The organism is Bacteroides sp. 43_46 (assembly GCF_001915455.1).
GTDB lineage: Bacteria > Bacteroidota > Bacteroidia > Bacteroidales > Bacteroidaceae > Bacteroides > Bacteroides caccae.
Genome location: NZ_MNQN01000106.1, coordinates 1 through 42,451 on the forward strand (window position 1 = coordinate 1; position 42,451 = coordinate 42,451).

Annotated in this window: 31 protein-coding genes and 1 pseudogene; 15 read left to right on the plus strand and 17 right to left on the minus strand. The window is 42.8% G+C overall.

From position 1 onward, the window contains the following. The first annotated feature begins 88 nt into the window (after positions 1-88). The 3 genes from rpsT (at position 89) to BHV72_RS09775 (ending at position 2,861) form a co-directional block, all read left to right on the plus strand. Positions 89-343 carry a 30S ribosomal protein S20 gene (rpsT, locus tag BHV72_RS09765; RefSeq protein ID WP_004309474.1) on the plus strand — a complete coding sequence of 85 codons (255 nt, stop codon included), beginning with the start codon at positions 89-91 and terminating at the stop codon, positions 341-343. Between the two features lie 198 nt (positions 344-541). Further along, positions 542-2,494 (plus strand): DNA topoisomerase (ATP-hydrolyzing) subunit B, encoded by a 1,953-nt coding sequence (gene gyrB, locus BHV72_RS09770; protein WP_286855652.1) that lies wholly within the window; start codon positions 542-544, stop codon positions 2,492-2,494. Positions 2,495-2,669: 175 nt separating this feature from the next. Beyond that, the gene (locus BHV72_RS09775; RefSeq protein WP_122134440.1) at positions 2,670-2,861 is read left to right on the plus strand and encodes a hypothetical protein; all 192 of its coding nucleotides are present in this window, start codon (positions 2,670-2,672) and stop codon (positions 2,859-2,861) included. A 5-nt stretch (positions 2,862-2,866) separates the two neighbouring features. On the opposite strand, the gene BHV72_RS09780 is transcribed toward BHV72_RS09775, so the two are convergent. Continuing rightward, positions 2,867-3,448 carry a DUF3109 family protein gene (locus BHV72_RS09780; protein WP_005679250.1) on the minus strand — a complete coding sequence of 194 codons (582 nt, stop codon included), beginning with the start codon at positions 3,446-3,448 and terminating at the stop codon, positions 2,867-2,869. Between the two features lie 63 nt (positions 3,449-3,511). After that, the gene (gene gpmI, locus BHV72_RS09785) at positions 3,512-5,026 is read right to left on the minus strand and encodes a 2,3-bisphosphoglycerate-independent phosphoglycerate mutase (protein WP_122118100.1); all 1,515 of its coding nucleotides are present in this window, start codon (positions 5,024-5,026) and stop codon (positions 3,512-3,514) included. 174 nt (positions 5,027-5,200) lie between these two features. On the opposite strand from gpmI, the gene BHV72_RS09790 reads away from it, so the two are divergent. Next, positions 5,201-7,684 carry a TlpA family protein disulfide reductase gene (locus tag BHV72_RS09790; RefSeq protein ID WP_286855657.1) on the plus strand — a complete coding sequence of 828 codons (2,484 nt, stop codon included), beginning with the start codon at positions 5,201-5,203 and terminating at the stop codon, positions 7,682-7,684. 216 nt (positions 7,685-7,900) lie between these two features. After that, positions 7,901-8,830: a magnesium transporter CorA family protein gene (locus tag BHV72_RS09795; protein ID WP_032838463.1), complete on the plus strand. Its 930-nt coding sequence runs from the start codon at positions 7,901-7,903 to the stop codon at positions 8,828-8,830. A gap of 115 nt (positions 8,831-8,945) precedes the next feature. Here the strand turns inward: BHV72_RS09795 and BHV72_RS09800 are convergent, their stop codons facing one another. The 3 genes from BHV72_RS09800 to BHV72_RS09810 all read right to left on the minus strand — a co-directional run bounded on the left by BHV72_RS09800 (position 8,946) and on the right by BHV72_RS09810 (position 13,567). After that, positions 8,946-10,487 (minus strand): DUF5723 family protein, encoded by a 1,542-nt coding sequence (locus BHV72_RS09800; protein ID WP_055170072.1) that lies wholly within the window; start codon positions 10,485-10,487, stop codon positions 8,946-8,948. A 180-nt stretch (positions 10,488-10,667) separates the two neighbouring features. After that, a complete protein-coding gene (rnhB, locus tag BHV72_RS09805; protein WP_005679245.1) occupies positions 10,668-11,270 on the minus strand; it encodes a ribonuclease HII in 603 nt (200 codons plus the stop codon). A gap of 92 nt (positions 11,271-11,362) precedes the next feature. Further along, on the minus strand, positions 11,363-13,567 hold the full coding sequence (locus BHV72_RS09810) for a sodium-translocating pyrophosphatase (RefSeq protein ID WP_055170070.1): 2,205 nt from the start codon (positions 13,565-13,567) through the stop codon (positions 11,363-11,365). 530 nt (positions 13,568-14,097) lie between these two features. Here BHV72_RS09810 and BHV72_RS09815 point away from each other — a divergent pair. From BHV72_RS09815 to BHV72_RS09850, 8 genes are all read left to right on the plus strand, one after another. Next, positions 14,098-16,287, plus strand: coding sequence for an alpha-galactosidase (locus BHV72_RS09815; protein ID WP_286855663.1), 2,190 nt, complete (start codon positions 14,098-14,100; stop codon positions 16,285-16,287). Between the two features lie 184 nt (positions 16,288-16,471). Then, positions 16,472-19,045 (plus strand): M60 family metallopeptidase, encoded by a 2,574-nt coding sequence (locus BHV72_RS09820; protein ID WP_122295652.1) that lies wholly within the window; start codon positions 16,472-16,474, stop codon positions 19,043-19,045. A gap of 72 nt (positions 19,046-19,117) precedes the next feature. After that, positions 19,118-20,017: an alkaline phosphatase family protein gene (locus BHV72_RS09825; protein WP_022041961.1), complete on the plus strand. Its 900-nt coding sequence runs from the start codon at positions 19,118-19,120 to the stop codon at positions 20,015-20,017. A gap of 273 nt (positions 20,018-20,290) precedes the next feature. Next, positions 20,291-20,860 carry an RNA polymerase sigma factor gene (locus tag BHV72_RS09830; protein ID WP_005679238.1) on the plus strand — a complete coding sequence of 190 codons (570 nt, stop codon included), beginning with the start codon at positions 20,291-20,293 and terminating at the stop codon, positions 20,858-20,860. 61 nt (positions 20,861-20,921) lie between these two features. After that, positions 20,922-22,007 (plus strand): FecR family protein, encoded by a 1,086-nt coding sequence (locus BHV72_RS09835; RefSeq protein ID WP_022041959.1) that lies wholly within the window; start codon positions 20,922-20,924, stop codon positions 22,005-22,007. A 137-nt stretch (positions 22,008-22,144) separates the two neighbouring features. Next, positions 22,145-25,561, plus strand: coding sequence for a TonB-dependent receptor (locus tag BHV72_RS09840; protein ID WP_286855666.1), 3,417 nt, complete (start codon positions 22,145-22,147; stop codon positions 25,559-25,561). A gap of 17 nt (positions 25,562-25,578) precedes the next feature. Continuing rightward, positions 25,579-27,528 carry a RagB/SusD family nutrient uptake outer membrane protein gene (locus BHV72_RS09845; RefSeq protein ID WP_022041957.1) on the plus strand — a complete coding sequence of 650 codons (1,950 nt, stop codon included), beginning with the start codon at positions 25,579-25,581 and terminating at the stop codon, positions 27,526-27,528. 8 nt (positions 27,529-27,536) lie between these two features. Continuing rightward, the gene (locus BHV72_RS09850) at positions 27,537-29,057 is read left to right on the plus strand and encodes an arylsulfatase (RefSeq protein ID WP_122264000.1); all 1,521 of its coding nucleotides are present in this window, start codon (positions 27,537-27,539) and stop codon (positions 29,055-29,057) included. A gap of 73 nt (positions 29,058-29,130) precedes the next feature. On the opposite strand, the gene BHV72_RS09855 is transcribed toward BHV72_RS09850, so the two are convergent. From BHV72_RS09855 to BHV72_RS09880, 6 genes are all read right to left on the minus strand, one after another. Then, positions 29,131-29,457, minus strand: coding sequence for a heavy metal-binding domain-containing protein (locus tag BHV72_RS09855; RefSeq protein WP_005679231.1), 327 nt, complete (start codon positions 29,455-29,457; stop codon positions 29,131-29,133). Positions 29,458-29,739: 282 nt separating this feature from the next. After that, entirely contained in the window at positions 29,740-30,951 is a 1,212-nt protein-coding gene (locus tag BHV72_RS09860; protein ID WP_122264001.1) for an aminotransferase class V-fold PLP-dependent enzyme, read from the minus strand. A gap of 16 nt (positions 30,952-30,967) precedes the next feature. After that, a complete protein-coding gene (sufD, locus tag BHV72_RS09865; RefSeq protein ID WP_122295657.1) occupies positions 30,968-32,311 on the minus strand; it encodes a Fe-S cluster assembly protein SufD in 1,344 nt (447 codons plus the stop codon). Between the two features lie 2 nt (positions 32,312-32,313). After that, positions 32,314-33,066, minus strand: a complete 753-nt coding sequence (gene sufC, locus BHV72_RS09870; protein ID WP_005682404.1) for a Fe-S cluster assembly ATPase SufC — start codon at positions 33,064-33,066, stop codon at positions 32,314-32,316. A 15-nt stretch (positions 33,067-33,081) separates the two neighbouring features. Then, complete coding sequence (gene sufB / locus BHV72_RS09875) at positions 33,082-34,536, minus strand: Fe-S cluster assembly protein SufB (protein ID WP_005679226.1); 1,455 nt, start codon at positions 34,534-34,536, stop codon at positions 33,082-33,084. Continuing rightward, entirely contained in the window at positions 34,514-35,044 is a 531-nt protein-coding gene (locus BHV72_RS09880; RefSeq protein WP_005679225.1) for a CvpA family protein, read from the minus strand. Before BHV72_RS09880 ends, sufB begins: the two co-directional genes overlap by 23 nt. Between BHV72_RS09880 and BHV72_RS19655 the strand changes: the two genes are divergently transcribed. Further along, positions 35,028-35,111: a hypothetical protein gene (locus BHV72_RS19655; protein ID WP_445533495.1), complete on the plus strand. Its 84-nt coding sequence runs from the start codon at positions 35,028-35,030 to the stop codon at positions 35,109-35,111. The genes BHV72_RS09880 and BHV72_RS19655 overlap by 17 nt on opposite strands. 11 nt (positions 35,112-35,122) lie before the next feature. Here the strand turns inward: BHV72_RS19655 and infB are convergent. From infB to rimP, 3 genes and pseudogenes are all read right to left on the minus strand, one after another. After that, a pseudogene (infB, locus tag BHV72_RS09885) lies at positions 35,123-38,202 on the minus strand (translation initiation factor IF-2). Between the two features lie 6 nt (positions 38,203-38,208). Beyond that, entirely contained in the window at positions 38,209-39,501 is a 1,293-nt protein-coding gene (gene nusA / locus BHV72_RS09890) for a transcription termination factor NusA (RefSeq protein WP_286855672.1), read from the minus strand. 2 nt (positions 39,502-39,503) lie between these two features. Further along, positions 39,504-39,965, minus strand: coding sequence for a ribosome assembly cofactor RimP (rimP, locus tag BHV72_RS09895; RefSeq protein ID WP_286855673.1), 462 nt, complete (start codon positions 39,963-39,965; stop codon positions 39,504-39,506). 172 nt (positions 39,966-40,137) lie between these two features. Between rimP and BHV72_RS09900 the strand changes: the two genes are divergently transcribed. Continuing rightward, complete coding sequence (locus tag BHV72_RS09900) at positions 40,138-40,533, plus strand: hypothetical protein (protein ID WP_005679220.1); 396 nt, start codon at positions 40,138-40,140, stop codon at positions 40,531-40,533. Between the two features lie 32 nt (positions 40,534-40,565). Here BHV72_RS09900 and BHV72_RS09905 read toward each other — a convergent pair whose 3' ends face one another. From BHV72_RS09905 to BHV72_RS09915, 3 genes are all read right to left on the minus strand, one after another. After that, complete coding sequence (locus tag BHV72_RS09905) at positions 40,566-41,270, minus strand: YgjP family zinc-dependent metalloprotease (protein ID WP_005679219.1); 705 nt, start codon at positions 41,268-41,270, stop codon at positions 40,566-40,568. A 211-nt stretch (positions 41,271-41,481) separates the two neighbouring features. Then, positions 41,482-41,961: a PG0215 family putative anti-sigma factor gene (locus BHV72_RS09910; RefSeq protein WP_055170052.1), complete on the minus strand. Its 480-nt coding sequence runs from the start codon at positions 41,959-41,961 to the stop codon at positions 41,482-41,484. Next, positions 41,951-42,451, minus strand: a 501-nt coding sequence (locus BHV72_RS09915; protein WP_286855676.1) for a GFO_1088 family ECF-type sigma factor, incomplete at its 5' end; no start/stop codon positions are given. The genes BHV72_RS09915 and BHV72_RS09910, both read right to left, overlap by 11 nt.

Sequence of the window (42,451 nt, forward strand, 5' to 3'; positions counted from 1 at the left end):
CAAGATTTTCATTCTTGAAAGGGGGGTTCGATTCCCCCACGGGCTACAAGTAAAAAGAATAAAGAACTAAAAAAATAGATTAGTCGAAATGGCAAATCATAAATCATCACTGAAAAGAATCAGACAAGAAGAGACTAGAAGACTTCATAACAGATACTATGGTAAGACCATGAGAAATGCTGTTAGAAAGCTTCGCGCAACTACAGACAAAGCTGAAGCAGTTGCAATGTATCCGGGCATTACAAAGATGTTGGATAAGTTGGCTAAAGTGAACATTATTCACAAAAATAAAGCTAACAATCTGAAATCTAAGCTCGCTCTTTATATCAACAAGCTCGCTTAATACATAGGAATTTAACAATTCTATATAGCATCAGGCTGAACTTTTAAGTTCGGCCTTTACTGTGTATAGACACTTGACTATCAAGTCTATCGTAAAAGTACAGAATCCACTTTCATTCTTCATTTTTCACGGTTTATTCTTCGCCAAGTCGACAAATTTCACTATATTTGCTCTGTTATTAAAGTTAGAAAGGCAATTATGAGCGAAGAACAAATCACTCCCAATAACGGGTCTTATTCTGCGATCCAAGTATTGGAAGGTCTTGAAGCAGTGAGAAAACGCCCTGCGATGTACATCGGTGACATCAGTATAAAGGGACTTCACCATTTGGTATACGAAATCGTTGACAACTCTATCGACGAAGCTTTGGCCGGCTATTGCGACCATATCGAAGTAACGATCAACGAAGACAATTCAATCACAGTACAGGACAACGGGCGCGGTATTCCGGTCGACTATCATGAAAAAGAAAAGAAGTCGGCACTGGAAGTAGCAATGACCGTCCTACACGCCGGAGGTAAATTCGACAAAGGTTCCTATAAAGTATCCGGAGGTTTGCACGGTGTAGGTATGTCATGTGTAAACGCGCTGTCTACTCACATGACTACGCAAGTATTCCGCAACGGTAAGATCTACCAGCAGGAATATGAAATAGGCAAACCGCTATATTCGGTAAAGGAAGTCGGCACTGCCGACATTACGGGAACCCGCCAGCAGTTTTGGCCGGATGATACCATTTTTACAGAAACGGTATATGATTACAAGATCTTGGCTTCACGACTACGCGAGCTGGCTTACTTGAACGCCGGCCTGCGTATCACGCTGACAGATCGCCGGGTAGTGAATGAGGACGGTAGCTTCAAAAGTGAACAGTTCTATTCGGAAGAAGGACTGAGAGAATTTGTACGTTTCATCGAGTCTTCACGCGAACACTTGATTAATGACGTGATTTACCTGAACTCCGAAAAACAGGGAATCCCCATTGAAGTAGCAATCATGTACAATACAGGGTTCTCGGAAAACGTTCACTCTTACGTTAATAATATCAATACGATTGAAGGTGGTACGCACCTCGCCGGTTTCCGCCGTGCACTGACCCGTACACTGAAAAAATATGCCGAAGACAGCAAGATGTTGGAAAAGGTAAAAGTAGAAATCTCGGGAGACGACTTCCGCGAAGGTCTAACTGCTGTTATTTCCGTAAAAGTAGCTGAACCTCAGTTTGAGGGACAAACGAAAACGAAGTTGGGTAACAACGAAGTCATGGGTGCCGTAGACCAGGCCGTAGGTGAAGTTTTGTCATACTACCTGGAAGAACATCCGAAGGAAGCAAAAACGATTGTAGACAAAGTGATCCTGGCTGCTACAGCACGCCACGCAGCAAGAAAAGCCCGTGAAATGGTACAACGTAAATCTCCGATGTCCGGTGGTGGTTTGCCGGGTAAGCTGGCAGACTGTTCGGATAAAGATCCGTCAAAATGCGAGTTATTCCTCGTCGAGGGTGATTCGGCAGGTGGTACCGCCAAGCAAGGACGTAACCGTATGTTCCAGGCAATCCTTCCGCTTCGCGGTAAGATTCTGAATGTTGAGAAAGCGATGTATCACAAAGCGCTGGAAAGTGACGAAATCCGTAACATCTATACCGCATTGGGTGTCACTATCGGAACCGAGGATGACAGTAAAGAGGCCAATATTGAAAAACTGCGTTACCACAAGATTATCATCATGACCGATGCCGATGTCGATGGTTCTCACATCGACACACTGATTATGACGTTCTTCTTCCGCTATATGCCGCAGATCATTCAAAACGGTTATCTGTACATTGCTACTCCCCCGCTCTATCTCTGCAAAAAGGGTAAAGTAGAAGAATATTGCTGGACAGATGCACAACGCCAGAAGTTTATTGATACTTACGGCGGCGGTTCGGAAAATGCAATCCATACACAACGTTACAAAGGTTTGGGTGAAATGAATGCCCAACAGTTGTGGGAAACAACTATGGACCCTGAAAACCGTATGCTGAAACAAGTGAATATCGATAACGCTGCAGAAGCTGACTACATCTTCTCTATGTTAATGGGTGAAGACGTAGGACCACGCCGAGAGTTTATTGAAGAAAACGCAACGTATGCGAATATCGATACATAATATTAATTTTACGTTTTTATAAACCAACCTCACATCTTACAACGAGGAAACGCCGATGGAGAAGGAGCATCCTTCGATCGGCGTTTTTCTTTATCCATATCTTAATAAAGACTAAAGACAGTAACATTTTCAGTGCTAAATCACTATATTGCAAAAAACATAGAAAACAGTAGCTATGAAGATGAAAACTACTAACCCGTTATTCGCAAAGATCAGACTATTTCTTATTGTCCTGACATTGTGCGTTATCGTTACCTGCATCTTTCTGGTCATCATTCATCCGGAAGCATGGATGGCACCAGTATGCGTAATGGCCGTAGCACTATGCATCTTGCTGTATCAGGTATTTGGCACACGTAAGAAATAGGAAGTTTAGATAAAATGTTGCTTTTTCAATTCTTCGGCAACAGCTTCAAGTTCTTTGTACCATTCTTCACCGAATTTACGAATCAAAGGCTCTTTCAGAAATTTATAGACAGGGACATTCTCTTTTTTTCCTAACAGAACCGCAGCCTTGCATACATCCCAACGATGATAATTCACCGCTTTATAAGGTCCGTAATCTCCAATGCGAATAGGATAAAGATGACATGATATCGGTTTATAGAAATCTGTTTTTCCTTCCCGGAAAGCTTTTTCAATAGCACAGTAGCAACATCCTTTCTCGTCATAACAAGTAAAGACGCAGTCTTTGTTATTTACAATAGAAGTTACCAAGTCTCCTTCCTGGTCAGTATATACCACCCCCTGCTTTTCTATCACCGCACGCGCTTCCGGAGCCAGTTCATCCCAGATAACCGGCAACACTTCCTCCAGTTTCATCACTTCATCCAGTTCTACCGGTGCTCCGGCATCTCCCTCAATGCAACATTCACCTTTACAGGCATCCAAGTTACAAAGAAATTTCTCCTGAAGTACATCAAGCGATACAACTACATCATTAATCTGAATCATAAAACTTATGTGAGACAAAAAAGGCGGAGTTCTACTCCGCCCTCCCAGTTATAGAAATCTAAATTACTTAATCAAAACATTCCCGTTCATTTCAGCCGGAGCTTCCAGTCCCATAATCTTCAGGATAGTTGGAGCAACGTCTGCCAGACGGCCATCTTCTACTTTCGCAGCTTTGTTTTCTGTTACGTAAACACAAGGAACCGGATTCAAAGAGTGGGCAGTATTCGGAGTACCGTCTTCATTCAAAGCATGGTCAGCATTACCATGGTCAGCGATAATGATTGCTTCGTAATCCTGTGCTTTAGCGGCTTCGATTACATCTTTCACACAAGCATCAACAGCAACAACAGCTTTTTCGATTGCTTCGTAAATGCCGGTATGACCTACCATATCACCGTTAGCAAAGTTTACTACGATGAAGTCATATTTGTTTTCATTGATAGCAGCCACCAGTTTGTCTTTTACTTCGTAAGCGCTCATTTCCGGCTTCAAGTCGTAAGTAGCAACTTTCGGAGACGGAACAAGAATACGGTCTTCGTTATCGTACGGAGTTTCACGGCCACCGTTGAAGAAGAATGTTACGTGAGCATACTTTTCTGTTTCTGCAATATGGAGTTGATTCAGTCCCTTAGCAGCAAGGTATTCACCCAACGTATTAGAAACGTTTTCTTTATCGAATAAGATGTGTACACCTTTGAAAGAAGCGTCATACGGAGTCATACAGTAATATTGCAGTCCCGGGATTGTACGCATACCAGCTTCCGGCATATCTTGTTGAGTCAATACTACTGTCAACTCTTTCGCACGGTCGTTACGGTAGTTGAAGAAGATTACTACATCTCCTTCTTTGATTGTTCCGTCGAAATTAGCATTTACAATCGGTTTGATAAATTCGTCTGTCACGCCTTCATCATAAGATTCCTGCATTGCCTGAACCATATCGGCAGCTTTCTTACCTTCACCTTTTACTAACAAATCATAGGCTTCTTTCACACGTTCCCAACGTTTGTCACGGTCCATAGCATAATAACGACCGATGATTGAAGCAATCTTTCCTGCTGACTTTTCACAGTGCGCAGATAGTTCTTCGATAAAACCTTTACCGCTCTTCGGATCAGTATCACGACCGTCCATAAAGCAGTGGATGAATGTATTGTCGATATTATATTCTTTAGCGATGTCGCAAAGTTTGAAGAGATGAACGAGTGAACTATGTACGCCACCGTTAGAAGTCAGCCCCATAAAGTGAACATTCTTTCCATTTTCTTTTGCATAAGAAAAAGCAGCGACAATCTCAGGATTCTTCAGAATACTATTATCAGCGCAAGCACGGTTGATTTTTACTAAATCCTGATAAACCACACGTCCGGCACCGATATTCAAGTGACCGACTTCCGAGTTACCCATTTGTCCGTCGGGCAAACCTACGTTTTCACCGCTTGCCTGAAGCTGGGAATGAGGGTAAGTATTCATCAGATAATCCCAATAAGGAGTGGGAGTGTTGAAGATTACGTCGTCTTTCTTTTGGTCGCCTAATCCCCAACCGTCGAGGATCATTAAAAGGGCTTTCTTACTCATAATATTTCAATATTTAAATTATCACTCTGATTTTCCGGCTGCAAAGGTACAAAAAAGATGATTACCTGAACGTTTAATCTATGTTAAGTTGCAGAGTAAAAGAATACAAGGCTATGGATATTTTCCTTACTTTGTAAGGATAGTATTAAACACGTTCATCAAAAAACTATTATTATGAAAGCAACCTTATTCTGCATTTTACTTGTATTATCGGGCGTACTAAGTGCACAAACAATCGACAATCCTCCTTTCAAAGCCCGTTCGGGAAGTATCTCCAACATTACCCGCATAGAACGTACTCCAGAAAGTACACGAGTATACATACATGCTATTTTTCGTCCGCACTGGTGGATTAAAGAAAAAGGAACAAGTTACCTGGAAGATGCAACCACCGGAAAGAAATATAAGTTTAAAGGTGCAGAAGGTATCGAAATCAATAAAGAAGTATATATGCCTGATTCCGGTGAAAAAGACTACGTGCTTATTTTCGAACCCCTGCCTGAAGAAACTCAAACGATCCACCTTCTCAGCCCGACTAATTATGAAGGGAATACATACGATATTTCCTTGATTCCGCAGAAAGGAAAGAATACTCCTCCACTAGCTGCCGTCAAGGGTAACTGGTTCAAGACAGACGGCTCCGGTCAGTGGGAATACGGAATTTACGATTCAATCACGATCATGAATAATCGGATATACACCAATGAAAGTATCCGCAAGAAAGGGAAACGAATTGAGATGACCGTTAAAGACAAACAAAATGGGACTATCCGTACATTGTTGATAACCCCGCAAAAGAGTGGCAACTGTATTATAAAAACAGACCAAACAAATGAATTATCGTATACCCGCCAAAAGGCTGCCATAAGCACAATAGAGCCGGACAATGGTTTTCAACAGTTCTTCCGTAAAGATACCGCCTGTCTGCAAGGATATATCGATGGCTACGACCCGCGTTTGGGATTCGAGACAGGACTTGTTTATCTATCAAATGAACTCACCCGTGAAGATTATCCTACTGTTGTGCAAATAGATAAAGACGGAAGTTTTACATGCAAGTTCGTTATTCATCATCCGGTAGAGCAATCATTAACCCTCAACAATGACTGGATTCCATTCTATATTGAGCCTGGACAAACTCTCACCATGTACATTGACTGGGAAGCAATCATGGCTCGAAGCCGTGCACGCGATCATTATTTTCCGATTAACAATATAGCATATATGGGACCGACAGCTCCCTTCTCCTATATACTATCCGATTTTAGCAAGTCTATTCCTTATCGGTACGAAGATTTATCCAAATCACAAAAGACACTTACTCCCAACCAATACAAGGAACACATGAGACCTATCATCGCACAATGGAGACATATTGCCGATTCCGTATGCCGGGTCTACCACCCCTCCCTGAAGGCAGTTTGCCTGATTAAAAACAAAGTAAAACTGCAAACAGGAAATGCATTCTTCGATTTTGCAATGAGCAGGGATTATTATGCCAAACAAGATACGGCCAATCAAGCCTTGAAAGTAAAGGAAGATGATTCGTATTACGATTTCCTAAAAGAGATGCCACTTGACGATAAAACAATTCTCGCAGATGAGAAAGCGGACATCTTCACCAATCGCTTTGAATTTATGGCTCCCCTCCGAAAAGCTTATTCGGACGAAGTCGAAGGATCGGTGGAGATTCCTTTTACTTACCCAGAAAAGCCTCTCTTGACATTCCTGAAAGAAAAAGGAGTGAAACTTAATGCTGAACAAGAAGCGATAAGGCAAAAACAGGAAAAACTTGCCGGACAAGAAATAAAAATAACGCTTGCAGAACTTCAAGAAGATGACAGGAAGACCAGTGCTCTATTTAAACAAGAAGAAAAACTGGTAAAAGAATACATGGACTATATCAATAAACAGAAACCTTCTCAAAAAGAAAAGTCACAGCAAGAAGAAGATAGGGCCAGCATAACAATGGAACAGAAATATGAAGAGAAGAAAAATGCCATTATCGCCCGGCTATGCAATACTCCCAATCCTCTGCTCTGGCAAATAGCCAAAGTACGCCGTCTCACTTATGACCTACAAAATATAAAAACAAAAACAATTGCTCGTGAATATATAGACAGCCTCAAGCAAGAATTTACCGCCCCCTTCTTAGTTGCCGAAACTGAACAATTGTTTGAAAATGCTTATCCTTCGGAAGATGCTAAATCATACCAACTCCCGGAAGGCAAAGCAACCGACATTTTCCGCAATATCATCAAGAATCATCCGGGCAAAGTACTATTTGTTGACTTTTGGGCCACTAGCTGCGGGCCTTGCCGTAGCGGAATAGAAGCAACAGCAGACTTGCGCAAGAAGTACAAAGATCATCCGGAGTTCCAGTTTATTTATATCACCGGAGAAAGAGAATCTCCGGCAGGAGCTTACAAACAATATGTCGAAAAGCATCTGAAAGGAGAAGCAAGTTATTATGTCACCGGAACGGAATATAATTACCTCCGCCAACTTTTCCATTTCAACGGCATTCCTCATTACGAACTCGTAGAGAAAGACGGCAGTATCTCCAATGAAAAATTAAGTAGTTACAGTATCGGACAATATTTGAAGAAACGTTTCGGTACTTCCGAACCTTCGGAAACAGAGCAGCACGCAGAGTAAGTACGGACTGCAAACAGTAGAAATTCGAAAAAAACGGTGCAAAAGAATGGAAGCCAGCTTGATTTTCCGTACCTTTGCACCGCTTTTACATTAAAATCATAGAAATATGGACGATTCAAACCCGCGAACGTGCACAACTAGTATTAATTAAAGCGAACAGAGTCATTGAAATCTGATGTCTCTGCTCGTGCTAAACAAACGAAAGGAGACAATAAGATGAGAACGTATCTTTATTGTGAGGCCGGCTTTGTGGAAAAAGCACAATGGCTTCCTAATAGCTGGGTAAACGTAGTATGCCCGAACAATGATGACTTTGAATTTCTGACTAAAACACTCAACGTACCCGAATCATTTCTTGATGACATAGCCGACACGGATGAACGTCCGCGTACGGATACGGAAGGTAACTGGCTGTTAACGATCCTGCGTATCCCTGTGCAAAACAAGCAGAACGGAAGCCTGCCTTTCGCCACTGTACCTATCGGCATAATCACAAACAACGAGATTATAGTATCCGTATGTTATCATAACACCGATTTACTACCGGATTTCATCGAACATACCCGTAGGAAAGGTATTGTAGTCCGTAATAAACTCGATCTAATTCTCCGGTTGATTTACTCTTCCGCCGTATGGTTCCTGAAATATCTGAAACAAATCAATATAGATATCAGTGCAGCAGAGAAGGAGTTGGAACGCAGCATCCGTAATGAAGACCTGCTCCGTCTGATGAGATTGCAGAAAACCTTGGTTTACTTCAACACCTCCATTCGTGGCAATGAAGTGATGATAGGTAAACTTAAGACTATTTTCCAGGATACGGATTTTCTGGATAAAGAGTTAGTGGAAGACGTTATCATCGAATTGAAACAAGCACTCAATACGGTGAACATTTACAGCGACATTCTCACTGGGACAATGGACGCCTTCGCCTCCATTATCTCAAACAATGTGAACACTATCATGAAACGTATGACCAGCTTGTCTATCGTCTTAATGCTCCCTACATTGATTGCCAGTTTTTATGGCATGAACGTAGATATTCATCTGGAAGAAGTGCCCTTTGCTTTTTCTTTGATTGTACTCTTCTCTATCGGATTGTCCACGCTGGCGTTTGTGATATTCAGAAAGATCAAATGGTTCTAACATACAAAAGCCTGTCATCTACTATTGAGTAAATGACAGGCTGTAATTTAATAATACGTTTTTTCTTCTATAGAGAATTAATTAAAAGAGAATGTTTAAAGAGAGAAATTATTTTTTATCCTTGTTTACTTTTTCTTCCACCCAACGGAATAGAAACTCCAACAAATCCATTAACAGTGTTAGAGTTCTTTCCTAAGAACATATAGTCGGTTCCGAGGAACAACGGCCCTAATTTCAGACCAAGACCGAAAGATTTTCCTGCTGACTGAATGGCAGAATAGCTAAGTGCAACGTTAAACCAGCTTTTCGGACGATAATTTGCAGAGAATGTCAACTCTGTAAGAGCGTCAGGTTGTACAAAACGAGTGGTAGACAATACACCAACAGCTAATTTGTTATTGAAGAAACCGTATTCTGCACCCAACACCAATGTAGAAGCCAGACGGGACTTACGAGATTCTTTTGCATCACCTACTTCGAGTTGCAACATATCATAGTCGAGTACATCACCGTTAGTTACACGATCCATATACCCTTGAGTATCATCCTGCAACTGCTTTACTGCATTCATCACAGATGTTTCAGGATTAGCGGGATCGACCATTGCTGCATAAGTACTTCCTTTAATATCAATAGGATCCGGATTGGCTGACGCAATCTTCGTACTTGATTTTGACCAAGAGATAAAACCTAAGTCAAGAATAGATGCAGATACAGTCAGATTATCCAATATTTTATAAGAAGCACCCAAATCAATACCAAAACCGTAACCAGCGATACCCAATTTGCCACTATCAAATTCGAAGTCTGTTACATAATCCTTACCCTCTTCTTCTTGTAATTCCAAACCTTTGAAAGAACTCTTCAATTCTGCACCAACATTCAAATTTGCATGGTAATTATCAAATTTTGCTTTCAATTCAGTAGCTTGTTTAATAGCTTCTTGTTGGCTTAAGCCACTCCAATAATTTTCATCTGACCACTTTGCAATCTCTGCATCACTGGGCAGATTAGCACTCATTGCCACATTTTTGAGTTTTAACTCCATATTACCGATACCCAACAAAGCTTTCACTCTGGCACCGACTGTCAAACGACTGTTAATCTGACGTGAGAGTCCTAAACCAATTTCAGTATAAGCATTGATATTCAATTGCTGACCACTGATATCATAGTTACTGTTTCTCCAGTTTTCTTCAACAGTCTCCATCTCATTCAGGAAAGTAAACATAGATTTAGTCAAGTTCGCACCAATATCGGTACGAAGACCAATGTTGAACGACCAGAAGTTCTTTCCTTTGTACCAACCGGCAGAAAGGATTTCCGTACTAAAGTTCACATTCAACTTATTGTTATCTTTCAGCCGGTTCATGAAATCCGGTTTCGTATAGAAATCATCTCCGTCATCAATAATATCAATAATATCCTGATATCCTAATGAAGTAGACCCCACGGTTGCATTAACTGCACCAACCACCGGAAGATTGAAGTAACCTTTAGTCGGTGTCAAAGCCGGATTCAGCTGTTGACGATAATGCGTACCTTCCATAAAATAAGAAGTACGCAAGAACTGTGCATTTGCAGGAAGTGCACAAACTAACATAATGAAAAATACCCCAATGAGCTTAGTAGAGCTTAGTAGCTTGTTCGTTGCCATGATTTTAAACTTTTTAATTCTTATTATTGTTTGCAAATATATAGCATTTCAATAACAATTAAAAGCACGGAGCAACACTTTTTTAGCCTAAACAGAACAATTCAAGCACTAAACAGGCTAAAATCGTGCTTATACTGCAAAAAATGTAGAAAATATAATTTAAGAAAGGAACAACGGGAATTAAAAGTCCAAAGAAAGTTGTTCACCTCCCAACAAATTGAACGTCATCCGATGATAAGGAGTTGTTCCATGTTCGGCAATGGCGGCACGGTGTTTTTTGGTAGGATACCCTTTATTACGGTTCCAGTCATAATAGGGATACTCTTCGTGGAGACGGTTCATATAATCATCACGATACGTTTTGGCCAGAATAGATGCAGCAGCTATCGAAAGGTATTTTCCATCGCCTTTGATTACCGTGGTATGCGGGATACCGGGATATTTATTGAACCGGTTTCCGTCAATGAGCAAGTGTTCGGGACGGGTGGACAGTTGATCGACAGCACGATGCATGGCCAGGAAAGAAGCACGCAGGATATTTATCTCATCTATCTCTTCGGGTGAAACGATACCCACCGCCCATGCTATCGCTTCACGTTCTATTACCTCACGCAGAGCATAACGTTGTTTCTCCGTCAGTTGCTTGGAGTCATTCAGTAACTCATTCTTAAAATCTTTCGGAAGAATGACGGCAGCAGCATAGACAGAACCCGCCAAACAGCCGCGGCCTGCCTCATCGCACCCTGCTTCTATCAGATTCTCATTTAAATAAGGTAATAGCATCTTTATCGTTTTTATCTCTGCAAAGGTAAATGAAATAAAAAAGGAGACCTAGATTCCGGTCTCCATTTTCTTATCTTTTTAACACAAAATCCTTAGAACAGACTCCAGGCAACCGTAAGTCCTGCCATTACAATGGCTACCATGCTCATAAGCTTTATCAATATATTCAAGCTCGGACCGGAGGTATCTTTAAACGGGTCGCCCACCGTATCGCCCACCACCGTTGCCTTATGAACCTCACTTCCTTTTCCTCCGAAATTGCCTTCTTCCACATATTTCTTTGCATTATCCCAGGCACCACCGGCATTTGCCATAAAGATAGCGAGCACGAAACCGCTGCTCAAACCACCGATCAACAAACCAAGCACACCGGGAACACCGAAGACAAGTCCCGTAAAGATCGGGGCAATGATAGCAATCAATGAAGGAAGCACCATTTCGCGCTGTGCCCCCTTCGTAGAGATTTCCACACAACGTTCGTAGTCCGGTTCGGCTTCTCCCGTCAGGATACCTTTTATTTCACGGAACTGGCGGCGCACTTCGTCCACCATGTGTCCTGCCGCACGTCCCACGGCATTCATGGTCAGCCCGCAGAACAGGAAAGCCATCATAGAGCCGAGGAACATCCCCGAAAGTACCTTCGGATTCATCAGGTTCACTTCATAATAGTTCATGAAGTCAATGAAAGTAGCATTTGCCACACTGATTGTATTTCCGTCCGAGAAAGTCAGATCCATATTGCCTAGACGAGTCAGTCCGATACGTATTTCTTCAATATAAGAAGCGAGCAAAGCCAATCCCGTCAAGGCAGCAGAACCAATCGCAAAACCTTTTCCGGTTGCGGCAGTCGTGTTTCCGAGAGAATCGAGCGCATCGGTACGTTTGCGGACTTCTTCACCCAAACCGGACATTTCCGCGTTTCCGCCTGCGTTATCCGCAATCGGGCCGTAAGCGTCCGTTGCCAAAGTGATTCCCAGCGTAGAAAGCATACCGACGGCAGCAATGCCGATTCCGTACAACCCCATACCGATATTGGCAAAATCGCCGGCAGCAGCCAGTAGATAAGAAGCAATGATACCCACCACAACTGCAATAACGGGGATAGCCGTAGAGAGCATTCCCAGACCGATGCCGGAAATGATGACCGTAGCAGGTCCCGTCTTCCCGCTTTCACTCAACTTCTGAGTAGGACGATAGGATTGGGAAGTATAATATTCAGTAGAACGGCCTATCACAATGCCGACAAGCAGGCCGACAACCACCGCACAGGAGATCCAAACCCAGTTCTGCAACTGCAAAAGCCACAGGATAAAGAAAGTAGCAACGACGATAAGTACAGAACTGAGGTTTGTACCGAACGCCAGCGAACCAAGCAGATCTTTCATCTTCGCATTCTCTTTGGTACGGACGGCGAAGATACCTATAATAGAAAGGATAATCCCGACAGCCGCGATCAACATCGGAGCAATAACCGCTTTGAACTGCATAGCCGTGTCCGAAGAATGAATAAAGGCGGCAGCACCAAGCGCGGCAGTTGCCAGGATCGAACCGCAATAAGATTCGTACAAGTCGGCTCCCATGCCGGCCACGTCACCCACGTTGTCACCTACGTTATCGGCAATAGTGGCAGGGTTGCGCGGGTCGTCTTCGGGGATTCCGGCCTCTACCTTACCTACAAGGTCGGCCCCCACATCGGCAGCTTTCGTATAGATACCACCGCCGACACGGGCGAAGAGTGCCTGAGTGGAGGCCCCCATACCGAAAGTAAGCATGGTGGTAGTGATTACACAGAGTTTATGAGTCGGTGTCAGTGCGTCAGCAGGAATCACTTCGTTCAGCAACAAATACCAGAAAGAAATGTCGAGCAGGCCGAGACCGACTACGACAAGTCCCATTACCGCACCGCTCCGAAAGGCAATCCTCAATCCGGCATTCAGCGAACCGCGTGCCGCATTGGCTGTACGGGCTGATGCATAAGTTGCCGTTTTCATCCCCAGAAAACCGGAAAGGCCGGAAAAGAAACCACCCGTCAGGAAAGCGATAGGCACCCAAGCATTCTGAACGTGGAAACCGTAGGCCATGATTGAAAACAAAATGACCAGCCCCAGAAACACCCAGCCTACAATCTTGTATTGCTGTTTCAGGTAAGACATAGCGCCTTTGCGCACAGCAGCGGCAATTTTTATCATTTGGGGAGTACCTTCACTCTCCTTCATCATTTGCTTATGGAAGTAATAAGCAAAGCAGAGGGCTAACACGGAAGCGACCGGAACCAGCCAGAAAAGAATGCTATCCATAGGATTAATTTTTAAAGGGTTTACGGAGGCTAAAAGTATGAAAATCAAACGAAAAAAGCAAGTAAGTAAGATTATTTTTTGAACAGTAGATGTACTCACTTTAATTGCCATGTCATTCCCCTCTTTCCGGCAAGCAGCTTGTCGGAGGGTTTGTTAAGTGGGACTTTATGGGAAGAGAAGCCGGTATAGTTCGATTGGAATACCGGTATAGTTAGGTTGGAGCACCGCTTTAGTTAGTCTGCCACGGCCATGGAGAGTTCTTTCCACAGGCGTGACGAGATATTACCACGGGTGTGACGAATACTCTCCACGGCCGTGGCAAATTAACAATATCGGTATTCCGACAGAACAATACCTACCAGATAACAGATGTATAGCGGGTGTATAAGCTATGTTTAACGGTGACTTATTTACCGTAGAATTTAGCATCAGCATCAAAATCTGGCCCGTACATCATAAATTATCATTATCTTTGAGCGTTTTTATGCCTGTAAACTAACTAATACCCAATAATTATTACTCAAAACAACATGAAGAAACTATTTCTACTACTAATGGCTTTGTTTACCTTGGCACAAGTGAAAGCCCAGGAAAAGAGTGTTATCCAAATCTCAACGGACAACACAGACCTAATCCTTCAAGTAGCCCCTAACGGCCGACTTTATCAGGCTTATCTGGGTGACAAACTACTAAATGAGCAAGATATCAAGCACTTTTCGCCTTATGTAAAAGGTGGCAGTGACGGCAGTGTTTCTACACGCGGCTGGGAAGTCTATCCGGGTTCCGGTGCCGAAGACTATTTCGAACCGGCTGTGGCTATCACTCACAGCGACGGAAATCCAAGTACGATTCTCCGCTATGTATCTTCCGAGCAGAAGGCCGTGACAGGGGGAACAGAGACAATTATCAACCTCAAAGACGACCAATATCCGGTAGAGGTAACTCTGCACTACATCGCTTATCCGAAAGAAAACGTCATCAAGACATGGAGCGAAATCAAGCACAACGAGAAGAAACCCGTCACCCTGTGGCGCTATGCTTCCACAATGCTTTATTTCTCCGACTCCAAGTATTTCCTAACCGAATTCAGCAGCGACTGGGCCAAAGAAGCTCAAATGAGCAGCCAGCAGTTACAGTTCGGAAAGAAAGTAATCGACACCAAGTTGGGCAGCCGTGCCGCCATGCATACACATCCGTTCTTCGAACTGGGATTCGGACAATCGGCACAGGAAACACAAGGCCGCGTGATGCTGGGTACGATCGGCTGGACCGGTAACTTCCAGTTTACATTCGAAGTAGACAACGTTGGTAACCTGCGCGTAATCCCTGCCATCAACCCTTATGCATCTGATTATGAATTGAAAGCGAACGAAGTATTCACGACTCCCGAATTTATGTTCACTTTCAGCAATAACGGAACGGGCGAGGCCAGCCGCAACCTTCACGCCTGGGCTCGCAACTATCAGCTGAAAGACGGACAAGGTGACCGCCTCTCCCTACTGAACAACTGGGAAAACACTTACTTCAAATTCGACGAACAACTCCTTTCCGAACTAATGAAAGAGGCCAAACATCTTGGGGTAGATATGTTCCTGCTCGATGACGGCTGGTTTGGCAACAAGCATCCGCGCAACAGCGACAATGCCGGACTAGGCGATTGGGAAGCAATGAAATCCAAACTGCCCGGCGGTATCCCTGCTCTTGTGAAATCCGCTAAAGAAGCCGGAGTGAAGTTCGGCATCTGGATTGAGCCGGAAATGGTCAACCCGAAAAGCGAACTCTTTGAAAAGCACCCCGACTGGGCTATCACCCTGCCGAACCGCAAGACTTATTACTATCGTAACCAACTGGTTCTCGATCTCAGCAACCCGAAAGTGCAGGACTTTGTGTTCGGCGTAGTCGACAACATCCTGACTGAGAATCCGGAAGTTGCCTATTTCAAGTGGGACTGCAACTCACCGATCACCAACGTCTATTCTCCCTACCTGAAAAACAAACAGGGACAACTTTATATCAACCATGTACGCGGCATATACAATGTACTCAAACGTGTGAAAGAGAAATATCCCAATACACCGATGATGCTCTGCTCCGGTGGCGGCGCACGTTGCGACTACGAGGCCCTGAAATATTTCACAGAATTCTGGTGCAGTGACAATACCGACCCGATAGAACGTCTGTTTATCCAATGGGGATTCTCACAAATCTTCCCTTCCAAAGCGATGTCTGCACACGTGACTAGCTGGAACAAGAAGACAAGCGTGAAATTCCGTACCGATGTAGCCAGTATGTGTAAACTGGGCTTCGACCTCGGACTGAAAGAGTTGAATGCGGACGAACTGACTTACTGCCAGAATGCAGTTGCCAACTGGACACGTCTGAAGAAAGTGATTCTGGACGGCGACCAATACAGACTGGTCTCTCCTTATGACGGCAACCACATGTCCGTGATGTACACCGCACCGGATAAGAACAAGGCTGTGCTTTATACTTATGACATTCATCCGCGCTATGCTGAGAAACTGCTTCCGGTGAAACTTCAGGGATTGGATCCGAGTAAGAGGTATAAGGTGAAAGAAATCAACCTGATGCCGAATAAGAAGTCGAATCTGGGCGCTCACGAGAAAACTTATTCCGGCGACTATCTGATGAAAATAGGTATCAACGCCTTCACTACCAATCAGGCTTTCAGCCGTGTGATTGAGCTGACTGCGGAATAAGAGACAACTTCCCATTTCGCAGGCAACCTGTCCTTCTCAAGAGGTCAATCAGGTTGCCTGCGAAAAATTTCTTTAAAAAAGTGAGGAGTAAAACCGACTTCTCCCATTATGGTAATGTCACTGCTTGATAAATAGGGCCAACAATATAAGCAGTAATATTAATTTTAATCCAAAGAACATTACCATGAAAAACTCCGGATATTGTTTAAGCCTCATCTGCCTCTTTATATCGTTGTGTCTATACGGATGTAAAGATAACGCGGAAGAAAGTATAACGGAAATCTTTGAAATCGCGACAGAGGATCTGATACAGAACTTCAGTAAAGATGCAGCAAACGTCAGCATCTCTATCACCACAAACTTAAACGTAGATAATTGGGAAGCGAAGGTTACTGATAAATGGCTCAGGGCCACACAATTCAAAAACAGTCTGAAAATATCAGTAGACGCCAATATCGGTTCGAACAGACGTACCGCCAACGTTAAAGTATCCTCTGCAACTAAACATTATACCATTACAGTCACCCAATATTCCGCCAGTGACATTGTAATCGAAGAAGATATACAGGTAAAACCCTACGCCGGTAAGGCGAGCGAAGAGGAAACGGACCCGGACCGGAGCATCGAGCATTCCTTTGATGATAAATTTATTGCCGACGGCGGAGTACCTTACCACAGTAAATGGGGACAATCGGCCGATTTCCCGGTTATCCTGGAATACTATTTCGAGGGTAATACGGATATTGATTATTTCATCTATCACACTAATTCAGGAAACGGCACATTCGGGAAATTTGACGTATATACGCAGACGAAAGAAAACACGGAATACGTGCATCAGGGAAGCTATGACTTCAATATGCGCAACTCTCCCTCCATTGCCTCACTCAAAACTCCGGTAAAAGCCACCAAAGTAAAGTTTGAGGTTCATAGCGGGAAAAACGGATATGTCAGTTGTGATGAAATGCAGTTCTTCAAAAAGAACAAGAAAAACACTCTCGAAGAACAGTTGCTGACTGTCTTTACAGATATTACCTGTTCCGAAATAAAACCTGATGTCACGCAAGAGCAGATAGAAGCATTACCCGAATTCTTCATACAAACGGCATCGGCTTTAAAAGACGATAGTTATAATAAATGGGAAAAGGAATTCCGGATACGGGAATATTGTCCTTACAGCTCCGCCGACGAATGGGCGGATAAGCTGATGACGAGGAAATACGGAGATCTCGACAATCCTACAGGAATCTATGTGAACGAAGGAGATGAGGTAGTCGTACTGGTAGGAAACACTCACGGGCAAAGTATTTCAATCCAGAATATCGGGGAAGAAACAAGCAAAGGTTATGCACAAACTTCTGTCAACGGTGATATCTATCCCCTGAAGGAAGGAGTCAACAAACTGACAGCCAAGCAAACAGGTATGTTGTTTGTAATGTACAATACGAACATACAAAACCCCGATGCACAACCGATTAAAATCCATATCCCGTTAGGCGGAGGTAAAGTATGCGGATTCTTTTCCTTAAAAGAGCATCAGACCAATGAGAAATACAAGGAGTTAATAGACAAAGCCGACTATAAATATTTCTGTGTCATCGGCAACGCCATCATCCTCTATTTTCATCATAAGCAACTGAAAGCAGCAGTGCCGTATGATATCCTGTCGTCTATCGAACTTTGGGACAATATGATCCAATGGCAACAAGAATTGATGGGCATTGAAGACGTACACCCCAAACAAATGAATAATCATATTTTTGCCATATCTCCCGAAGGCGGATATATGTGGGCTTCGGAAGGCAGGATAGGATTTGTATATACCGTTCTGGGGGATATCCTGCGCAAATCTTATCTTATGGCCTCCAGAAATTCCTGGGGACCGGCACACGAGATCGGTCATGTACATCAAGGTGCCATTAACTGGGCCAGCACAACAGAGTCCTCCAACAATTTATTCTCCAATTACACGATTTATAAGTTCGGTCAGAACTGCTCCCGAGGGACAGAACTGGCTGTACCGGAATATGCGGCTAACGTCAAGAAAGCCACATTGGTATTCAGAAGATGTGTAGAAAATAAAGCCTGGTGCGACTTTGGAACCGACTATCAGGGAGAGGACCCGGAAATGCATGCACGCATGAACTGGCAATTATGGAATTACTATCATCGCTGCGGATATAATCCCCAATTCTTCCCTACTCTTTTCAAATTGATGCGCGAAAACCGTGTATCAACCCAAGACCCGGGAGAAAATCAAATGATGTATGCCAGAATGGCTTGCCGGGCTGCTAACGAGAACCTGACAGATTTCTTTGAAAGGTGGGGGTTCTTTGTCCCGATCTCTATGAAGGTCAACCAATACGGTACGTACAATTACATTGTCACGGACGCCATGATTAAGGAAACGAAAGAATTTATGAAGCAGTTTCCGGCTCCCAAACACGCTTTCTACTATCTGGAAGACAGAAAGAAAGGTGACCCCGGACTCGATACGACTCCACCGGATGTCGGTTACTTCACTCAATTTGCAGAGGACATGAAAATCACCAAGCAAATTACTTATACTATATCCGGACATCAGGTGAATGTTCAAAACGGAGAACAGGCAGTAGCTTTTGAAATAAAAGAGAATGATAACCTGAAATATTTCGGTACTTCTTTTCAGTTTGAAGTTCCCAATACTATTTCACCGGATCATGTCAAATTATACGCTGTACAAGCGGACGGTGTACGAATCGAAATGACTCGTAAATAAAATCAATGATTAGTATGGCCCTATTAATCAACAGTATATATTTATAATCAATAACAATCTAAAAAAAACACCATGAGAAAAGTCTTACTATTCGTGTGCCTGTTAATGGCAGGAATGACAGTCAACGTAAACGCTGCAAAACAAAAAGCCAAGCACGTCATCTTAATCGGTATGGACGGTTGGGGGGCTTACAGTGTCCCTAAAGCGGATATCCCGGCTATCAAAAGTCTGATGACCAACGGATGTTACACACTTCATAGCCGGAGCGTACTCCCTTCTTCGAGTGCTATCAACTGGGCTTCCATGTTTATGGGAGTGGGAACAGAGTTACATGGATACACCACCTGGGGCTCGAAAACTCCGGAGATCCCTTCACGTGAGGTCAACGAACGGGGGATCGCTCCTACCATTTTTTCTGTCTTGCGCGAACAGCGTCCTAAAGCCGAAATCGGTTGTTTGTATGAATGGCCCGGAATCAAATACCTGGTAGATACGTTAGCCATGAGTTACCAATATCAGACTCCGGGATACGCCAAAGCTCCCACTGCCTTATGTGAAGCAGCAGAGAAGTATATTATTGAAAAGAAACCGGAACTGCTGGCTATCTGCTTCGAAGAACCCGACCACACCGGACATACCAAAGGGCATGACACTCCGGCCTACTATCAGATGTTGAAAGAACTGGATGGATATGTGGAACGTATCCTGCAAGCTATTAAAAAAGCCGGTATATGGGATGACACCATTATTATTATGACGGCCGACCACGGTGGTATCGAAACCGGGCATGGCGGCAAGACACTGAGGGAAATGGAGATTCCATTTATTATTTCCGGCAAGAATGTCCGCAAAGGCATGGAAATCAAAGAAAGTATGATGCAATATGACACTGCGGCAATGATTGCCTATATACTAGGGCTGAAGCAGCCTCAATCTTGGATTGGACGTCCAGTAAAGACGGTTTTCAAATAAGACCATTACTATAATAGTTACTTATATTACAAAAAGAATATGGATACTGCAAATCACACAAGGCGGAGAAAGTCCGGCCATGTTTTCTTGCAGTATCCATATCACATAAATATCCGTTCAAACTAGTCTTCTTTTTATAGTAAACAGAAATCATCATTAGCTCTCCGATATAATTTAATTTATTTTTTATACTTTTGCCACATGTTGCTACAAAATACAACAGTTGTTAATCATTCTAGTACAATTATAACAAAGTACACAGAGTACACGTGTATGAAGGAGAGTAAAATGCATTATCAAACTAAAGAGGATGCGGAATTATGGGTTCTGCTAATCAAAGGAGACAAGCTGGCTTTAGAAATAATGTACCGGCGTTACTTTCCGCACCTGTTGAATTATGGACATACAATCTCCACAAACGAAGAATTAATAAAAGATTGTATTCAGGATCTCTTTGTCAACGTATTCAACAACTCTAAATTCCGCCCCATAGACCATGTCAAATCTTACTTATATACAGCCCTTAGAAACAATCTCGTATATAAGATGTCCTCGATGAAAGAGACGTACCAGTTAGAAAATGCAGAGTTTGAGATTCCATTGACAGATGATGAACTGGAAGGACTCTTTGCACACGACGATACTTATCTGGAAAGAAGCAAATTGCTAAAGGAGGCCTACCGGAAATTATCCGCCAATCAGCGTCATGCCGTTTATTTGTACTATATCAAAGAACTTACATGGGAGGAAGTTGCCGAAATACTAGGTATTACAGTGCACTCATCCATGAACCTGATAGGGAGAGCTATTGTCAAATTACGACGTTTATTTGAAAATAAATAATTTTTTTCCATAAAAGTGAGGAGTAAATTCGTTTTTCCCATTATAATAACAGAACAGTCGAATGATGAAAGAAGAAAAAGGAAATATTGAACAAATGAGCGAACGGTTGTTCCACTACCTTCGAAAGAGAGAAAGTTCCGCTTCCCAAGAAGCAGAAGACGAGGTATGGAGCAAAATCAGTGAGCAAATAGACAAGAAGAAGCATATTCCCGTCTATCGCTGGCTTATACCGGTGACAGCTGTTGCTGCTGCTTCTCTCCTGTTTGTATTCTGGCTGAATAATCAAGCTTATGATACGATTCATTCGGCAGATGTTCAAGAGTTTGTATCTGCTGCAAATACTCCGGAGAAACATATTGAGCTGATTACGGCTACCGGAACAAAGATAAAAGTAGATGAAAAAGCTACCGTGGCTTATGCACAAGACGGTTCTTTATTAATCGACGAGAAGAAAATCGCGACCCGACAGAGTACCGGGGAAGGAGAAGAAGAACATCCCATGAACCAGATTATTGTACCAATGGGGAAACATATCAAATTACAATTGTCTGATGGCTCTCAACTGGATATTAATTCCGGAACGAAGGTTGTTTATCCCCAAAAGTTCAAAAAGGAATACCGGGAAATATTCGTCGAAGGAGAAATATTCATAGATGTGACTCATAAGGAAAGTAACATCCCCTTTATAGTAAAGACATCGCTCTTTACTGTAAATGTGCTGGGTACTGCCTTCAACGTAAAAGCTTATAAAGAAGATACTAAAGCCGAAGTCGTATTAGTACGGGGAAAGGTGGAGGTAAAAGACAAAAAGGAACAGAATTATACGCTGATGCCTAATGAGCTGATTGCTCTGAATGAAGGAACATATACTGACAAGAAAAAAGTCAATGCGCTCGATTATATCAGCTGGATTGACGGCATTCTGACATTGAATAATCAGGCACTAAGTATAGTATTAGAGCAGTTACACCGCTATTACGGAAAAGAAATTATTTATGATACAGGTATAGAAACAATGCCGATGCACGGGAAACTTGATTTGAATGAAGGGTTACAGAAAGTATTGTCAACTATTGCCATAACGGCACCTGTTACCATAGAAGAAAAGAATAATATATATTATGTCCACATGAGAAAAGAAAACTAATTATTAATCTTAAAAACATCGAATATGCCTATGATATGAAAACACACGAAAAATCCGAATAATATTCGTAGTATTATTCGGATTAGCTAAAAACATTACCTATCAACATTAAGTAGCGTTCTTAAAATTACAAAATTATGGAAAACTGTAAATTTACTACAAGCAGGAGTGTTAAAAGATACAAATTCCTGTTTGTATTGGCAATTCTTTTATCATCTTTCTTATCTGTCTATGCAGAAGACGTCTCTAACTATGTAGAGGAAAAAACATTCACATTCAGTTTCGAGAATGTACCTCTAAAACAAGTACTGAGCCATATTGAGAAAAATAGCGAATTTATCTTCGTCTATTACGGAGAAACCATTAATCCCAACCGCAAGGTATCTATTAAAGTAACGAACCAACCAATTCGTCCGGTACTCGACAAACTATTTAAAGGTATGTCGGTAGAATATACAATAGACAACAGGCAGATTACACTCAAAAAAGTAGCTCAAAAGAAAGTTCAACCGCAAAGTTCTAAAAGAAAAACAATACAAGGATTTGTATTGGATAAGGACGAGCAACCGATCACCGGGGCAACTATTAAAATTAAAGACAGCACGACAGGTGCTCTGACGGACATTGAAGGTTTCTACAAACTTGAACTTGAGGAAGAAAATCCGGTCCTGATAGTCTCATTTATGGGATATATCACCCAAGAAGTGAAAGTCGGAAAGAAGAGTATACTCAACATCCAACTGGAAGAAGACACTAAGGCATTGGATGAGGTTGTAGTCACAGCCTTTGGTATCGGGCAGAAAAAGGAAAGTCTTGTCGGAGCTATCCAACAGATACGCCCGGAACAGCTAAGAGTGCCTTCCTCACGTTTATCTTCTTCTTTTGCGGGACGTTTATCAGGAGTTATCGCCGTACAACGAAGTGGCGAACCGGGAGCAGACGGCGCCAGTTTCTGGATTCGTGGTGCTTCTACATTCAGTGGCGCAACTGATCCTCTCATCATCCTGGACGGTGTGGAAATTGACGCAACCCAACTGAACAATCTCGATCCTGAAGTAATTGAAAGCTTCTCAATACTAAAAGATGCAACGGCAACAGCACTCTATGGAACAAGAGGAGCTAACGGAGTGATGGTAGTCACGACAAAGAATGGGGAAAATCTGAAAAAGCCGATCATTAACTTTAGAGTGGAAGGGGCTATATCACAGTTGACAAATGTTCCTAAAATGGTAGACGGTATCACTTATATGAGATTATACAATGAGGCACAGACACGTACTCCCGAGACTACCGATATCTATTCGGACGAAAAGATTAATGCTACAATAGACGGTGTCAATCCTTATATGTATCCCAACATCGACTGGTACAACGAGATGTTCAAGAAAAACACTTTTGCCGAACGGTTCAACTTTAATATCCGTGGCGGAAGCAGCCGGGTAGATTATTTTATGAGTGCAAGTGTCAAGCACAGCGACGGTAATCTTAAATCACTCAGTAAAGACTTCTACTCCTTCAACAACAATATCAATGTCTACAACTATGATTTTGTCAATAATCTGAATATCAAGGCAACCAATACAACTAAAATATCGCTAGGACTAAATGTGTCGGTACGAGACTGGAGCGGGCCTTATAGTAGTGCCGGAAGCGTATTCTCAAGTGCACTCAATGCAAATCCGGTAGACTTTCCGATCCGTTTCCCCGGCCAGGAAGATGACACTCACATCCGTTGGGGAGGAAGATCTGGTGCTCCGAACGGAAGTTATGTCAATCCTGTCGCCGATTTTGTATCCGGTTACAGTTCCACGTACTCTACAAGTGTAACAGCCAACCTGCGTTTTAATCAGGACTTGAAGATGATTATGAAAGGACTGAAACTGAATGCTATTGTTTCATATTACAACTATTCATATTCTAAAGTGTATCGTTATTGCAACGTCAACCAATATGAGACTTCCATGTATAATCCACAAGAAGATACATACGACTTAAACATCATCGGCAACGAACAAAGTACCGAGCTTAAAACCGGAGGTTCCAATAGCGGTAACCGTAGATTATATCTACAAGCCAGCCTGGATTATAACAGAACATTCAATGACGTGCACAAAGTCAATGTCATGTTCCTATATAATCAAGAACAGAATGACGTTAACAACCCTTCGGACTTGCTGACATCCTTACCTAGAAGGAAACAAGGTATAGCAGGACGTTTATCTTACGGATTTGCCGGCAGATACTTAGCCGAGTTCAACTTTGGCTACAATGGTTCTGAAAACTTCCCGAAGAATAAAAAGTTCGGTTTCTTCCCTTCAGTAGCAATCGGATACAATCTGTCTGAAGAGAAATTTTGGGAACCGCTCAGAAACATCATCCCGCAATTTAAAATAAGAGCATCGTGGGGGCTTGTCGGTAATGACCAGACAGGAGCCGGACGTTTTACGTTCCTTGAGAACCTTACTAACTCCGGAGCCGGATTCACAACCGGGACCGGTAACCAGACACACACCAACTCCGGTCCTGTATGGAAAAGATATGCCAATCCGAACCTGACATGGGAGGTTGGTGAGAAATGGAATGCTGGTATTGATGTGAGAATATTGAAAGGATTCAGTTTCTCTGCCGACATTTTCAAAGAAGTGAGAAAGGAAATCTTTATGGATCGTGGAACAATTCCGACACTCATGGGACTTGGTAATGTTACAGTTCAAGGAAATCTCGGAAAGATGCGTAACTGGGGAATAGATACCAGTATAGACTACAACAACCAGATTAACAAAGACTTGTTTGTCTCTTTCAAGGGAACGTTCACCTTTGCTCATAATAAAATACTTGAAATGGATGAGCCGGAATTCAGTTTATATCCTAACCGTCTGAAAGTCGGCCATTCACTCAATACAATCTTCGGATATGTAGCGGACGGATTATTTACCGACGAAAATATGATTAACAATAGTTTGCCGCAACAATTTGCCAATCTGCCGTTAATGCCCGGTGATATTAAGTACAAAGATATTCCGAATGCATTAGGAGGTACGGACAATGCAATCAATGAATATGACAAAGTTGCCTTAGGTTATCCCAGTGTACCGGAAATTGTATATGGTTTCGGCCCTTCCATTAAATACAAGAATCTGGACTTCTCTTTATTCTTTCAGGGAACCGGACGCGTATCATTAATGATGAGCGGATTCCATCCTTTCACCAACGATAACAATACCGCCAAAAGAGGCATATTAGATTACGTAGCAGATGGATGCTGGACAACAGATAATCCTAATCCCAATGCGTCATACCCCAGACTCACGACGGCATATAACACAAATAATAACCAGAATTCAACATTCTGGCTGAGAAACGCCGCTTTTTTAAAGCTCAAGAATGCGGAAATAGGATATAATTTCAAGAATATGAGAATTTATGTCAGCGGCAACAACCTGCTAACATTCTCTAAATTCAAATTATGGGATCCAGAAATGGGAGGTGGCTCCGGTATGTCCTATCCTACTCAAAGAACATTTAATGTTGGTTTTCAGATGACTATTAACTGATAAATATATAATAAAATATGAAACTGAGATATATTTACATCATTGTATTATGCATCTTAACAAGCGGATGCAATTATCTGGATATAATGCCGGATGAACGTGCCAAACTGGAAGACTCTTACAACACTCCGTCCAAAACCGAAGGGTTTCTCTACTCGTGTTATACTTATATGCCGATGAACCGCAGTTCTCAAGATTCACAGCCGTACCAAAGCTGGTACCCGACAGCATTACTGACCGGAGGAGAAGTAACTACTTATTATAAAGCTAACGAACCGGAACAGTTGTTCACAATGGGACTTTATAACCCGACTAACAATTCAATCGTTTCCGACCGTTGGTGGCCGACATGGAAAGGAGTCCGCCAATGCTATGAATTTCTGGATATTCTGGATAAAGCCCAAGTTTATACTGAAGCCGATCGGGAGATATATAGAGCAGAAGCTAAGTTTCTAATTGCTTATTATCATTTCTGTTCTTTGCAGGCATTCGGTCCCACTCTCATCATCAGGAAGAAATATGATTTGGACACCAAATTATCTGAATTACCGGCACGAAGTTCTTACGATGAAGTAGTAGCTTTTATTGATCAAATGCTTGATGAAGCAATGCCGGGGCTGGTTGAAGCTCATAATCCGATGTATTTCGGACGGGCAACCAAACATGTTGCACGCGCTCTCCGCTCCCGTGTACACTTATACGCCGCCTCACCTTTATTCAACGGAAACAGTGAGTTTTACAGTAATTTCGTTGACGAAAATGGGAAACATCTAATTTCACAGACATACGACGTCAAGAAATGGGAGAAGTGTGCGGAAGTGACATTGGATGCTATTCAGAATGCGGAAAAAGCAGGCTACAAACTATACGGAGATGTTGAAGCCGGAGCTCCAACCCAAGAAAAACCGGGATTCACAGACCAGACCGAAAGCGGAAAAGCTCAGCGCAGAGTCAGATATTGTACGATTGACAACCAGAACCTATGTGAAATCATCTGGGGAGATAACCGAAGCGAATCAACATACGGTGTACAAATTCGTTCGTCAGTCAGACAGACAAAACAGATCCCGTACACGCAGACTAACTCTACTGCACCTACCTTGCAGATGGTCGAACTCTTTTATACAGAGCATGGATTACCTATCGATAAAGACAAGACCTATGACTATCCTAACCGTTATCAAATAGCTTATCTACCTGCAAACTTTGACGGGAATAATTATGAAGACAGACCGAATGACCGCTCTATCAAACTACATTTTAACCGTGAGCCACGTTTCTATTCATGGATAGGATTCCATAACGGTAACTACGAAATAGCACGATATAATGCAGAAGCACTTCCTTTGAACAAATCTTATGTACCCGGCGGATTAAGAATGTTGTTCAATGGAGCACATGGTTTCAAAAAAGATATGACGGTGCACTATTCGGTAACAGGATATCTTAACAAGAAATTCACACATCCCGGATTCACTAATGCCATTATCAAATATCCATTCCCCACATTCCGGCTGGCGGAACTGTACTTGAATTATGCCGAAGCCTTGATCGAGATTGGGGGAAGCAATAATCTCAAGATCGCTAAAGAATATATGGATAAAGTAAGGAAACGCGCAGGCATCCCGGGAGTAGATGAGTCTATTCAGAAATATGCAAATGATGAATGGAAAGGAAAAGAAAATGAACAGGAAACTTTACGCCAATTTGTCCGCCAGGAACGACAAATAGAATTCTATCTGGAAGGACAACGTTTTTGGGATTTGAGACGTTGGAAAATAGCGGAAAAACTGGATGAACCTTTCTTGTGCTGGAATATTGAAGGAGCCAGTGTAGAGGAATTCTTTAAAGCTCCACAACCCAACATGACATTAACGAATCATTTCTATAAATCACAATATCTGTTGCCAATCAGTGCCAGTGAACTGGAAAAGACTCCGCAAATCATTCAAAATCCATTCTATTAATATTCACCATGAAGAACAATCAACTTATGATTGGACTTGCTCTATTAGCTCCACTCTCTTCCTTTGCGGAAGAGAATGGAGCTAATAAGAAAAAGCCCAATATTATCTATATTCTTGCAGATGATCTGGGTATATCGGAATTAGGTTGTTATGGCCAGCAGTTAATTGAAACTCCTAATATCGACCGGTTATCACAAGAAGGAATGACATTCAGCAACCATTACTCCGGGACAGCAGTGTCAGCTCCATCGCGCTGTGTCCTCTTTACCGGATTACATACCGGGCACGCCTATATACGGGGGAATGACGAAATGGCTTCACGTGGAAATGTTTGGAATCATAAAGCTGTATTAGCTGATTCGACCCTGGAAGGCCAACGCCCCGTTCCGGCAGAAACGGTAATGATTCCGGCAGTCATGAAGCAAGCCGGCTACACAACGGCCTGTATCGGAAAATGGGGATTGGGGTATCCCGGTTCTGCCAGTACCCCAAACAAAATGGGATTTGACTTTTTCTACGGATATAATTGCCAAAGAGAAGCTCATACCTACTACCCTCCATTTCTATATAGAAACGAACATCGGGAATATCTGAATAATCCATTGGTAGTCCCCCACACCAAACTGGATAAAGGTGCAGACCCATACGAAGAAAAAAGCTATGCGAAATATACTCTCAATGAGTATGCACCGGACCTGATGTACAAAGAAATACTCAACTTTATCGACCTTACTAAAGATAACCCTTTCGTCTTATTCTGGACGACGCCCCTTCCCCATGTTCCCTTACAAGCACCGGAAAAATGGGTAAAGCATTATGTGAACAAGTTTGGAGATGAAAAACCATACACAGGCAATAAAGATTATTTTCCCTGCCGTTATCCTCGCGCAACCTATGCTGCCATGATCAGCTACTGGGATGAACAGATCGGGGGACTTATTAATAAACTTAAAGAACTGGGAATCTATGACAATACCATCATCATTTTTACCAGTGACAACGGGCCGACTTTCAATGGCGGAAGCGATTCTTTCTTTTTCGATAGTGCTAAACCATTCAAAAGTGAATGGGGCTGGGGCAAAGCATCGCTCCGCGAAGGAGGCATTCGTGTTCCGATGATTGCCAGTTGGCCTAAAAAGATAAAAGCCGGTAGTAAAAGTGATCTCATCTGTGCCTTTTGGGACATTATGCCTACTTTCTGTGAGATTGCAAAAGTAGAATGCCCGACTACGGACGGAATCAGCTTTTTGCCGGAATTACTAGGCAAAAAACAGAATAAACATGATTTCTTATATTGGGAATTTCCCGATAGCGGAGGCCAAAAAGCTGTCCGAATGGGCAAATGGAAGGGTATTGTATTGAATATTTTTAAAGGAAACAGGAAAATTCAATTATATGATCTGGATTCTGATCCCAGAGAACAGACAGATGTTGCCAGATACCACCCGGAAATCGTGAAAAGAATGGAGGATATTATGAAGCAGGAGCATATCGAACCGGAACTAGCTTCATTCAAAATGCCTCATTAGAGCCTTAAATAAATCATTATTCATTCTGCTTATTCGGAATGAATAATGATTTATAGTTTCAATGCCACCTATCTCAGTCATCCTCAATCTTTACGGCTGTACCGTTAGCAGTCACCATTAGCATACTGCCACTACCTCCTACTGTCTCGTAATCCAAATCAACACCTATCACGGCATTTGCTCCTAACTGAGCAGCTTGTGCCTGCATTTCCTGCAAAGCGGTATCTTTAGCTTTGCGCAATACTTCTTCGTACGCTCCGGAACGCCCTCCTACAATATCGCGGATACTTGCAAACAAGTCACGAAACACATTGGCACCTATGATTGTTTCTCCGGAAACGATTCCATAATATTTCACTATTCGTTTTCCCTCAATAATGGGAGTTGTTGTTATTAACATTGTCTTTTCTCTTTAAGTTATTTGCAATTCTATATATTAGACGTAAGCCGTCCTAAAAAAGTTGCAGCTATACCGTAATTTATTTACGATATAGCTGCCATTAATGTTAAAGAGAGAGAATTTATAATATAAGCATGGTCTCACGACCCTCCAGATATTCCATGAATATTTGTTTCTTTACTCATTAGACGCAAGAAAACTCAAATCACTGCACTTTGGGTATTCTTTTTTTAGTTAAAGAATAAAAAAATCGCTATTCCACAGAAATAGCGATTCATATCTTTAAAACATCTTGCTGACACGTTCAATCCCGGCCACCAATATATCAATTTCCGATTTCGTATTGTACATGGCAAACGAAGCCCGCACTGTCCCCTCTATGCCAAGGCGTTGCATCAAAGGTTGGGCACAATGATGTCCTGTACGGACGGCAATACCTAAGCGGTCGAGTAAAGTTCCGAGATCGAAATGATGAATGTCACCGACAAGGAAGGATATCACCGCTCCACGGTCAGCAGCTTCACCGAATATACGCATAGTAGGAATTTCTTTCAGACGTTGCAGAGCATAAGTTGTCAGTTCATGCTCATGGGCGGCTATTTGCTCCAGACCGATACCATTCACATAATCGAGTGCTTTCGCCAGTCCGGTAGTTCCGATATAGTCAGGTGTACCGGCTTCAAACTTGAAAGGAAGTTCATTGAAAGTCGTTTTTTCAAAAGAGACATGCTGAATCATCTCTCCTCCTCCCTGGTAAGGCGGAAGGCGGTCCAGCCATTCTTCCTTTCCATAAAGTACACCGACACCTGTCGGACCATATATTTTATGAGCGGAGAACACGAGAAAATCGGCATCCAAATCCTGTACGTCCACTTTCATGTGAGGGATAGACTGAGCTGCATCAATCAGACAGGGTACACCGTGGGCATGTGCTGTTGCAATCATTTCCTTCACCGGATTCACCGTACCCAATACGTTCGACACATGCACCACACTGACAATCTTCGTGCGTTCGGAGAATAATTTTTCGTATTCGTCCAACAACAGTTCGCCTTTGTCGTTCATCGGAATCACTTTGATTGCAATACCTTTACGAGCAGCCAGAAGTTGCCAGGGGACAATATTACTATGATGTTCCATTACAGAAAGGATCACCTCATCCCCTTCTTGCATAAACTCGTCACCAAAACTGGAAACAAGCAAGTTTATGCTTTCCGTTGTTCCCCGTGTGAACACCACTTCACTCGTGCTGCGGGCATTGATAAACTGACGTACCGTTTCACGAGATGCCTCGTGCAGTTCCGTAGCCTGCTGTGAAAGATAATGCACTCCGCGATGCACATTTGCATTGACGGAATAATACTCATCTACCAATGCATCAACCACCAGACGGGGTTTCTGAGTCGTCGCACCGTTATCGAAATAAACCAATGGCTTACCGTAAACCGTACGGCTCAATATCGGGAAATCCTCACGTATCTTTTGAATATCCATGTTTATTCGCTATTACTCATTTACAAATCGCACAACCCTGACATCTGTTCAACTCACCACGGAAACGTTTCTCAACCAACAGATGCAAGCGATCTTTCAGCGCATCCAGACGAATGGTATCAATCACTTCGTTGACAAACGCAAACATCAGAAGCAGACGAGCTTCTTTCTCGTTGATTCCACGGGAACGCATATAAAACAATGCATTCTCATCAAGCTGTCCCACCGTTGCTCCATGCGAACATTTCACATCGTCCGCATAAATCTCCAACTGCGGCTGCGTGTACATTCTAGCATCACGTGTAGCGCAAAGATTACGGTTTGTCTGTTGAGAATTTGTATGTTGGGCGTCAGGACGTACCAGCACTAATCCGGCAAATGCACCTATCGACTGATCATCGAGTACATATTTGAATAATTCATTACTTGTACAATTCGGAACCGCGTGATCAATACTTGTATTATTATCTATATGCTGGTTCTTATCAGCAATCGCCATTCCGCAAAGATTAATTTCAGCACCTTCTCCTGCCAGCAATACCTCCGTAGTATTACGGGTAGTGCCATTATGCAAAGTCATACCATTCAGCAAAACGTTACTGTTTGCTTCCTGCTTTACATACAAATTACTAATACGGACAGTACTTGTATGTGTTTCTTCCAACTCATACAAATCAAACACCGTATTCTCTCCTGCAAAGACTTCTATTACCTGTGTTGCAAGGAAGTTCACATTATCCATAGCATGATCACAAATCAGCAGACGGGCTTGTGCACCATCTTCCAGAATAATCAACACACGGCGGTTCACCATGAAATTGACATCTGCACGAAGAATATTCACCAACTGGATAGGTTTTTCCACTACTACATTCTTCGGCACATAGAAAATTACGCCATCTTGCGCAAAAGTCGTATTAAAGGCGGTCACACCATCTTTTGAAGTATCCGCCAGTTTGCCGTAATACTTCTTCACCAATTCGGGATGTTGCCTGGCCACCTCTTTCAAGCTGCCAAATATCACGCCTTCCGGCAAATGACTTTTGGGAAGGGCCTTGTCATAGAAAGCGTCATTCACCACAAAATACAGGGCAGTGCTCATATTCGGCACATCGCACTTGAACACTTCATACGGATTGACCGGAATAGCCAGGCGATTCAGGTTCAAACCAAAGTCCGGTTCAAAATACTTGCTTACATCCGTATATTTGTACTTCTCCATTTTGCGGGTCGGGAATCCGACTCGCTCAAAATCGGCAAAGGCAGCAGCACGAGGCGCATTCAGCACTTCAGCGCTATGTTTGCAGATCATAGCTTCCGTCTGCGAGAAGAGTTCTATATATTGTTGTTCCGCATTCATCGTCATTCTCCTACTTCTTTCTTTATCCAATCATATCCTTTTTCTTCCAGTTCAAGAGCAAGTTCCGGTCCGGCAGTTTTCACGATACGACCTTTATAAAGAACATGCACGATATCCGGTTTGATATAATCAAGCAGACGTTGATAGTGAGTGATAACAATTGTGCTTGTTTCGGGAGTTTTCAATTTGTTCACTCCTTCCGCAACGATACGAAGAGCATCGATATCCAGACCGGAGTCCGTCTCGTCAAGAATGCTTAAACGTGGTTCCAACATCGCCATTTGGAAAATCTCGTTCCGTTTCTTTTCACCACCGGAGAAACCTTCGTTTACCGAACGGTTAGCCAATTTGTTATCCAATTCAACCACCGCACGTTTCTCACGCATCAGTTTCAGGAACTCGCTGGCAGTCAGCGCAGGCAGACCTTTGTATTTGCGTTGTTCGTTTACGGCAGCACGCATAAAGTTTACCATACTCACTCCCGGAATCTCCACCGGATACTGGAAACTAAGGAAAATACCTTCATGGCTACGATCTTCCGGACTCAACTCCAACAGATTCTTTCCATAAAAAGTGATTGAACCTTTCGTTACCTCAAAAGCCGGATTCCCCACCAGTACCGACGACAAAGTACTCTTACCGGAACCATTCGGTCCCATAATTGCATGTACTTCGCCCGGTTTCACCGTCAGGTTAATGCCTTTCAATATCTCTTTGCCATTAATGCTGGCATGCAGGTCTTTTATTTCTAACATAATCACTTTTATTTTTTATCCTACACTTCCTTCCAAGGAAATAGTAAGCAACTTCTGTGCTTCTACCGCAAATTCCATTGGAAGTTTATTCAATACTTCTTTCGCATATCCGTTCACAATCAGTCCGATAGCGTCCTCTGTCGGAATACCGCGCTGGTTGCAATAGAAAATCTGGTCTTCACTGATCTTGCTTGTCGTAGCCTCATGTTCCACTACCGCTGTCTCATTATGAATATCCATATATGGGAAAGTATGTGCACCGCACTTATCTCCCAACAACAAAGAGTCACACTGGCTGTAATTACGAGCGTTATCCGCTTTCTCCGCTACACGGACCAGTCCGCGATACGAATTCTCGCTGTGACCGGCAGAAATACCTTTGCTGACAATTGTACTACGTGTATTCTTACCGAGATGAATCATCTTCGTACCCGTATCCGCCTGCTGGTAGTTATTAGTCACAGCCACAGAATAAAATTCTGCTGTCGAATTATCACCTGTCAGGATACAGGAAGGATATTTCCAGGTAATCGCCGAACCGGTTTCCACTTGTGTCCAGGAAAGTTTGCTATCCACTCCTTTGCAGTTACCTCGCTTCGTCACAAAATTGTATACACCGCCTTTACCTTCGGCATCTCCCGGATACCAATTCTGAACCGTACTGTATTTCACTTCTGCACGGTCATGCACGATAATCTCTACAATAGCAGCGTGCAGTTGATTCTCATCCCGCATCGGAGCCGTACATCCTTCCAGATAAGATACATACGAATCATCATCCGCCACAATCAGCGTACGTTCAAATTGTCCCGTGTTACGGGCATTGATACGGAAATAAGTAGAAAGCTCCATAGGACAACGCACCCCCTTCGGAATATACACAAAAGAACCGTCGGAGAATACAGCTGAGTTCAATGCGGCAAAGAAATTATCACGGTAACCGACTACCGAACCAAGGTACTTCTTCACCAAGTCCGGATGTTCACGCACCGCTTCGCTGAACGAACAGAAAATAATTCCTTTTTCCATTAATGTTTCCTTGAAGGTAGTCTTTACTGAAACCGAGTCCATTACGGCATCAACCGCCATTCCACTCAAGGCCATTTGTTCTTCCAAAGGAATTCCCAACTTATTGAAGGTCTTTATTAGTTCAGGATCAACCTCATCCATGCTCTTCGGCCCTTCCTTTTTCTTAGTAGGATCAGCATAGTAAGAAATAGCCTGATAATCAATCTCCGGAATACGGAGATGTGCCCATGTGGGCATTTCCAGCGTCAGCCAGTGGCGGTACGCTTTCAATCGGAACTCCAGCAACCACTCCGGTTCGTCCTTTTTCGATGAAATCAAACGAATCACATCCTCATTAAGTCCACGCTCAATGATGTCTGTATGCACCTCCGTGGTGAAGCCATATTTGTACTTCTCCTGCGTTAGTTCCTTTACATATTTATTGGGTTCTTCTTGTTGCATCTTTATTCTCTAATATATATTGTTGCGTCATACTCTTAGCAGCAGGGAAAAAGATTCCCGCAAACGTTTCTATCGGATAATATAACAAAGATTCGCTCTTTTTTGTTGCACTAATTAACTTATTATCGCCATCCATAAACTCTATCAGACAAATCACCAGACTTGTTAACAATAGAAATTTAAGTGCTCCCAGCACACAACCGAGCCAACGGTTCAACCAATCCAGCGAAACCGCTTTCATTGCCTTTGTCAGCAACGAAGCCACCAATAAGAATATCAGTGGAACGGCTATCCAGATGATAATAAAAGCCAATACCTGTGCAACAGTCATCGAATCAGTCACCGTTGGACAAAGCTTTTCCGCTAAAGTGGTATACAAAGCCTTCGCCGCCAGCAAACCGACTATTAATCCCAGTATAGAAGCCAACTGACGAATAAAGCCTTTCATAAAGCCTACTATTGCGCCTGCACCTATTATAATAAGGATAATAATATCAATCGTTGCCATATTTCTCTATAAAAAGAAAAAAGAGGCACGGAGTTATAATTCACTCTGTGCCTCCGTTTATTCTTAATTCAGTACAAATTATAATGTCTGTTTCACTTCTATTTCTTCGAATGCCTCGATCATATCGCCTACCTTCATGTCGTTGCAGTTCACTAAGCTGATACCACACTCAAAGTTTGTACCTACTTCCTTCACATCGTCCTTGAAGCGTTTCAGCGCATTGATATTCCCGGTAAAGATTACGATACCGTCGCGAATCAAACGAGCCTTGTCGCTTCGTTTCACCTTTCCGGTTTTCACCATTGCACCGGCTACCAAACCTACTTTCGTGATATTGAACACCTCGCGGATTTCGATAGTAGCAGTCACCTGCTCCTTCACTTCCGGCGCCAACATACCTTCCATAGCAGACTTCACCTCTTCAATTGCATCGTAGATGACAGAGTACTTACGGATATCGACACCTTCCTGTTCAGCCATCTTAGCGGCAGCACCTGAAGGACGTACCTGGAATCCCACGATAATCGCATCCGAAGCAGCGGCCAGAGAAACATCCGATTCGGAAATTGCTCCCACACCCTTATGGATGACATTTACCTGAATTTGTTCCGTAGACAACTTGATCAACGAGTCGCTCAATGCTTCCACAGAACCATCCACGTCACCCTTAACGATAATATTCAATTCCTGGAAGTTACCCAAAGCAATACGACGACCCAATTCATCCAAAGTAAGAATCTTCTGCGTACGCAAGCCTTGTTCACGAGCCAACTGTTCACGTTTGTTGGTGATTTCACGAGCTTCCTGGTCGCTTTCTACCACATGGAAAGTGTCACCGGCAGCAGGAGCACCGTTCAATCCCAGAATCAATGCCGGTTCAGCAGGACCCGCTTCTTTGATACGTTGATTACGTTCATTGAACATAGCCTTCACACGACCATAGCTAGTTCCGGCCAATACGATATCTCCGACTTTCAGAGTACCGTTAGATACCAATACCGTAGCTACATAACCACGTCCCTTGTCAAGTGAAGACTCGATAATAGATCCCGTAGCGTTACGGTTCGGGTTTGCCTTCAAGTCGAGCATTTCGGCTTCCAGCAATACCTTTTCCAACAAATCTTCCACTCCCATACCTTTCTTGGCAGAGATATCTTGTGACTGATACTTACCACCCCATTCTTCAACAAGGTAATTCATAGCAGCCAATTCTTCTTTAATCTTATCCGGATTTGCAGTCGGTTTATCCACCTTATTGATAGCAAACACAATAGGTACACCCGCCGCCATTGCATGGTTGATGGCCTCCTTTGTCTGCGGCATCACGTTATCATCCGCCGCTACAATAATAATCGCAATATCCGTTACTTTCGCACCACGGGCACGCATAGCGGTAAACGCCTCATGTCCCGGAGTATCAAGGAATGTAATACGGCGACCGTCTTCCAACTTCACATTGTATGCACCGATATGTTGTGTGATACCTCCGGCTTCACCGGCAATCACATTCGCCTTACGGATATAGTCAAGCAATGAAGTCTTACCATGGTCAACATGTCCCATTACAGTAACAATCGGAGCACGCGGCTGCAAATCTTCCGGAGCATCTTCTTCTTCCACGATAGCCTGTGCCACTTCCGCACTTACATATTCGGTCTTGAAACCAAATTCTTCGGCCACCAGAAAACCATGATGCCAATACTCATACAAGTAGCAATAACCTGGTTGACAGAAACGTCCATCATTGTAGCTAATTCATTAGCTGTAACAAATTCGGTCAGCTTCAATACTTTGCTGTCTGCCATTTCCTGATCTTCCAGTTCCTGCATACGGTTGGAAGCCATTTCACGTTTCTCCTTACGGTATTTGGAAGTCTTGTTCTTACCTTTAGTGGTCAGACGAGCCAAGGTTTCTTTTACCTGTTTTGCTACATCTTCTTCACTTACTTCCTGTTTGATAACCGGCTTTTTGAAACGATCCTTGTTATTGTTTCTTCTATTATTGTTGTTATTGTTACCTTGGTTATTACCACCATTATTATTACCGCCTTTGCCTTGCACATTCGGTCTCGGAGCTGCAAAGTTGGAAGTTGCAACGTTATTCACATCCACCTTCTCTTTGCTGATACGATTCCGTTTTTTCTTGTTACCGGCTGCATCCGCGTTATCTTTCGGTCCGCTCTTAGCCTGTTTGGCATCATCTTTACGGATTTCCTTGATAATCGCTTCCTTCATCAGTTTCTTCTGATCCTGGCGGATTTTCTCTTTTTCTTCACGTTCACGACGTTTCTCTTCCTTCGATTTCTTCTTAGGGCGAGTTGACTGATTCAATGCTGCAAGGTCAATCTGACCGATTACATTAATCTTTGCTCCCAGTTCCGGCTGACGGATCTTGAAAACCTCGTCTTCCTTAGGAGCGTCTTTTTCTTCCGAAACGACTTCTGTCGATGCTACTGCTTCCACAGGCTTTTCTTCTTTTTTATGTTCTTCTGCCTTCACAGGTGCTTCTACCTTCTTCGGCTCTTCCTTAATCACTTCTTCCACTACCACTTTTTCAACTTCTGCCGGTTTCGGTTCTGCTACAGGTTCCGGTTGTTTCACCACCATAGGTTCGGCCGGAGTTGGAGCAGGTGCCACCACCTCTTCCTTTTTTACTTCAGGCTCTTTCTTTTCGGGTTCTTTCTTCACTTCCGGTTCAACGACAGGGCGTTCCGCTACTATCGGACGTTCCACCACAGGACGTTCTACCACAGTTTCCTTTTTCTGTTCCGGTTCCTTTTCTACTTTATCAGTTTTACGACCGTTTAATTTATCCAAATCAATTTTACCGACAGGTTTAAACTTCGGACGTGCATCCTCAGGTACGACTGTCTTGATCACATCTTCCGACTTCGGTTTTTCCTGTTGCTTTTCGAAGCCTTCAATCGAAACCGATGCCTTATTACGATCCTTATTCTGACGTTCCTGAATGAAACGCTCCGATTCAAGTCTAAGGTTCTTATCCGTACTAAACTCTTTTACGAGTATAGCGTACTGCTCCTCGCTAATTTTTGTATTAGGATTAGCCTCAACGGTATACCCTTTCTTTTGCAGGAACTCAACTACCGTCGCGATTCCTACATTCAAATCTCTTGTAACTTTGTTTAACCTTATCGTAATTGCCTATTACTCTTGTCCTTGTTCCGGTTCTTCTTCCGGTTCTTCTTCTTCAAACTCCGATTTCAAAATGCGTATTACCTCGTCCACTGTCTCTTCTTCCAGGTCCGTCTTTTCAATCAACATCTCACGAGGAGCATTCAACACAGCTTTTGCCGTATCAATACCGATAGCCTTGATTGCATCAATCACCCAACCATCGATTTCGTCTCTGAACTCGTCAAGATAGATATCTTCATCAGCTACATTCTCATCCAACTCACGGAACACGTCGATAGTGTACTCAGTTAACATACTGGCCAGTTTGATATTCAAACCGCCTTTACCGATAGCCAGCGATACTTCTTCCGGTTTGAGGAACACCTCTGCTTTCTTCTCCTCCTCGTTCAAACGAATAGAAGAAATTTTCGCCGGGCTTAAAGCACGCTGTATAAACAATGAAATATTCGATGTATAGTTAATTACGTCGATATTCTCATTGCGAAGTTCACGAACGATGCCATGAATACGACTCCCCTTTACACCTACACAGGCTCCTACGGGATCGATTCTGTCATCATAAGATTCTACCGCAATCTTGGCACGTTCGCCGGGGATGCGGGTAATCTTCTTGATAGTTATCAGACCATCATTTATTTCAGGTACTTCCATCTCAAACAGACGTTGCAAGAAAACGGGAGAAGTACGTGACAAGATAATCTTAGGATTATTATTCTTGTTGTCTACGCGGGCAACCACTGCGCGTGCCGTTTCACCTTTACGATAAAAATCGCTCGGGATTTGTTCGGTCTTGGGCAGCAGCAGTTCGTTTCCTTCATCGTCGAGAAGCAACATTTCCTTTTTCCAGATCTGATACACTTCTGCATTGATAATTGTACCTACCTTATCTATATATTTATTATAAATACTGTCTTTTTCCAGTTCCAGAATCTTGGAAGCCAATGTCTGGCGGAGGTTCAGGATAGCACGACGACCGAATTTCGCAAAAATAACTTCATCAGTCACCTCTTCGCCTTCTTCGTATGAAGCGTCAATTTTCTGCGCCTCACTCAACGCAATCTGCATATTCGGGTTAGTCAAATCTTCATCGGCCACAACTTCACGGTTACGCCATATCTCGAAATCCCCCTTATCCGGATTCACGATCACGTCGTAATTTTCATCGGTGCCAAACATTTTCGCGATTACGCTACGGAACGACTCCTCGAGTACACTAACCATTGTCGTTCTATCGATATTCTTCAGTTCCTTAAATTCCGAAAATGTATCAATCAAGCTGATTGTTTCTTCTTTTTTGGCCATAACTATTTAAAGCTAATTATAGTATATTTTATTTGCTCATAAGTAAAGGTTTCGTCTTCTTCCACCAGCTTTGGTCGCTTGGATCCTTCGAGTTTCACCTTCTTTTGTACGGTTACCGTAAACTTCTCTTCATCGGCATCCTTTAGGATACCAGTCAGTTTCTGTCCGCCTTTGGTCATCACTTCCACTTCTTGTCCGATGTGGATGTAATACTGCTGCAGCACTTTAAAGGGCTGTCCTATACCGGCCGACCCTACTTCCAGTTCATAATCTTCCTCTTCACGGTTCAGTTTCGATTCAATGTAGCGGCTAAGCTCCACGCAATCTTCAATCCAAACGCCTTCTGCATGGTCAATTTCGACCACAATTTTGTCATCCGGGCTCACAGTTACCTCTACCAAAAAGTAATCTTTTCCTTCCAGCCACTCTTCAACAATCTGACAAACAGTTTTCTTTTCTATCATTTATTAGCTATTAAGAACAAAAAAAGGAGCTTAATTGCCCCTCCACCTTTCATCCGTTTTCGGTTGCAAAGATATAAATAATCTATTCGACTACAAAACATTAAAGAAAAAAAGTATGAATTAACAGTGCGATATTCGTATCTTTACGCCGCAATTAAAAAAAATAACAACTATGGCGCATCGTCTCAACACCAACAAACAGTTCATGGTCGGCAATGGAATCCTCGCTTTTGCCGTCATTTTTGTCGTAGTGATTTTCATCTATATGAGTATGCGACTGCAACAGAAGCAACAGGAAGAACGACATTTTATCGAAACATATACGATTAGTCTGGTCAAAGGCTTTACCGGCGATTCAATTTCTTTGTTTGTCAACGACAGTCTCATTTCCAATAAGACTATCATAGAAGAACCTTATACAGTGGAAGTCGGTCGTTTTGCCGAGCAGAGTGCATTGTTAATTGTAGATAACAAAACTGAATTAGTATCGACTTTCGACCTAAGCGAAAGAGGGGGTAATTATCAGTTTGAGAAAGAGGAAGACGGAATTAAGCAACTGGCGAAATAAACGGTAAAGCAAGATAAAGACAAAGGAACTCTTTATATTTCTGTCCGATATTTCTTCAGTTCTCCCCGTAGAGCAAGAGCTTTTCCTTCCGTGAATTGATTCAGTAGAGACCAAAAACGTTCACTATGATTCATCTCACGGGTATGACATAGTTCATGCAAAAGCACATAATCAATCAAATAAGAAGGCAACAAAACAAGGTAATAGGATAAATTAATATCCTTCTTTGTCGAACAACTCCCCCACCGCCCCTGACTGGAATTTATCTTCACGCTTGCATAGGGCAATCCGCATTGTTTGGAAAGACGGTCTAAACGTGGAGGAAGAATACTTTTTGCATTCCGCCTCAACGATTCTTCAATCACCTTTCGTAGCCAACTCTGCAATTTCTCATCAGTAAAGTCCGCATTTGGCGGACAAATAATCTGCATACATCCCAATCGGGAATTTGCCAGAAACTGCTCTTTCTCTCCGGACACCAAAGACAACTTGAAATATTCTGCATCAATCTTATAATTCAAATCAATTAACGGACGATTCAATCGTTGACGAGAAGCCAGCAACTTACTACGTAAATCTTCAATCGCCCGTTTTACCTCTTTCATCGTTGTGCCGGAAGGGACTGAAACGTATACCGCATCACTCTTTGTACGAAAGACAAGACTTTTAGCACGCAAATTAACACGCACTATTAACCGTCCAAGTTCTTCATCTTCTATAATTGCCTCCTTCATCATAAGTCTCCTAATAACAGGTACAAAAGTAATAAAAAAAAGATTCTTCCACTCTTAGAAACATAAAAGGGCTACTGCATCTCGCGGTAGCCCATTTATTTAGTTAGTTTCATTATAAAAATTTGAGAGAATTGAAAACTTCACAGTTTCGCTTTCGATGTTGTTTTAATTAAGCACACTAACTATATTATATGTTTAAAGCAAATGAAAATGTCTATTCATTAATAACCTGCATCTTGTGGTTGATCTTCGCCAGACTATCAGCCAAGACCTGATCCGCTTTCACATCGTTCGAGATAGCGACCGACGGTGCAGTTACTTGTTTACCAATGGTATCTGTGGCCAATACACTTCCCTCATCTCCCGAGAAAGAATGTTGTGCCACATTTCCCAATCCGAGAATGATTGCAATCACGGCAGCGGCTTTGAACAGAGGAATAAAGCGACTCGTCAGTGTCAGACGTTTTGCTTTCACTACCGGGACCTCCACTTCTGCCAGAATACGTGCATCAAAGTCCTCACCCAGCCCTACTTCTTGCTGAACCTGCTGATAAACAAACAAGTTCTTATAGCGAAGCAAATGAGCCGGTACGTCTTCTTTCGAGAAGAAGTCACGCAATCTTGATTCCTCCTCAACGGAAGTTTCACATTGCCAGTATCGCTCCAGGAGCTGTTCTATATCCTTATAATCCATATTCGTCAATTTCTAAATACCTTTGTTTTACCTTTTGCCTGGCTCTGAAGAGATTCACTTTGACTTGTTCCTCTGTCAGATTCAGCAGGGTTGCAATTTTTTTATAGCTTTCACCTTCAATGTCCCTCAGTTGCATGATAAGCCGCTGTTTTTCGGGAAGTTCGTTGACCAACCTATTGATGATGTTCATTTTTTCATCATGAATCATCCGATCGTACGGACTGTTTGCATCAGGTTCTTCCTCCATTTCGGGGGTGAGTTCCACGTTTTGAGCCTCTTTCTTCTGACTCCGGTCTATCGCAAGGTTCTTTGCCACTATCAGGCAATAGGCTTCAACCGATTCAAATTGCGACCACTCATCACGCTTGCTCCACACTCTTATCATGGTGTCCTGAACGACATCCTCGGCTTCTGCCCTATCCAGGGTGATTCTGAGCGCCAATCGAAAGAGTTTGTCCTTCAACGGCAAAATATCGTTTCGGAAGCTGAT

What these genes read in the sequence shown, in the direction of transcription:
- rpsT (WP_004309474.1), top strand. Translation starts at nt 89, where the DNA reads ATGGCAAATCATAAATCATCACTGAAAAGAATCAGACAAGAAGAGACT.
- gyrB (WP_286855652.1), top strand. Translation starts at nt 542, where the DNA reads ATGAGCGAAGAACAAATCACTCCCAATAACGGGTCTTATTCTGCGATC.
- BHV72_RS09775 (WP_122134440.1), top strand. Translation starts at nt 2,670, where the DNA reads ATGAAGATGAAAACTACTAACCCGTTATTCGCAAAGATCAGACTATTT.
- BHV72_RS09780 (WP_005679250.1), bottom strand. Translation starts at nt 3,448, where the DNA reads ATGATTCAGATTAATGATGTAGTTGTATCGCTTGATGTACTTCAGGAG.
- gpmI (WP_122118100.1), bottom strand. Translation starts at nt 5,026, where the DNA reads ATGAGTAAGAAAGCCCTTTTAATGATCCTCGACGGTTGGGGATTAGGC.
- BHV72_RS09790 (WP_286855657.1), top strand. Translation starts at nt 5,201, where the DNA reads ATGAAAGCAACCTTATTCTGCATTTTACTTGTATTATCGGGCGTACTA.
- BHV72_RS09795 (WP_032838463.1), top strand. Translation starts at nt 7,901, where the DNA reads ATGAGAACGTATCTTTATTGTGAGGCCGGCTTTGTGGAAAAAGCACAA.
- BHV72_RS09800 (WP_055170072.1), bottom strand. Translation starts at nt 10,487, where the DNA reads ATGGCAACGAACAAGCTACTAAGCTCTACTAAGCTCATTGGGGTATTT.
- rnhB (WP_005679245.1), bottom strand. Translation starts at nt 11,270, where the DNA reads ATGCTATTACCTTATTTAAATGAGAATCTGATAGAAGCAGGGTGCGAT.
- BHV72_RS09810 (WP_055170070.1), bottom strand. Translation starts at nt 13,567, where the DNA reads ATGGATAGCATTCTTTTCTGGCTGGTTCCGGTCGCTTCCGTGTTAGCC.
- BHV72_RS09815 (WP_286855663.1), top strand. Translation starts at nt 14,098, where the DNA reads ATGAAGAAACTATTTCTACTACTAATGGCTTTGTTTACCTTGGCACAA.
- BHV72_RS09820 (WP_122295652.1), top strand. Translation starts at nt 16,472, where the DNA reads ATGAAAAACTCCGGATATTGTTTAAGCCTCATCTGCCTCTTTATATCG.
- BHV72_RS09825 (WP_022041961.1), top strand. Translation starts at nt 19,118, where the DNA reads ATGAGAAAAGTCTTACTATTCGTGTGCCTGTTAATGGCAGGAATGACA.
- BHV72_RS09830 (WP_005679238.1), top strand. Translation starts at nt 20,291, where the DNA reads ATGAAGGAGAGTAAAATGCATTATCAAACTAAAGAGGATGCGGAATTA.
- BHV72_RS09835 (WP_022041959.1), top strand. Translation starts at nt 20,922, where the DNA reads ATGATGAAAGAAGAAAAAGGAAATATTGAACAAATGAGCGAACGGTTG.
- BHV72_RS09840 (WP_286855666.1), top strand. Translation starts at nt 22,145, where the DNA reads ATGGAAAACTGTAAATTTACTACAAGCAGGAGTGTTAAAAGATACAAA.
- BHV72_RS09845 (WP_022041957.1), top strand. Translation starts at nt 25,579, where the DNA reads ATGAAACTGAGATATATTTACATCATTGTATTATGCATCTTAACAAGC.
- BHV72_RS09850 (WP_122264000.1), top strand. Translation starts at nt 27,537, where the DNA reads ATGAAGAACAATCAACTTATGATTGGACTTGCTCTATTAGCTCCACTC.
- BHV72_RS09855 (WP_005679231.1), bottom strand. Translation starts at nt 29,457, where the DNA reads ATGTTAATAACAACAACTCCCATTATTGAGGGAAAACGAATAGTGAAA.
- BHV72_RS09860 (WP_122264001.1), bottom strand. Translation starts at nt 30,951, where the DNA reads ATGGATATTCAAAAGATACGTGAGGATTTCCCGATATTGAGCCGTACG.
- sufD (WP_122295657.1), bottom strand. Translation starts at nt 32,311, where the DNA reads ATGAATGCGGAACAACAATATATAGAACTCTTCTCGCAGACGGAAGCT.
- sufC (WP_005682404.1), bottom strand. Translation starts at nt 33,066, where the DNA reads ATGTTAGAAATAAAAGACCTGCATGCCAGCATTAATGGCAAAGAGATA.
- sufB (WP_005679226.1), bottom strand. Translation starts at nt 34,536, where the DNA reads ATGCAACAAGAAGAACCCAATAAATATGTAAAGGAACTAACGCAGGAG.
- BHV72_RS09880 (WP_005679225.1), bottom strand. Translation starts at nt 35,044, where the DNA reads ATGGCAACGATTGATATTATTATCCTTATTATAATAGGTGCAGGCGCA.
- nusA (WP_286855672.1), bottom strand. Translation starts at nt 39,501, where the DNA reads ATGGCCAAAAAAGAAGAAACAATCAGCTTGATTGATACATTTTCGGAA.
- rimP (WP_286855673.1), bottom strand. Translation starts at nt 39,965, where the DNA reads ATGATAGAAAAGAAAACTGTTTGTCAGATTGTTGAAGAGTGGCTGGAA.
- BHV72_RS09900 (WP_005679220.1), top strand. Translation starts at nt 40,138, where the DNA reads ATGGCGCATCGTCTCAACACCAACAAACAGTTCATGGTCGGCAATGGA.
- BHV72_RS09905 (WP_005679219.1), bottom strand. Translation starts at nt 41,270, where the DNA reads ATGATGAAGGAGGCAATTATAGAAGATGAAGAACTTGGACGGTTAATA.
- BHV72_RS09910 (WP_055170052.1), bottom strand. Translation starts at nt 41,961, where the DNA reads ATGGATTATAAGGATATAGAACAGCTCCTGGAGCGATACTGGCAATGT.